Source organism: Trichococcus palustris, assembly GCF_900114465.1.
GTDB lineage: Bacteria > Bacillota > Bacilli > Lactobacillales > Aerococcaceae > Trichococcus > Trichococcus palustris.
Window position 1 is genome coordinate 151,660 of sequence record NZ_FOTD01000004.1, and the last position, 46,622, is coordinate 198,281.

Genomic DNA, 46,622 nt, shown 5'->3' on the forward strand with positions numbered 1-46,622 from the left:
AGCAGCAGGGACAGTCGGATCGACAACCGTAGCAGCAGGGACAGTCGGATCGACAACCGTAGTAGCAGGGACAGTCGGATCGGCAGTCGTATTAGTTGGAGTAATTGTATCGTTAGCCGTTGCAGTTGGAGCCGCCGGTTCGGTAGCTGATGTAGCTGGCGCCGTCACATCGGTAGTAGGTGGAGTTGTGTCTGTGGTTGCAGTTTCTAGGCTATTTGTTGAGGGTGCTGTTATTAAAGGAGTTGTACTGACTGGAGCAACAGTTTCAGCTGTTATGACCGCGGTTTCTTGATTGGGAGTAGTGTTGGTGTCGATTGGTTGAGAAGTATCCACAGACTCACCCGTTGCTGCCACAGTTTCCATTGGATTACTATATAAAGTAACCATCAAAAAGAGAGGGGCCAGCAACATTAACCTTTGTTTCATATCTAGCCCTCCTTTAGACGCTAAACCTGAATAAAGGAAAAAAATTTAACCCTGACCGGTAATAAACTGATGCGGTTTCCTACTCCGATGCGATGCTACATGATGTTCCTCCCCTTCCAGTTTGTTTGGCTGAAGTAACAACTATATCTGAACTAATTATAATTCAAATGAAAGCGTTTTACAAATAAGGTGACGCGATTGTGAAATGAATGGTTGAATCCTTTCAGTGATTTGGGAAATCCTTGTGAAAAAAGGAGAGGTCGCCGGAAAATGGCAAACACTCGTAAAGGAGAAAGAATAGCGGATGTCTGAGCTGTCCGCTTTGGATTTTTTTCAATAAATTAGCACGTTATTGAGCTTCACGAAGTTTTACTTTTTTGTTACGTTTTGCATTTAGTCTTTTTAATTTGCATATGTTGATTTATACTAGAACAATGATGAAAAAGTGCGGTTGGTATAGGGGTCGATTTGGTCCAGTTGCACAGAAAGAGGATAACACCATAATGAATGAAACCAGAAGCTCTACTAAAAAAAGTAAAAAAAGAAATTGGATCATTTTATTTTCGTTGTTAGGCATGCTTTTGATTGGAGCAGGATTTTTATGGAAGGCATACAGCGACGTAGGCAACACGCTTCAGACGGTCTATGATAGCGTTGAAACGCAGAATAAACGGGATAATAAAGTTTCCGTTTCCGCAACAGAGCCCATAACCATTGCCTTACTGGGAATCGACAGCTATGGAGATGATTTGGAGGAAATGGGCGGCAGGTCGGATACGATCATCGTCGTCACCATCAATCCCAAAACAAAGGAAACCACCTTGGTGAGCATTCCCCGCGACTCCTATGCCGAGATGGTAGGCTATCAAACAGACGTATACGGCGAATACAACGACAAGATCACACATGCCTTCGCTTATGGCGGAACCGAAATGTCGCTGAATTCCATTCAGGAGTTCCTGAACATTCCGATCGATTATTATGTCGATATAAATATGTATGGCTTGGCCGATTTGGTTGATGCCCTTGGCGGCATCGAAATCACGAGCCCATTGACTTTTGATTATAACGATGCCTACTTTACAAAAGGCAAGAAAGTTACCCTGCAAGGCTGGGATGCTCTCGCTTTTGCAAGGATGCGTTATGATGATCCCGAAGGTGACATTGGCCGTGAAAAAAGACAGCAGATGGTCATAAAGGCAATCGTGGATAAATTGCTTAGTCTTGACGGCATTTCAAACTATCAAGCTATCCTGAAATCCGTGGAATCAAATATGAAAACGAATCTTTCCTTGAATGACCTGATCGATATCCAAAAGGGCTACAGTGATTCCATCCAGAATTACACGCAAGTTTCCCTTGCCGGTGAAGATACGTACTTTGAGGAAATCTACTATTATTATGTGAACCCGGAAGAAAGATTGCGCGTTTCCAACTTGCTGCGCGACCAATTGGGCTTGGCGCATGTTACGGAAGCGGATATGAATTTATCGGATGCTGATGCTACGTATGGCTATGGCAGCGCGGATACTGGAACAACCGATTCTTCTAATGGCGGCAACGTTGTGACTGATAGTGCAGACAGCAATGCGTATTAAGACAATCAGGGAACAAAAGGAATTTTAGGGAAGACAAATTATAGTCATTCGGAAAGAGGGATTTTATGTCAGTTTTAGTTACAGGCGGAGCCGGCTATATCGGCAGCCATACAGTTGTGGAATTATTGAACGCAGATTATGAAGTGGTCATCGTGGACAACTACTCGAACAGCAAACCGGAAGTGTTGAACCGCATCCAAACGATCACGGGGAAAACACCGACTTTTTATGAAGTCGATGTATTGGATAAGGAAGCATTGGATGCCGTCTTCGCGAAGGAAGCCATCGATTCCGTCATCCATTTTGCAGGCTTCAAGGCGGTAGGCGAATCGGTTTCCAAACCGATCGAATATTACCATAACAACATCACCAGCTCGCTGGTCTTGTGCGACGTGATGCGCAACCATGGCGTCAAGAAAATCGTCTTCAGCTCGTCGGCGACCGTCTACGGTATGAACAACGTGTCGCCTTTGACGGAGGACCTGCCGACCAGCGCAACGAATCCTTACGGCTACACCAAAGTGATGATCGAACAGATCCTGCAGGACGTGGCTGTTTCCGACGCAGAGTGGAGTATTGCTTTGTTGCGTTACTTCAATCCGATCGGTGCGCATGCATCCGGCCTGATCGGCGAAGATCCGACCGGCATCCCAAACAATTTGATGCCGTACATCACGCAAGTCGCTGTCGGCAAACTGCCGCGCTTGAGCGTCTTCGGCAACGACTATGACACGCCGGACGGCACAGGCGTGCGCGACTACATCCACGTCGTTGACTTGGCATTGGGCCACATCAAGGCATTGGAGAAAGTCCAAGATACGAACGGCGTGGGCATCTACAATTTGGGTACCGGCACAGGCTACAGCGTATTGGATTTGGTGCACAACTTCGAAGAAGCAAACGGCGTGGAAATTCCTTACGTCATCGTCGACAGACGCCCCGGCGATGTGGCGACCTGTTATGCAGACGCAACCAAAGCACGCGAAGAATTGGGTTGGACGGCCAAAAAGACGTTGGCTGACATGTGCCGCGATTCCTGGAACTGGCAAAAAAACAATCCGAACGGATACGAAGAAGCATAAGTTGCTCTAAATATAAACCAAGGTGGGATGTAATCATTCAGCGTGATTATGTTCCACCTTCTTTGCATAGTGGCAGCCTAGCCCTTCTAAAGCGGGGACCAAAATACCTTTTGGAAGGCACTGGAGCCACTAGCGAAAACTGTGTTATTTCCGCTAGTGGCTCTTATGATCGGGACAAAACGACTTTTGTCTCAGCTTCGTTTTTTTTTATCGGTTTATTTGTTATAATGGAACGGACTATTATAGATGAAAGAGGTAGACAAATGAGCAAAGTACGCAAAGCTGTCATTCCGGCAGCAGGTTTAGGCACACGTTTTTTACCAGCAACAAAAGCTATGGCAAAAGAAATGATGCCGATTGTCGATACACCCAGTATTCAATATGTCGTGGAAGAAGCCATCGCTTCCGGCATTGAAGAGATCATCATCATTTCCGGGAAAGGGAAGAGCCCCATTGAAGATCACTTCGATGTGAACTTTGCCCTGGAAGAAAATTTAAAAGAAAAAGGCAAAGATAAGATGTTGGCGATGGTCCAAAAAACGAATTTGCCGCATATCCATTATGTCCGCCAAGCCTATCCTCGCGGTTTGGGTGATGCGATTCTGCAAGCGGAGACTTTCATCGGCAACGAGCCCTTTGTTGTCCTGTTGGGGGATGACATCATGCCGAATGAGGTTCCTTTGACAAAATCATTGATAGATACCTATAACCAAACGGATTGCGGCGTCGTGGCTACCATGCGTATCCAGAACGAAGCGACGAACCGATACGGCATCATCGACATCAAAGAGCAAGTATCGGAGCATACCTACAGTGTGAATCATTTCATCGAAAAACCGAGTCCGGAAACAGCACCGAGCAATCTGGCCATCATCGGCAGATACTTGCTGACGCCGGAAATTTTTGATATCCTGCGCAACCAGGAACCGGATGAGGGCAATGAAGTCCAATTGACCGATGCCATCGAATCGCTGAATAAAATCCATCCCTTGGTTGCCTATGAATATACCGGAAAACGTTACGATGTAGGGGATAAATACGGTTTATTGGTTGCGAACATCGAGTTCGGCCTGGAAAATAAAGATACCAAAGAACATATGCATGACTACATCATCGCATTGGGTAAAGAACTCAAGAGAGTGTGATGAATTGCGGTAGGGGGCGAGCACTAAGAGGACTAGCCGTAAATGGGCCGGTTTTGCCCATGCGGACTAGACCCCTTAGGCGGAACCCCCTGCAATTCAGAACACGTTTAAGAAAAGAGTGTGATGAAATGCGTTTAGCCCCCATACAATCGTGTTTGCGAAACGATAGTGGGCTGATTTTTGGAACGCATCTACGCCTCGCAAACGAAAACAAAAAAACGTGCTTTCAAGCCAAGGAAGGATAGAGAATGGAAACCAGACCTTTTTTCAGCATCGTTATACCTGCGTATAACTGTGCCACTACCATCGGCACGACGCTGATGAGCATCGTGGCGCAATCGTTTGCCGATTATGAAGTCATCATCGTGAATGATGGTTCGAAAGACAACACCACAGACGTGTTGCGGGGATTTGTGGAGAAAGAAAGCCGCTTTTCGTTTCTCACCATCCCGAACAACGGGCCGGGGAATGCGCGCAACCAAGGCATCCGCCTGGCAAAGGGGCAATACCTGTTCTTGATGGACGCGGATGATGCGATCGAGTCGCACACATTGGAGCAATACCAGCAGATCATCACGGAGCAGGATCCCGATCTGATCGTGTCCTCCTATAAATTGAAGGTTTTGGACAACCAGCAGACCGTTTCCGAAAAACAGGTCATCGCGGCTGACGCCGTTTATCCTACGAACGAAGCGTTCCTGGACAACCTCTACCCGTTGATGAACAAGCAATTGATGTACGTCATCTGGAATAAAATCTATCGGCTGGATATCATCCATGCCAATCAGGTCGCTTTCCCGCCGTACAGCAGCTGCGAGGACCGCCTGTTCAATCTGGCTTACTACCGCCATGCAAACAAGGTCGTCACTACCAGCAAAATCCTTTATCATTATTCCTTCGAGGGGAAGAGCAGCCTGACGAACAAGTATTTCGACAACAAGTTCGAGACCTTTTTGGAGTTCTACAATGTGCTGTTGGATCTAACGGATAAAGACCTGCAAGGCTTCAGCGCGCTGTTTTTGAAGGGAACGATGTCCTGCATCATCCCGTTGCACAGCGACAGCTGTCCGCTTGATTTCAAACAGAAACGCCAGTACATCAAGAATATCCTGGATCATCCGCGGGTGCAGTTTGCGGTGGCGAACAGCTTGACGGATACAAGCATCCGGAAAGTCATGAAGCTTTTGTTCCAGACGAAATCGATCAGCCTGAACTATGCCGCATCATACATGATGTACGTGATCAGCAACGCATCACCGAAGCTGATCGAAAAATTAAAAGGGAATTTTTAACCAGATGGGAGAGTTTAAGCGAATGAATCAGCCAAAAAGAGTCCTGCATTTCCAGGGCAGAATGGGAAGAGGCGGGGCTGAAACCTTCATGATGAACGCCTACCGCAATATCGACCGCACAAAATATCAATTCGATTTTGTGATCTACGAAGAATTTGCGGATGTGCGGCCTTACCATGATGAGATAGCGCAATTGGGCGGGAAAATTTTTGTTGTGCCGAACCCGAATAAACACCCGTTGAAATACATCAACCGCGTCAGCGAACTGCTCAAAGAAAACCAAGTGGATATCGTCCACAATGAAATCTTTTTCGGTGGCGGCCTGAACTTGTGGCTTGCGGCCAAAGCCGGCATCACGAAGCGGATTGCACACAGCCACGCCACCTCGGACGGGAAGGGCAACAAAATCCCGTACAGCATCGTCCGGCCGGTCTTCAACAACTTGATGATGAAATATGCGACGGATTTTCTGGCCTGCTCCAATGAAGCGGGCATCGGTCTTTTCGGGGATAAACAGGCTTTCCATATGATCCCGAACGGCATCGATCTGCAGCGCTACCGCAATGTCGCCGTCACCAAGGCAGAGATGCTGGAAACGTTCGGTTTGCCGCAGGATGCTTTTGTCATCGGCCACATCGGACGCTTCGAGGAACAAAAGAACCATAGACTGTTGCTGGAAATCATCGCCCACATCCTGCAGACGCACAAAAACGTATACTTGTTGTCCGTCGGGGCCGGCAGCCTGGAACAGGAAATCCATGAACGTGCCGAGCAGTTGGGCATTTCCGATCATGTCCTGTTCCTGGGCGAACGGAACGACATACCGGAGCTGCTGAAGACGATGGATGTTTTCTTGCTGCCTTCCTTATATGAAGGATTGCCGATCGTCGCTGTCGAAGCGCAGGCCGCCAATGTCAAAATGGTGCTTTCCACGGAAGTCTCGCACGATACGGTCCTTTCCGAAAACGTCATCTTCGTGGCCTTGGACGCACCTTTAGCGGAATGGGAAACAGCCATCATGGGCGGAACATCCGGCAATACGCCGAAGCCTGAACTGGAAGCATTCGACATGGTGAAGACGGCGCATGCGCTCGAAAAAATATATGATGACCAGGGGGAATCCGCGTGATAAATTTACCGACTGCAAAGCAGACGAAAGGCTTTTTAAAAGATAACAAAAAAACAATCCTGACGACCACGATTGCCATCATTATCCTGTATGTATTGGGGATTGCTTATACGCTGTTCAGCAATGGAAAGGTCGATGAAATCAAAAAAATCGATCCCGCTACCGGCTTGGAAGTGAAAACCATCACTTCAAAAGAATACACGCAATTATTGGACCAAGCTGTCCGCTTTGACTTTTATGTCGAGAACAGCGACGGCGGTGCTTTTGTAAATTCTAACCTATTGGAATCGGTGCTGCTGTCACCGGCAGTCTCTTCTGAAATAGATGCGCAAGAAAAGATTGTGCCAACAATCAAGGGGGATATCCCTTTGAAATACATGCTCGACGTCAGTGCCGATGGCAGTGATAATTCGATGCACATCACGGTCAGTACCGGGGATTACAAAAAGAACTTGGCCATCGCCAAAATCCTTTATGCGACAGTCAGCGAAAAGACTTTGCCGCTTTTGAACAACAAAAATATCTACATGCTTTCAGAACCGCATAAGGTTGAAATCGAGCACGGTCCAGAAGCGACGGAGGAAAAAACTGGTACGGGCGCACTGACCTATGCTGTATTGGGAATCGGCGTTTGCATCGGAGCCATCGTTGCGGGCATCCTGATCGCCTTCGCCAGATTGTTCTTCAAAAAAGAGATCACCGATGTGTTCAGCTACAGGAAATCGGATGATGATACCCTCATCGATCTGACGCATCTTGCAGCGGGAGACAACAAAGATGAACTGGCGCACAGCATCCAATATCCCGCCGTCGGCCGCAAATTGATCCTGTCCGAACAAGCCTTGCCTTCGGATCTGCAGGCCGTTCTGATTGCCGAAGACGCATCGGAGAACAAATATGTGTTCGCACAGGACATCACAGCGGTAGATCCGCAACTGAACTTTGATGAAATCATCATCGTTTCGCAAAAGAATATCACAGCAAAGAGCTGGTATAATACTCAACGGATTCAATTGGAAAATTATCCGACTCCAATCAAAATCATCTTACTATAGCATTGGAGGAGCAGAACGTATGACACTTTATGTTTTTATGTTCATTACATTATTATTGCTTTCCGTGGGGGAGGTCATCTACGGAAATAAAAAGGTAGTCCTGATTGGCGGGGGGCTGCTGTCCCTGTTGGCTGGCCTGCGTTATTATTCGGGATACGACTTTGCGCCTTATTATTCCTTCTTTCATGACCTGACCGGCATCCAGGATGTATTCAATGGGAAAATCGATGCAGAATCCGGCTATTTGCTGCTGAACTATCTGTTCCTGAAGCTGGGCTTGAACTTCTACGCCTTCATCCTGTTTTTCGCATTTTTGAGCATGGGATTGTTGATCAATTTCCTGTATCGCAATGCGCCGTATCCTTCCTTGATCCTTTTCTATTACTTCTCCAGGTTTTTCCTGGCCAGGGATATGGGGCAGATCAGGGGATCGATTGCCAGCATCATCCTGTTGTACTCCGTGAAGTATATGAAAGAAAAGCAGCTGTTCAAATTTTTGGTGGTTGTCTTCGTCGCCTCCCTTTTCCATATCACGGCGCTCATCTTCATAGTCGGCTATCTTTACGAGAACTACCTCTATGATGGCAGCTGGAAGCAGCTGACCTTTTTGTTCCTGCTTGCGCTCACAATCGGGCTCATCATTCAGAACCCGAGCCTGTACCTATGGGCCATTCCGCAAAGATACGCGCCGTATTTCACCAATCCCGCCTATACAAGCGGAAAATGGTTGATGAATCCGGTCTTATGGATGCAACTGCTCGTCTTTTTCGGGGCACTGCTTTTCACCGGCATAAAGAAGGACAGCACTTACCGGACCTACCACAATCTTTATTTCTTGGCGTCGCTTAGTTTGATCGCCTTTGGTAACCTTGCGACCGTCGGCGGGAGATTGAGCTCGCCCTTTGCAACCTACGAGATGTTCGTTGCGCCTTATCTCATCCTGAATTTCACCAAAAACAAATTGGTCAATTTGGTGCTCTATCTGGGTTTCACGGTCGTCATCTTCCTGCTGATCTTCGTCTTATCAGGGGATTACGTGCATTTCATCCCGTATGACACCCTTCTGAACTGAGCAGGGAAATAACTTAAATGGAAGCCTATACAGCGATGTGTAGGCTTTTTTCATTTGCACCCGACATGGCAAAGCCCGATCCGGCGTACAGGGTGCGAGGCCCGGGATCGACTTTTGCAATAAAGATATATTTTTTTTGTAGAGGAGGGCGAATGGTTGTTGTATACTTATTAAGTAACCATTAAGATTGGAGGGGAATAGATGGAGAAAAAGAAAAAACTGGCATTATTTTTGGCTTGTTCGGCATCAATCTTGCAATTGGTAAGTGCCATGCAACCCTTGGCTTCGGTGGCATATGCGGCTGAAACGGCGAGAAGCAGTACGCTGACGACGGGGACAGAACCGACTGCCGTGGACCAAACAGCAGCAGTGGCGTATATCGGACTGATTGCGGATGCTGCCCAGAAGGCCACGGAGAATAACCCGATAGATGCTTCCCTCTTGATAGGGTACTCGATCCTCTATACGGACTGGGGAACCACATTGGGCGGACAAACGGGCAATTATCTGCCGGCTGTTGGCCAGAGCGGTACACAGCAGACGCTGGCCGATGATTTCCGGATTTTTGCAGATACGTTCTACTCCGCATCCAAAGATTCGCTGAATGCAGCGCCAGACCGTGAAACCCAATCAGCCTTGCTGGAGAGTTATGTAAAAGTTCCGGGGATTGCCCAACAGCTAGCGGCACTTATTGCACAGTACAATCTTCAGACGTACGATCTAACAGCTGCAGCTACGGAAGCAGCGATTGCCGAAACGAAACCGGCCGCAGCGGTGCCGACGTCGGCTTTGAGCAGCACCGTGGTGGAACCCGCCTCCGTTCCTGTGAACTACACGGCTACAATCTATAAAGTGGGTTACAGTATCGACACCCTGCCATGGGGAGTGCCCGGCTATCAGTTGGTGGCAACATCGAGTGATTACATCGGCAGCGTGGTCCAAGTGACCAAAGAATCGCTTGACCATGCCTACGGTTACATCGTGAGCAATGGGACTGGCTTAGGCTGGGTCGATTTGAAGGCGCTTAAGACTGCAGAGCGAAAAGCGGTTGCTTATTCGGCCTACATCACGAGCGGCGGCTACGAAATCGACAGCCTGCCTTGGGGCGAACCGGGTTATGCCTTAATCGGCTATACATCCGCACATCTCGGCAAGCAAGTGGACATTACTTTTGAATCCGCGGACGGCAACTATAAATATGCCAGCTCAAACGGCAAAGCCATCGGCTGGGTCGACAAGCGCGCATTCGGCCTGACGGGAACGGAAAAGGTCAGCTTCCTGCAAGGGCCTTATTCGATCGACACCTTGCCGTGGGGCACGCCGGGTTATGCTTATGTCGGCGCAGCGGGCGATTATGCCGGCATCGAAGTGACGGTCAAAGGGACAACCCAAAACGGCCTCTATGCTTTGGTTTCCAAAGACGGAAAGGATCTGGGTTGGATCGATAACCGGGCCATCACGAATATGAAGGCGACGCCGGTCAACTATTCGGCCTACATCACGAGCGGCGGCTACGAAATCGACAGCCTGCCGTGGGGCACGCCGGACTTCACCTTGGTCGGTTACACATCCGGCCAGCTGGGCAAGCAAGTGGACGTCCTTTACGAATCACTCGACGGCAACTACAAGTACGTCAGCTCAGGCGGCAAATCCATCGGTTGGGTCGACAAGCGCGCATTCGGCTTGACGGGGACAGAGAAAACAAGCTTCCTGCAAGGAACTTATTCGATCGATACTTTGCCGTGGGGCACGCCGGGTTATGCTTATGTCGGTGCAGCGGGTGATTATGCCGGCATCGAAGTGACGGTCAAAGGGACGACCCAGAACGGCCTCTACGCTTTGATTTCCAAAGACGGAAAGGACTTGGGCTGGATCGATAACCGGGCCGTCAAAGACCTGAAAGTCAAGCAAGTCTCCTATTCGGACTACATAACAAGCGGCGGCTATGAAATCGACAGCTTGCCGTGGGGCGAACCGGGCTTCGCTTTGATCGGCTACACCTCCAGCCAGCTTGGCAAGAAAGTGGACATCCTCTATGAATCCCTGGACGGGAACTATAAGTATGTCAACGCCAACGGGAAAAACGTTGGCTGGATCGACAAGCGTGCGTTTGGGCTTAGCGGAACGGAATACAGCGCCACGATCCAATCGGGTTCCTACTCGATCGATACTTTGCCGTGGGGCACACCGGGCTTTGCCTATGTAGGCGCTTCGGGCGATTATATCGGGGCAGAGCTGACGGTCAAAGGCACAACCAAGAATGGCCTCTACGCCTTGCTCTTCAAAAACGGTCAGGAATTGGGCTGGGTCGACAATCGGGCCATCAAGCCCCTGAACGTCCAAGTGGTAGCCTATTCCGCCTATATTTCCGGCGGGCAATTCGAAATCGATACCCTGCCATGGGGCGAGTATGGGTTTAAGGCAATCGGCTCGACTGCGTCATTGGTCGGGGTGAAGGCCGATATCTCCAAGAAGACGGCTGACGGGAATTACCTCTATGCCTCCTTGAACGGTCAGGCATTGGGCTGGATCGACAAGCGCGCCTTCGGATTCGATGCGCCGGCCTATTCTTGGTATATAACGGACGGTTCCTACAGCATCACCAATTTGCCGACGGGAACGCAAGGCTCCGCCTATCTGGCTGCGGCCAGTGCCTATGCCGGCAAGGAATTGGAAGTGATCGGCCAGACGCAGGACGGCGCCCAACGATGGGTAGCAGTCAACGGCCAGCCAATCGGTTGGGTCGACGCGCGTGCCGGCAGGATACTCTACAGCACGACGACATCTTATACGGCGACGATCGGCTACGGCGGATACAGCATCGACTCGTTGCCTTGGGGAACCCAAGGATTCTACTCGGTCGCAAGCTCCAGCAATTACGTCGGCCAGACGGCAACCGTATCGAAAATTTCGGTGGACGGATCCTATGTCTTCATCACGATTGGCGGAAAAGCATTGGGCTGGATCGACAAACGTGCGTTTGAAGTCCACCATGTCGTGTATTTGGATCCAGGCCATGGCGGCACCGAGTCGGGTGCAACCTACAGCGGGGTACTGGAAAAGACCCTCAACCTGGAAGTTTCGAATGAAGTGAAAACCTATTTGGAAGCTTTGGGTTACACGGTCATCATGACCCGCACAACGGATCAAACCGTCAGTCTGTTGAGTCGGTCTATCGCGGCGAATGCTTCCGCGGCGGAGATATTCGTCAGCATCCACCACAATGCGATGCCAACGAATACAACGGTAACGGGTGTCGAAACCTATTATTATGAGTATGATCCGAATTATCCATCGTTGATCAATGCCGCGATGCACAATGATCCTACGCGGATTCTGGAAAGCGCGCAATTGGCCGCTGCCATCCATGAGTCAGTGGTCGGCAGCACCGGCGCTGTCGACCGCGGCATCAGAAGCGAAACCTTCTCGGTGCTGCGTGAAACGGATATACCGGCAGTGTTGCTGGAACTGGGCTACATGAGTTCACCGACTGAATTGCAGAAATTGACGAGTGACAGTTATCAAACCATTTTGGCGAAAGCCATCACGAGCGGCATCGTCAGCTACTTCAAATAATAGAAAGCAAAAAATATAGGAAAGACGGGGTCTGTAAATCCAAGGCTCCGTCTTTTTTTCATGCAATCATCTGCTGATTGTGTTTTCTTCCTATAATGGGATTGATTTTTTTTTGCCGTAATGGTAACGTTTACTGTATCAATGTAGCGCAATATTTATGGGATGGCGTAATCAGACCGGGATGCTGCGGCAATATGAAGTTGGTTTGAAATGAAAATAATCTGATCGATGATGGTGATGGAGGGATTTTATGATTGTGCAAAAAAAACATTTAAGGGCGTGCATCGCTTTATCAAGCATGGCTGCTTCCAGCCTGCTTTTTGGAAATAAATACGCATTTGCCGATGAAGTAAACACCAACACAGTGGAACCACAAAGTACGGCGACCGGAGCTGCAGCTGCAGCCGTAGCAACGGATACGCCCAGCGCGGCGGACGAACCCGTCGTCTCAGCAGAAATGCCGGTTGCCGGTGCCGTCACGGCAACGGAGAAAGATGGCGTCAAACAGACCGTTTTGGATCCGCTGTTGCCGGAAGCAACAGAAATCAGCGGCTCTACGTTACCGAATGGCTATCTCGTTTTTTATAAGGAGGATACCATCCTTGCGGAAACGGCCGTCGATGAGACCGGCCTGTTCAAACTGCCGGTGACAGGAATCGTTGCGGGCATGAAGATAAAGGCGGTCGTCTACGGCAATCAGGACAAGACAACTGTCCTGGAGGAGACCGAATGGACCGTCCCGGCAACGGACAAACCTGCAGCGGACGTCGCCATGCCGGATCCAATAACGGATCCAACACTTGCAGCACCGGAAGCGTCCGGTGCTGCAGAAACGGTAATTCTCGATCCTTTGGCGGATGAAACGCTCAATGCTAGTACAGAGCTGCCGGCAGGAAATATAGCGACGGAAACGCCCTCGATGAGCGTTTCCGCTGCGGCCGTGAGCGTAGAAACGGCTGCCGTCCAGGAGGCGAAAGGGTCTTGGTATTATTACGTCCAGTCCGGCGATAGCCTGCAATCCATCGCCACCCACTATGCGACTGATGTGGCCAGTTTAGTGAGATGGAACAGCCTTGTTGATGCCAATAAAATTGTTGTCGGACAGCTCTTGAGCGTGAACGGGACGAATGCCTATGCGGAAATCGACAAGGAAACGCGCACCTTTGCCGACAATGCCGCATTCGTCAATTATCTCGGGCAATATGCGACCGATATCGGGGTTGATTATAACCTATACGCATCCGTCATGGTTGCGCAGGCTTCTTTAGAATCGGCTTACGGGACCAGCAAACTGGGAACTGTCGGCAACAATCTTTTTGGAATAAAGGGTTCCTATGAAGGTAACTCCATCGTGATGAGGACATGGGAAGAGCAGAGCGACGGATCGATCATCTGGATCGATGCTTTCTTCCGACTCTATCCTTCCTACCAGGAATCGATGGTGGACTATGCTGAAAAATTGCGCACTGGCGTGAGCTGGGACCCGAATTACTACAAGGGAACCTGGATCGAGAACACGACCAGCTATAAGGATGCCACCCTCTATCTGACCGGCCGTTATGCGACCGATTCTTCCTATTACCTCAAGTTGAACAGCATCATCAGCGCCTACAGCTTGACGAAGTTCGATGGGCCGAAAACCGTGGCTGCTGACTACAGCGCCATCGTAGCCGGGAATGGTTATTCGATTGACAGCCTGCCGTGGGGGACGACCGGCTATGAATATGTGGCTTCTTCCTCAGCCTATTACGGGATGGAAGTCCATGTATCGCGGCAGACTGCGGATAGCCAGTATTCTTACATTTCCATCGACGGGAAGGATTTGGGCTGGATCGACAGCGCTGCCTTGAAAAGATTCGCTACGGTTTCCACGAACTACAGCCTGCCGATCATGAACGGAGGCTATTCAATCGACAGCCTGCCGTGGGGCGAACCCGGCTGCGTCAAGCTTGGGGACTCAGCCACCTACTACGGGAAAGTGGCGACCGTCGTCCGCGAAACGGCGAACGGAGCCTATGCCGAAATAGCCATCGATGGGGTGCTGAAAGGCTGGATCGATAAAAAGGCCTTCAATGCCGCTTTTGAGAGCTATACGGCAACCATCCAAAAAGGGAATTATTCGATCGACAGCCTACCATGGGGGACGAGCGGCTACCGCACCCTCGACTGGAGCAGTGCCTATGTGGGCAAAACCGTATCAGTCATCGGCAAATCAGCCGATGAAGCCTATCTTTGCATCGCGTACAACGGTGCTGCCTTGGGGTGGGTTGACTACAAAGCCTTCGAGAGCTTTGGATCCGTGAATGCCTATTATTATGCCATCGTTTCCGGAACCAACTATTCGATCGACAGCCAACCTTGGGGGGAAGTCGGCTATGCGTACCTTGATACGTCCGCAAATTACTATGGTAAAGAAGTACTTGTCACCAGGAAAACAGCAAATGGCCAATACGCCTATATTTCGATCAACGGCAAAGGGTTGGGCTGGATCGACAACAGAGGTCTGCAGACGTTTACGACCAAGGCAGTGAGCTATAGTCTGCCGATCATGGCCGGCAATTATTCGGTCGATAGCCTGCCATGGGGAGAACCGGGATTCGTCAAGGTTGCGGATGCCTCCGTTTATTTTGGTAAAATTGCGACCGTTCTGCGGGAAACGGCGAACGGAGCCTATGCGGAAATAACCATCGACGGGCAGCGGCTTGGCTGGGTCGACAAACGGGTATTCAACAATGTGAAGCAAGCAGACTATTACGCCGGCATCTCCAGACAGAGCTATTCGATCGACAGTCTGCCATGGGGAACGGCTGGTTTCCAAACGGTCGGCAGCAGCAATGAACAGCTCGGGAATTGCGTGAAAATCATCGCGGAGACGAGTGACGGGCTCTATAAGCTCGTGCAAAAAGACGGACAGACGTTGGGCTGGATCGACAATCGGGCCTTGACGGCGTTCGGCACCGTGGCAGCGAATTACGCGGCAACGATCCAGTCGAGCGGGTATTCGATCGATAGTTTGCCGTGGGGTACGACAGGGTTCACGCTGGTGTCATTGACCAGTTCTTACTTGAATAAGCCGGTTCAGGTGATCCGGGAGACCGCAAACGGTGCCTATGCGTTGATTGCGGTCGACGGCAAAACGATCGGCTGGGTTGATAAGCGGAGCTTCAACAAATAAAGTCAAAAAAACCAGGAAGAGCGCCGAAATGCGCTTCCTGGTTTTTATTCATTGTTCAGAGCAAATTATAGAGATTTTGCTAATTCGGTAACTTTAGCAAGACCTTCTTCGATGATAGTTGCAGCTTGATCTGGTGCAGCCGCGTGGCCTTCGATGATGACTTCGCCGATGATTTCCATTCCGAATACGCCAGCAAATACGTTGCGCATGTAGTTAACGCCCATATCCATTGCAGACATTTCAGGAGTCGAGTAGTATCCGCCGCGAGCGTTCAATAGGATGACTTTCTTTTCAGGCATCAAAGCAACCATTGTGCCGGTTTCGTCATATTTGAAAGCAAAGCCTGCTGCAAAGATGTAGTCGATAAATGTTTGCAATTTAGCAGGAATCGTCAAGTTCCATAATGGGAATGCGAACACGATGACATCAGCTGCAGTGACAGCGTCCATTGCTTTTTGTTTAGCAGCCAATAGACGGTTTTCGATGTCCGTCAATTCTTCGCCGGCAGCCATTTTTCCGTAAGCGCCGAATAAGTCTTGCCCTAAGTAAGGCATATCTTCTGAGAAGACGTTGTAAGTTGTTACGTTCACTGCTGTATTTTCTTTCGCAGCAGCAACGAATGTTTCAAACATTTTTGTTGAAATAGCTTCTTCTGCGGGTCTGTTGTTTCCTTTAACTACTAATACGTTCATTTGTCGTTCCTCCGATAAGTTCGATTTTATGCTGATGGGACAAGGTTTTGTCCCTCAGCTTACTTTATTATAGCACATTATCTTGAATCCGTACTAAAAAAAGCTCGTTTTAAGTAAAATATTTTGAATCCGAGTAATTTGAATTGACTGGAGTGGGTTTCCGGTTGAATAGAAGCCTTGTTCGTCCCCGAACGACAAGTTCCCCAAATAGGCTGAACAACGCTGGTCAAGTGTGTTAGGATAGATGTACAGTGATTTGAGAATAACGATATGTAGAGAGGTGGACGCATATGGCAAATGATCTCATTTCAATCATCATCCCTTGCTACAACGAAGAAGAAATGCTTCCGATTTTTTACAAGGAAATTTCAGCGATCAGCCAGCAGATGCCGTCTGTCGGATTTGAATGGCTTTTTGTGAACGATGGTTCGAAAGACGATACGTTAAAAATAGTGAAGGGATTGTCCGAACAGGATGAGCATGTGCGGTTTTTGTCCTTCTCCCGCAATTTCGGGAAAGAGGCGGCCTTATATGCGGGCTTGCAGCACGCAAAGGGAAACTATATCGCCGTGATGGATGCGGACTTGCAGGATCCACCGGCATTGCTTCCCGCAATGTATGGCCTGATTCGGACGGGGGAGTACGATTGCATCGGCACCAAACGGGTGGACCGCAATGGGGAACCGCCTATCCGCTCCTTTTTTGCAAAGCAGTTTTATAGGTTGATCAATCATATCTCGGATACGGAGATAGTGGATGGCGCCCGGGATTTCCGTTTGATGACCCGTCAAATGGTGGATGCGGTCCTCGAAATAACGGAATACAATCGCTTCTCGAAAGGCATTTTCAGTTGGGTGGGTTTCCATACGAAATATTTGGAATTCGAAAATAAGGAACGTATCGCCGGCAAAACAACCTGGTCCTTTTGGGGGCTGTTCAAATACTCGCTGGATGGCATCGTTGCTTTTTCCGATGCGCCGTTGGGGATTGCTTCCTTCATCGGGTTCGGCACCTTTCTTCTGGCGGTTCTGGCAGCGATTTTCTTCGCCATCCGGACGCTGGTATTCGGCAATGCGACTTCCGGCTGGACCTCTTTGATCGTCATCATTCTGGGGATGGGCGGTCTGCAGCTGCTGTGTCTGGGGATACTGGGCAAGTATCTGAGCAAGACGTTCATGGAAACGAAACGCAGGCCACTCTACATCCTGAAGGAAACGGATCGGGATACAAGAGCCGAGCTGCAATCCAAGGAATAGACGGTTTAAATGATAAAAGAAAAGGAAGGCGCGAATGATATGCTCGCGCCTTCCTTTTCTTTTATCCCGCTTTTTATCGTTTTCCTGCCATCACATAATGTCTAGCGGTCCAAGCCTGCCTCTCGGAATAAAGATGAAGGGTCCTCTTGGCTCTGCGAGCCAAGACATACGGTTCGACTAACCTGCTGACGCAGGAAGTCTCTCAGCAATTGCGCTCTACGATGCTCATTTGCATGGTAGTCTTAGGAATTCATTCCTTAGACTAACCAGTACAAGGCGACTGCAAGGAGCGTTGCTACCTGTCAGATTTCCTAAATTTCTTTCGAAGCAGGGCGGGCTTGTCCCGCTTTTCTTATTTTAATAACTCGTCCAGCCGCCGTCGACGGTGAGGATGGCTCCATTCACATAGCTGGCATCATCGGATGCCAGGAAGAGGGCGGCGCCCGCAATTTGTTTGGAGGAACCGTAGCTCGGAATGAGGGGCATGCCGACGCCGGTTGTTTCTTGGCCAAATTTATCCAACTCTGTCATCGATTGGCCGATGTTGGTTGCGATGGCTCCCGGTGCAATGGCATTGCAGCGGATGCCTTTTTTCGCATACATGAAGGCTGTATTTTTCGTCAAACCGATGATGGCATGTTTGGATGCCGTATAGGCTACGCCGGCACGACCGCCGTTCAAGCCACCGATGGAAGCGATATTGATGATGTTGCCGAAGCCTTGTTCCAAGAAAATGGCAACGGCTTTACGGGAAGCGTACATGGGTCCGTTGACGTTCACGGCAAAGACGTGTTCCCAGCGGGCGTTCTTGATGTCGCCTACCGGTTCGAAGCCATCCATGATACCCGCATTGTTCACGAGGATATCCAAATGCCCGAACATATCGACAGCCGTATCGATCATCGCATTGTTGTCTGCTTCAACGGAAACGTCAGCTTTCAGGAAGATCGCCGCATTCGGGAATAGTACATTGATGTCATTGGCGACTTTTTCCGCGCCATCAAGATTGTAATCGGCGACGACCACTTTAGCGCCTTCCTTGGCAAACAGGTGACAAATTGCTTCACCCATGCCGGATGCGCCACCGGTTACAACAGCAACTTTATTTTCTAGTCTCATGATAATTCCTCCATCTATAGTAGAATTGATAGATACAGTATAGCATGTATGCGTTTGCAAAGGCAATGTATGGAAGATTATTTGCTGTATAATAAGCTTGCACCGTTCGTGAAAAATGATGGAATCCCGTTTATCGTGTAGAATAGAAGGAACATAATACCCAAAGTGACGTGTGAGGGGGAACTACCGTGGCAAAGTTTACATTCGACAAGGAAATCAGCTATTTCAAAACGGACGCTTCGACCAGGAGTACGATGAAACTGCTGAATAGTATCTTGGTGGCGATGTTGTTGTTTTTGGCTGTCATCTTTTATATCCTGTTGCACCTGGATGTCAACCAGTCCCCGGCCGTTTCCGACATCATCATTTTGCCGGAAGGCGGCATAGAGCGGCCGTTGAAGGCAGCGGAACTGTTGGACGAAGGCTATTCTTTATCCGGGAAAGTCCTGATCACGCCATATGATCCCGAAGAGATGCAACTCTCCGGTGAGCCGATCTTTCAGGATGAGGACATCCTGCCGGAATACAGGGCAACCAGCACCTGGACAAATGCCGTCAATTCGGTGGCCATGATGGAGGAATACGGATATAAAACCGCCATCGTCGTCTCCAGCGATTACCATATGAACCGGGTGAAATTCAGCTATGATAAGGCGGCCGCCGGGAAGGGCATCACCTTCACCTACGTTTCCGCCGGCGGTCCTGAGGGGAAACCCTGGATAGAAACCGAAACAGGACGCTATTTGGCAGTCCGTGAAATATTCAAAACATTGGGCTATTGGTTCGGCCTGTATCACTTCATCGATCTATAGGATGGCGCCCTTTCGCAGGGCGTCTTTTTTGCGCAAATCTGACTATTTTGAAGACAAATATGCTCCCTGAGTAACATTTGGATAAACTTTTGGAATCTTTGTTTGCTTGACGCCTATTTTTAGAAGAAAGGCCGCGATGGTGCTATAATTCCGGTATAGGAGGCGTTTAAAATGCTCGTAGAAATTGTTGTGGAAAATTTTTTTTCCTTCCTGGATGAAGCCACTTTTTCGATGGTGGCCAGCCCGATTGCGGAACATCCGGAATCGGTTTTCGGGAAGGACAATCTTGCGGTCACTAAATTGGCGACGATCTACGGAGCGAACGCCAGCGGGAAAAGTAATTTATTGAAAGCCATGAAGCTGGTCCAGGAAGGCATCCTACTTCAGAACGGTACGGCAAAGGAGTGGATCGGCAAAATCGAACCCTTCCATCTGGATGCCCGCAAGGAAAAGGAAGACACCCTGTTGGAGGTGAGCTTTCTGTTGTCCGGGAAAATCTACCGCTACGGCTTTTTTGTCAATCGGGAGCGGGTTACGGAAGAGTTCCTGTATGGGGAAGGGGAGGAAGAAAAGGATTTTTTCATCCGCAATCAAGACGGCGAAATCATCGGTGGGGAATGGACAGCTCTCTTCAAGGACATCCCTTTGGAAGCCAACCGTTTGGCCTTGTCCTCGCTCCTGCACAGCCCGTTGACGGCTGTGCACCCGGTATTGCAATCGTTTTTGAAGTGGTTCACGGATATGCGCATCATTTTGGATACTTCCAAAATCGGTCTGTCGCCTTCGATAGCGAGGATGCATCTGGAGAAATACAGGCACAATCTGTTGACGTTGGTGCAGGTGGCAGATCCTTCGATACAGGATATCGTCGTGCATGAAATCAACCATCCGAGTACCGGAAAAATCGAAGTGGCTTTCTTTGTGGTGAAAATGAGGCGGAATGAAGAAGGCGAAGCGGAAGCGTACTGCGAAAGGTTCCGCTTCCAGGACACGGAATCCGCCGGGACGGTAAAATTGTTGTCCCTGGCCGGACCCATCATCGAGGCGCTGGAAAAAGGCGGGCTGTTGATGGTGGACGAGATGGATACGCAATTCCATACACTGATGACAAGATATGTCCTGGAGCTTTTTTCTGGCCATTACAATGATAAAGGGGCACAGCTGGTCTATTCGACGCATGACATCACCAACCTGTCCAGCAGTCTGTTCCGGCGCGATCAGGTCTGGTTCGTGGAAAAGGATTCCTACAGCGCGAGTCATTTGACTTCGTTGGTCGAATATCGTTTCGATGATGAAGAACGGAAGAACAGTTTTGAATTTTTCCGCAATTATTTGAACGGAAAATACGGGGCCATCCCCTTTGTCCGTCCGGTAGATTGGTGGGTCGACGATGAACAATAGGCGAAGAGAACATAAGCGCAAAATGGATTTCCGGCGGCCAATCGGAACGAGGCGGCCGGAGAAGACATTCCTCATTCTGTGCGAAGGGACGAAGACGGAACCGAATTATTTCCGCAGTTTCCATGTCATTTCCGCTCAGGTAGAAATAGTGGGGACGGGCATGAACACAATGTCCCTGATCAACTATGCGCGGGATATCGTGGAGGACCGCCCGGATGAATACGACGAAATTTGGCTGGTGTTCGACAAGGATTCCTTTTCCCGGGACAGCTTCAATGAAGCGGTCTATTTCTGCGAAACGCATCATCGCGAAGGCTACCGTGCCGCCTACAGCAACGAGTCGTTCGAACTTTGGTATTTGCTGCATTTCGAGTTGGTCCGGAAAGCTGTTTCCCGTTTCCATTACCCGGATATGCTGTCGCGGCGGCTGGGATTCTTCTACAAGAAGAATAATCCGCATATGTACGAAATCTTGAAATCCCGTCAGCCGAATGCAATCGCAAATGCTAAGCAACTATACAAGGGACGTTCCCCTTCGCCGGCCCGGGACAACCCTTCGACGACCGTTTTTATGCTGGTGGAGGAACTGAATAAACATTTGCGAAAATAATTTGAAAATAAAAAAAGTTTCTAAAATGGTGTGCGTATATTACCCATGTAAGTACTATTCAAGCAGGGCAGACTTATAGAAAAGACATCATTGGATGGAAAAGAGGAATATCATGTTTACGACATCATTTTTGGGTATGGACTTCATGGAAGACGGAAAAGGCGTTGTCCTTCATTTTGTTGAAGGAGAGGGGATTGCAGAGGATTATTTTTTCCGGACTGAGGAAGAGGCAACTGCGTTCTATACAGCTTGCCAAAGGCTTTGCGAAGAACTGAAAGAGGAACCGGTCGAAACGCAGACAGCCATTTTTCAAGAATTCCTGGACCTGAATATCGGGGAATTCCATTATAACCGCAGATTCTATTGATCCGCGAGAGCTATGAATAACCGGTCAACACAACGCTGCTGAAAAAACCCGTCATGCATTTGGCTGCATAACGGGCTTTTCGAAATGTTTCACGCATTAAAAAAGTTGGCTAGCTTCACGGGTTAGCCCTTCGGAAAAGGGATGAAGGAACCTCTTGTCATCTTTGATGACTTAGAAACATGATACAACTGACCGGTACGGTCACGTTGATTCCTTTATTTTTGGAAGTCTCTCAGCAATTGCGCTCTACGATGCTCATTTGAATGGTAGTCTTAGGAATTCATTCCTTAGACTACCAGTACAAGGCGACTGCAAGGAGCGTTGCTACCGGCCAGATTTCCTAAATTGTCATGGCTCTTGCGATTTCAATCGCTTAATCCTGTTATCAGACTATCCAAAATGCCTCGCAGTGAGGCCCTCTGATGTCGCATTGTGACGAATGAAGGAACCTCTTGAATCTTACGATTCAAGACATACAGTTCGACTAAGCGATTGAAATCGCTAGTCTCTCAGCAACTTGACCGTTCAGGTCACAGTGTTTCCTCACTCAGGGCTGAACGAACCCGTTCAGCTTTTCTTGCGGAACGTTTTATGGAAATAGGTGCCGGAAGTGGCGGCAAAAACGCTGCAGATCAGATAGAAGAGTGCATACATGAAGGGCGACAGGGTAATCATTCCGCCCGTGGCATCGTCCATGCGCGTCGGCAATGGGTAGACCAGGCTACTCAACAGGAATAGGGCGGGCTGGAGCAACAGATAGTAGCCGGAAAAACCGTTGCGGTAGGTGTAGAACGCTGTCACCACGATGGCTGCCAACGGGAAGATCATCGTCCATAATGTTAAGGTTGCGGTTGCACCGTCCTCCATCAAAAAAGGAATAGCCGGCACAACCAGGTGCAGGACCGCAAAGAAAAGCAGATAGTATGTCAGTGGTTTTATTTTTTGCATGGGAATTTCCTTTCGCATTTGGAATCATTCTTATTATACCAGAATAATTTCGGCAAGAAACAGCGAAACGGACAGGGAGCGCAACATCAGCTGCGCTCCCTGTCCGTTTTCTCATTTGCTAGGAATTATAAAATTTTTTAATATAAAGAGCGCATCACTGAAGGTTTTTTAAAGGTTCCCAATCTGTTTCGCGCCATCACATGATGTCTAGCGGTCCAAGACTGCCTCTCGGAAGGAAGATGTAGGGTCCTCTTGGCTCTAACGAGCCAAGACATACTGTTCGACTAACCTGCTGACGCAGGAAGTCTCTCAGCAATTGCGCGGTATGCTCATTCAGGGCCAGATTTCCTAAATTGTCATGACTCTTGCGATTTCAATCGCTTAGTCCTGTCATCAGACTATCAAAAATACCTCGCAGTGAGGCCCTCTGATGTCGTACTGTGACATCAGAGTACTTGACCGTCAAGGTCACAGTGTTTCCTTATTCGAGGCAGAGCGGGCTTGGACCGCTTTTCCCATTTTATAATTTCTTCACTTTCAGCAGCTGTCCGATAACGATGACATCCGACTGAGTCTGGTTCCATTGCTTCAGGGCGTTGATCGTTGTGCCATGCTTGCGGGCCAACGACCAGAGGGTGTCGCCTTTGACGACACGGTGCAGGAGATAGGTTCCGGTCTGCCGAGAGGCGGTAGCAGGGAGAGCTGAAAAGCCAGATTCCACATCTTTCTTGAATTGGGCAAGCGAGATGCCCCAGCCGGCAAGGTAGCCATCCGGATCGGTGTGGGTGGTGCCGCCGATGTTTTTGGACACCCACGAATGGGTCTTGATGCCCAAGTCATGTACGGAAGCGCCGGTATTCAATGTGCAAGGGATGTCTGCCTCACTGGCCAATTGCTGCAGCAGCCAGACATAGGCCAGGTAATCCTTCGCGAAGGTCTCTTTCTTGTTTGTGCGGGCCAGCTCCACTTGGGCGTAGGCATAGCCGTTCGCCTTCGGTCCGACTCCCCATTGAACTTTCCCGGTCTGGGCGATTTGGACGATCCGGCCGCCGCCACCGACCCAATGGGAGACGAAGGCATTTTGCCAGTTCCTTTGCATGTAGCTGATTTCATTTTCCAGGCTGTTCTCCCCGACGTTGTTCGGGTTTCCGGATTCATGGGCGATGATCAGATTGCCGGCGCTCAGCTGATTTTGGTGGATGGCAAAGATTCTTTGTTCGATAGTGTAGGCCATATTTTTCCTCCTATGTGTAAAAAAATACCGCCCGGGATCACGCCCGAGCGGCTGCTTTTCGTTGATGAAATCTTAATCGTTAGGGTCTTTTATTTGGCGTCCGTGATGACGTCTGTGATCGTACGTTCTACATAGCGTGCGCTGTTCACTGCCGCATAAGGATTCACGCCTTTCACTTCAAAAACGTTCAAGCCGATGATGGATGCCATTGCGGGCTGCAGTTCAGCGGCCGTCAAACCGCTCTTTGGATTTTTAACGGATAGGCTGCGTGTCTTCCCGTCGGCTGTACCGAATTTCAATTCTAATGTCACTGTCGTATTCATTGTTTTTCCTCCTATGATTCATCTGTTTTGGGATATAAAGGGACTGGGTTACGGTTCGTTTGACTATTGCGATTAGGCGATGCTGTAGCGGTTCTTTTCGACCACGACGGCGTAGGCTGCAGGCATGTCGACCAAACCGGCCACCGCTGTCTGGAATGTTTGCACTTGCTCAGGGGTGATGTCCGCTTTCAGGTTCGAGAACGACTGTTTGACTTCCTTTTCGTTCTCAAAATCATTGAAATATAACTCGATGTTTCCTTCTTCGTATTGCTTAACCATTTGGCATTCCTCCGTTTTCTTGTTTTGTAAGTGTCATGACTGCTTACACCTATAACGACGGACAGAATCGAAAAAGTGTAACCTTATTTTTTGCTTAACTCCAAAAATTCGTTGGCCTTTGCTTGGATCTGGCTGCGCCATTTGGATACGGTTTTTCTGGAGAATCCGTGTTTTTTTGCGATTTCCGTGACGTTCAGGCCGTAAATATAGGAGTCGTGCAGATAGATGTTTTCTTGTGGGCTCAGGCGTTTTGACAGTTTCCGGTATAGATCTTCCGTTTCCAGAATAGCCTCGAAGGTTTCCGCTCCCGGCAGGTTCATGATCAGTTCGTCGGTAACAATCGCTTCGTTTTCCCCTTTTTTGCTGGATTTTCTGATTTCGTCCAGATACACCCATAGTATTTTCCGGCCGGCATAACTGACATAGCTATACCGATTATCCTCCAGAAGCGGATCGCCTTCGCAGGTTTCGTAGGTATCGATCAAAGTCATCAGCCCCAACTGGAAAAAATCATCATAGTCGCTGCGGGCAGGGTAAAGGTTTATTTTGTTCAGGCAATGCTTGACGACGCCGGCATATTGTCCGATAAGCAGTTCTGCAATTTCATCCGTACATGTTCTCTTTTTCATTTTGGTTTGCCTCCGCTAGGTTAGTGGGTAGCCGGATGCAAGGTCGGGTGACCCTGTGCATGCTCATCACGGCTTGGCAAGCTTGCTGAATGCTATGTTAGATGAAATGCAGGAAAATCGTCAAAATGACAAATATGATTAAAAATAAGACAAATAATGATAAAGTTAGTATTCTGTTAGTAATTAAATAAATATTGCTTAATTATTGGCTGTTTTAGATGAAATTATTTGTTAAATGGTGTATATTTTTTTTGGAAAATAAAAAATGGAGGTAGAGGTATTTTATGGGGGGAAACAGAAAGGCAGAAGAATGGCCGCAAAATGATAGAATTGGACAGAGTGTTTTTTTGGATTTGCTGGCCAGTGAGGATGAAGTGCACGGCTTCCCTGCAAACGGGCAAGCTGATTGCGCAACCATAGAAATTTTTCTTGAAACGCTGCGTCAGACGTTGAAGGAGGTAAGACGAGAAAGGCCGCAAGGCCATAAAAAAGCTGCGATATTTCAGATAGAACACCAGCGGGACCGTCTGCAGCTGTATCTGGATGATGCGCTGGAGATAGACAACTTTATCGTGGACGAGACTATTTTGTATGTCCTTTGTCTGGAAAAAGAAACGGTACGGACGCACTTCCGCACGCTAGTCTTTTTTACGGATGGCCGGATCATCAAAACACGTGAAAGCAGCAATAAAGTGATGCATGCCTTGTTTAAGGTGGTTGGCTTCAGCTATGATTTCGTCCGGAATGCATCGATCTTGGTCAGCGGTAAGGAAACGCATTGTATGCCTTACATATTAGGGAAACATTGTTATTTGCCGTTAAGTGGTCCGACGCGCAAGAATGTTTCCTGGATAAATTTGTCGGCCATCGTGAGTTATCAGCCGTTGAAAGGCGAAAAGGGTGTGGAGGTGCATTGCTGCAAGCAACATACAATCAAGATTCCGGTACGCTATTCCTACTTCAACGAAAAAATTACGCAGTCCTGCCAAATCTATTACCGGCAGGACTATCTCATCCGGCATTTTATGCGGCAATTCAATTACGTTGGCGCGACAAAGAAATCGAATAATGAAAGAGGGGTGCTGGAAAATGGCTTCCATTTGCAGTTGGGGCATCATCAAAAGCTGTCGTTGCAGGATCATCTCCGTATTTTTCAGGTGTCCTTCGCGGAATCGGCTTTACGGCATCCCGCCCTTAAGGATAATCCGGTGGCGGATGAAGCCGTGCAGCTGTTGAAAGAAAATTTGTATAAAGAGCTGCCGTATCTGACCTTTCAAGCATGAATCCGTAAGAATCAGCCAGCTGGAATTTAGTCTTTCAAATAACACTAAAGAAAACTATCTGAAAAGGAATGGCTTTTGTTTGTCATTTGTTGGCAACTGCATTAAAATGAAAACGAATACAGTTAGGCGGTTTTGATTAGGAGGGGATTTATCGTGGATAAAAGAATCGATGGAACATTTGTTAATCAGGAATTGGTCATTGAGGAAATCAATCACCTGATAAAGGAAGAAGGCTACGCACCGGAGCAACTGTTGGTCCTCACCCGGAAAGCCAAGAACGATTTCATCACAACGGAAACGGGTGTGCAGGTGGTCTTGACTGGGGAAGACCATGACGATGATTCGCTCTGGGACAAAATAGTAAATTTCTTTACAGTCGATATGGACGAAGAAGAGGAAGAGAAAATTTTTGAAAGTTACGGGATCGACGAAGATACGTATGAACGCTTCGAAGACGCAATGGAAAACGGGGAACTGCTGCTATTGATCGACGACGCAGCGCCGGTGAACGAGGAACATGCCGACTTTTTGGTGCGGGATGGCATCCTTCCTGATGAACATGCCGAAGAAAAGAAAGCTATGGCAACCCAACCGGATTGGGCCGCCGACGATACGGCCAAAGGCGATATGCCGACGCATGCCATCGAGGCAGAAAAAGAATCCCAAGCTGTTGCTGCAGGCATGACGGAAAGCCAGGCTGATATGAAAGAAGCTGAGCCAGTTGCTCATGAGGAAATGAATGAAATGGTTGTGCGTGAAGAGTACGAAGTTGCCGAAATACCAAAAGAAAAAACGGCAACCGTTTCCGGAGAAAGTGAAAAACAACCCGATCTGAAAGATATCGTCACGGATCAGCCGATAAAAACGGCAGCTGTTGCAGGCGACCCGACGATGGCCGAGGATAACCATGAGATGGCTGATATGCAATTTGATAAAGAAGAATCACTTCCGGAACTGGATGAAACGGATGGACAGTACTCCAAAGATCCGTTCGGCGGCGAAACCGTTGCGGCGGAAGAAGGCGAAGATGCCGATGATATCCCACCGGTCTATGAAAATCCGGACAAAAAAAGACCGGCGCTATAGAAAAGTTTTTAATTGAATAGGTGTCAGAGCAGCGGAACGACAATCCGCTGCTCTTTTTTGGTTAAGTTAAATAAGGTTGGGAGCGAGTAGCAGCTTAAAAGCATATTACCGGCGAGCGAGGCTTCGCCGGGGATTCCGGAATCTTTTGGTTGGTGTCTCCCGGCGATGATAACCTCATCGCGAATCTCACTGTTTCTAAAAGGCATATTACCGGCGAGCAAGGCTTCACCGGGGATTCCGGTATCATTTGTTTGGAGAATCCCGATGGAACGAACCTTTTCCGTTTCCTAACAATTAATCGTAAACGTGTTCTGAATCCCAAGTAAAAATTGCATCAATTGTCTTGGTATAAAAATTGCGAAAGACCTCAAACGCCGCACTCTCTTATTTTCGAACGTATGTTTTGTTTCTTTGCCGGATTATTGTATAATGGGGAGGCAGAATATTGCTGGAGGTGGAACGGATGAGTGAAATGGAACAGGATACAGAAAAAATTCCGGTTGTGACGAAGATAGTCGTTCAGAAGAAACGGAAAGACCGTTTTAATATATATGTGGATGGGGAATATTCGTTTCCCATCTCAGAGGCTGTTCTGATTAAAGTCGGATTGTACAAAGGGATGCAGCTTACGAAAGAACGCAGCCTTGAAATCGAAAGAGAAAACTATGATTATATGGCTTATACAACGGCCGTCAACTATTTATCCTACAGTCTGCGCAGCGAGGCGGAGGTGCGCAAAAAGCTGATTGACGAAGAAATTTCCGAGGATGCCATCGAACGCGCCCTCACGCGGCTGAAGGAACAGAATTACGTCAACGACCGGATCTATGGCGAAAGCTATACCCGCACAGCAGCGAATCTGAACCGAAAAGGGCCGCAGCTCATCGCCAATGAACTGAAGACAAAAGGGCTGTCGCCCGAGACGATAAGCCTTGTGTTGAAGGAGTACCCGTTGGAGCAGCAAATCGAAAACGGCATAGCGATTGCGGAAAAGATGATGCGCAAACAGAGCCGGGTCTCTTCCCGCGAAGCGAGCAACAAACTGCGTGCCCACCTGCAGCAGAAAGGCTATCTTGCCGATACGATCCCCGCCATCCTAGAGGAGATCGAAACGGTGAAGGAAGAGGATGACGAAATGTCCGCTTTGCGTCTGCAAGGGGATAAATTGTGGCATAAACAAGAAAGAAAACACAAAGGCAAAGATTTGATCCAGAAGGTGAAAGCCGGATTGTTCCAAAAAGGCTATTCCGGGGATATGATCTCCGCCTATATACAAGAAAAAGAACAGGAAATGGAATAACAATGACAAAGAACACAAACGATACAAAAACGATATACGCCATCGAGATGTGGCCGATAGAAAAGATCAAGGCTTTCCGGAAAGCGCTCCTGGATTGGTACGACAAAGAAAAACGCGATTTGCCGTGGCGCCGGACGAATGATCCCTACTGCATCTGGGTCTCTGAAATTATGCTGCAGCAAACGCGGGTAGATACGGTCATCCCGTATTACTATAACTTCCTGAACAAATTCCCGGACATCGCCAGCCTGGCAACTGCCCATGAGGATGTGCTCCTGAAAGCCTGGGAAGGGCTCGGCTACTATTCCCGCGTCAAAAACATGCAGAAGGCAGCCCAACAAATAGTGGCGGACTACAACGGCGTCTTCCCGGAGGATCCGAAAGAGATCGCGAAATTGAAGGGCATCGGGCCGTACACTGCGGGGGCGGTTTCCAGCATCGCCTTCCAGCTGCCGGAACCGGCCGTCGACGGAAACGTCATGCGGGTCATGAGCCGGCTGTTCGAAATCGATGCGGACATCGCGAAACCGGCCAGCCGAAAAATATTTGAAGAAATCGTGCGCGAGCTGATCGATCCGGACCGCCCGGGCGATTTCAATCAGGCTTTGATGGATTTGGGCTCCAGCATCTGCACACCGCTTAACCCAAGGCCGGAAATAAGCCCGATCAAAGCATTCAATGCCGCTTATCAGCATGGCACGATGCACCTGTATCCGGTCAAAAGCAAGGCCAAGAAACCCGTGCCGATGAACCTGCAGGGAATCATCCTGCAGAACAAAGACAAGGAATTCCTTCTGGAAAAGCGGCCCAAGACCGGTCTGCTGGCGGATTTTTGGACCTTTCCGCTGCTTCAGGTGGAGCCGGTCGTGACGGACAGAGAAAACAAGATAGTCGTTCAAACGGAATTGCTTGTGGCGGAAGCTTACCCGACAGAGGAAGTCCACGATAAGAATCCGGAAATCGCCTTTTCCCAAATCGAGGAAGCCTTGACGGCGGCCGTTGCAGCGAAGTATCAGCTGCATCCGATTTGGCTGAAGGCTGAGACCGGTTCGGTCAATCATGTCTTCAGCCACATCAAGTGGCATATAACCGGCTACTACGGCAGGGTTTTGGATGCAGGAAACGGCACTTTGCCGGAGAACTGCAAATGGGTAAGCGAACATGATTTTCCAGCTTACGCCTTTCCGGTCCCACAGCAAAAAATGTGGCAACAATTCCAGCAGAATACCCGAAAAGAATTTAACCTGTAGCAGTCTAAAGTATCGCTTTCTTTTTCCATTCTATGCTATACTATTCAGTGAACTGAAAGTTGAGAGTCGTTGCAAGGAATGGTCCTGAAAAACGACTCAAATAGATGTAGAAAGTTGGGCACCGTGATGCATAATCCTCGTGAGGGAGAATTCATCACCATAAAGAGTTATAAGCATGACGGCAGCCTGCATCGAACCTGGCGTGACACCATGGTATTAAAAACAAGTGACCAATCTATAATCGGTTGTAATGATCACACCTTAGTAACGGAAGCTGACGGACGTCGCTGGGTTACCAGGGAACCGGCGTTGTTATACTATCATAAGCATTATTGGTTTAACATTGTCACGATGATCCGCCAAAAAGGTGTATCTTATTATTGCAATTTGGCCTCGCCTTATGCGATTGACCAAGAGGCTTTGAAATACATCGATTATGACTTGGACATAAAAGTTTTTCCGGATGGTGAAAAACGTTTGCTAGATGTAGATGAGTATGAATTGCATCGCAATCGCATGAATTACCCAAAAGATATCGACCATATTTTGAAAGAAAACGTTAAGATTCTGGTAAGCTGGATCAACGAAGAAAAAGGTCCCTTCTCCAAGGAGTACGTTGACTTATGGTATGAAAGATACTGTCAGCTGTCGCACAATCAGCAAAACTCGTGATGAATTTTACAAAAATAAAATCAGTTAACTTTAAAAGTGACTGATTTTTTTTGTTGGGAAATGTGGACAATTCCTTAATTTTCTAAAAAAATCGTGCAATCGGACAACAGTTATATTAAGATAAATATAGTTAAATTATTGAAAAGTAAATATATCAAACATTTTTAGACGATGGAGGAGATTCTTTGAAAAAAAAGGAAGTTTTGATTGTTACCCTAATGGGGATCGTGACGATTGCCATCATCCTTTTTGGGTATAAATATTCTGCCGATAGAAAAGAGCAACTACTGCTTGAGGGCGCACAAAAGAACGAACAACCGGCAGTACAAAGCTCCGCTGAGATGGACACATCCGAAGCGGAGAAAGCCGCAGCGCTGGAAAAAACATTGCAGACCTTTGCCGAGAACAGGGGCGCCGCTTCTGTAGTCGATTATCTGCAGTATATCCAATACCACAATAAACAAATCAATGTTGCCTTTTTTGGGGATATAGCCGAAGAAGCTTCATGGGCCAAAACGGCAATGACGGATATCCAATCGGCGTACGCACTTACCATGAATCTCTCTTATTTCAGTCATTCTGGAGAAAGTAGCGCAGTTTATCTGAACGGCGGCTATTCGCAACCAGTAGCGGCAAGCAATGCGGATGTCATTTTTTATGTTTTGCCGACAAAGGCCGATCAGACAGCCGATATCGCTCGGGCGCAATCCACCGAAAATATTTTCAAAGTGTATGATGAAATCAAAGCGGCATCGCCGAATGCGTTGATTGTGTTGGTGACGCCACCTCCGGCGGAAGCAAAAATGAATGTTTTGAATTCCAGATCACTGGATTACCGGGATTATGCCACCAGCTTGGCCGAAGCAAATCAGACGTACAATGTGCCGTTTTATGATCTGCATGCGGACACATTGCAGGAATTGGAAAATACAGGAGCGGCAGTATCGACCATTATGGATGAAGCCAAACTTGGTTTGAATGAATCGGGGGCCACCTTATTCGGAACGGTCTTTGAAAAGAACTTGAAGACAAAAACGGTGAATACGACGTCAGGCCTGTATGTGGAAGGCGAAAAACCGGCAATGGAATCCATCATTAAAGAAACGGTTGAAGAAAACACGGTTACGCAAGAGCCAGTATACGTGGAGCCGGTTTATGAAGCGCCTGCATCTTCCTCTGAATCAGTCTATGAGGCGCCGACAATAACTGCTCCAGCTCAGGATACGACAACATACGATACAACCGCAACGGATTCAACAACAGGAACATCAGGGACAACAACAGGGACAACAACAGGAACAACAACGCAAGCAACCACCGTTGTGGAATAAGCTGATGCCTTTTTGGCAGGGAAAGCAGCAATCCTCATCTGGAAATCGAATAGTCTAAAAAAGGACGGGGCTGGGACAAAAGTCCTAGCCTCGTTCGCATTTCCTAACAATTAATCGTAAACGTGTTCTGAATTGCAGACACCACTCCCGTTTCGAAACGGGCTTTCGTCCACAAAAGAGGTGAACGAAAAGCCAGTTTCTCCAACGTCCGGGTGTCTAAACACAATTCATCACACTCTGTTTAAACGTGTTCCAAAAAGCAGACCTGAAGTCACTTCACGAATAATGCTCAGACGGTCTGCGACCATCCTCCGCTTATTCGCTCCAGTTATTCGGGTCTATACGCTTTTTATCTCACTCTCGTTTTTTCTCAATTATGAGGAGAAATTATTATTCGAAAGTACAACACTAAATCGCCTGTTTCACAAACTTTAGTTTGTTTAACATCGCAACTATTAACTCTGCATTTCGGGGAAGGCATTTTCTTAAATACTGGCTAATCCCAGTGAAATAAAGTATAATAAGACTATAGAAATCTGTTGTAAGCGTTTTTCGTCAAGTGTGGTACTTGCTGTTTAAAAGGAGTGTTTTCACAAGTGGGTAGGCAACTTTGAAATTCAGAGTTCAATGATCGTTATGGAGACGCGTTTCAATGCAAAGAGAGATTTCTTGGAGGTAGTGTCATGTACATACAAGTTGATGAACGGAAACGGACTGACGTTCTATCGACTAAATATTATCAATATAACATAGATAATTTAGAGGATAGACCAGAACAGATTGTTGCGTCATCCGTTTTTGATAAGAAGTATTCTTTTGATGGAACATTAGGGGCAAACTATTCACCAACACGGACCATACTGCGGGTATGGGCTCCTACAGCAGAAAGTGTTGATGTGATATTGTATGATGGCCTTTACGATGATAGAAATGAAAGATACGCCATGGAAAAAGGCGAAAGAGGGACTCACGAACTTCTTTTAATGGGAGATTATGCGGGCAAAGCCTATAAATACGCCATTACCTTCCCGAATGGGGATGCCGTTGAGACTGTGGATCCCTACAGTTATGCGACGACTGTCAATGGTGAACGCTCCGTAATTTTGGATTATGCCAATACCAATCCGGAAAATTGGGGCAAACGATTAGATCCGATTACTTCTCCTGTCGATGCTATTATTTATGAATTACATATTCGTGACTTCACGATTTCTCCAGACAGTGGCACCAAAAACAAAGGCAAATTCCTCGGCGTGATTGAAGCAGGCACAGCCTCTCCGGATGGAAGGACGACCGGCTTGGATTATCTGAAGGAATTGGGTGTTACACATGTTCAGATTTTGCCGATGGCAGATTTTTTCACAGTAGATGAAAAGAATCCTTCAAAGACATATAATTGGGGCTATGATCCACAAAACTTCAACGTGCCTGAGGGATCATACGCGACGGATCCCTATCAACCGGAAGTTCGCATACTGGAAATGAAAGAGATGATTCAGGGACTTCACGACGCAGGAATCCGTGTCATCATGGATGTCGTTTACAACCATGTCTATTTGCCGAAAGTGCACCCGTTGGAAAAAACGGTCCCTGGCTATTACTTCCGCCGTTATGCAGACGGTACGCTGTCGAATGGGACCGGTGTCGGGAACGATACGGCATCGGAACGCTACATGATGCGCAAATATATCGTCGACAGTATTACCTATTGGGCCAAGAACTTCAACTTGGATGGTTTCCGTTTTGATTTGATGGGAATCCATGATGTGGATACGATGAACGTCATTCGTGCGGCTTTGGATGAAATCGATCCATCCATAATCATGTTGGGAGAGGGCTGGAACCTCAACACGAATTTGGCTCCGTCTGAAAAAGCTATCCAACAGAATGCGGATCGCATGCAGGGCATCGCACAATTCAATGATGCTTTGCGGGAAGCTGTAAAGGGATCGGATTTCGACTTTGGCAACGACACGGGGTTCATTACAGGGAAACCGTTTATGGAAGGATGGGTTGCGACGAATTTGCAGGGTGGAGCCTATTATCCCGCAAATCGCGCCAGCTATACCGATCCTGCTCAGATGGTGCAATATGTGGAAGCGCATGACAACCTAACCTTATATGACAAATTGCTCAACTCCATGCCCTGGGATGATGAAGAAACCCGCGAAAGACGCCACCTGTTGGCAAGCAGCCTGGTGCTGTTGAGTCAAGGCGTACCTTTTATCCATGCCGGCCAAGAATATATGCGGACGAAACATGGGGTGGAAAACAGCTACAACGCTCCGGATGAAATCAACCGGATGGACTGGAAACGACGCGATGAAAATGGAGCTGCGGTGGACTACCTAAAAGGGCTGATCCAGTTAAGAAAATCAGAACCGTTGTTCCGTTTGAAATCGATAGCAGAAATCAAACAGCACATGAATATTTTGAAGGCCGAATATCAGATTGTCGTATACCAACTGGAAGATGAATCTGCCCTCTACTATGTCGTATTCAACGGCCAAGGAAACGCCATCGATTTCGATGTGGAGTCCGGCGACTATTTCGAGCTCATCCACGATTGCAAGAACTATATGGATGCCCCCCAAACTCTGGAGAAATTATCTAAGGTGCATGTCGAAAGACTTTCCACAACCGTAATCGTAAAACTGAAATGAAAACTGTAAAGCAGCTGTCGCTACAAAGGCCCAGCTGTTTTTTTTGCTGGAAGGGACAATCCGATGATTCTTGCGGTCGCATATCTTTCCGTAATTTAGTACAATAGAAGAGATACAGGAAAACGGAAAATGATGGGATGGGTGGTTTTCGGATGATCAAAATGATAGCAATCGATATTGACGGCACACTGGTGAACGGCGAAAAAGTGATGACGGAACGGGTGAAAGGCACAATCAAAGAAGCGATGCGACGTGGCATCAAAATCGTTCTCTGCACCGGCCGTCCGCCTGCGGGCATCAAGCCTTACGCGGATGAATTGGGATTTGAAACAGGGGAAGATTACATCATTGCACAAAATGGAGCCTATATTATCCGGACAGACACAAAAGAAGTGGTCTATAAAAAAACACTGAGCTTGCCTGAAGTGCAGGAATTATATGAATTTGGGAAAGGCTTTGCGGCTGGGACGCTGTTGGTGACGGAATTCCATTACTACAGCTTGGAAGATGAAATCACGGAGCCCATGTGGGAGGATGCCAAACTCGTCAACATGGAAATCACTATTTTGGACCCTAAAGAGATGACCGAAGAGATGAATTTTATGAAAATCCTTTATATCGGTGAGGAAAGTGATGTCGATGTCATCGAGTCGGCAGTGCCGGACCGCATCCGTGATAACTATTACGTTGTGCGCAGCCAAAAATATTTGGTGGAAGTCATGGCCAAGGATACAAATAAGGGAATCGCATTGACGAAGTTGGCTGAACGATTGGGTATTCCGATCGAAGAAGTCATGGCTTTGGGTGACGGCGAAAATGATTATGAAATGATCCAAGCGGCCGGATTGGGTGTCGTGATGTCGAATGGGACCGACAACTTGAAAAGCATCGCGAACGAAATCACCTTATCCAATGAAGAGGACGGGGTAGCCCATGCCATCGAAAAATGGGCGTTCACAGAATAACGCGAAAATTAAAACAGGGTTACAGAAATCGACTTGATTTCTGTAACCCTGTTTTGTGCCTAGCTAGGAAGTAATAAATTTTTTTGATATAAAAAAGCATCATTACAAGTTTTTCACAGATTGCTAATTTGTTTCATGCATTTAAAATTTGTCCAGCTTCACGGGTTAGCCTTTCGGAAAAGGGATGAAGGAACCTCTTGTCTCTGCGAGCCAAGACATACTGTTCCACTAAGCAATTGAAATTGCTAGTCTCTCAGCAACTTGACCGCTTTTTGGTCACAGTGTTTCCTTAATCAGGGCTGAATGAACCTGTTCAGCTTTTCTTATTAATGGATGATGTCGTCGATGTTCGAAATGTTTTTCGTTTTGCTCCCGCCGTGCGCTTTGTAGCTGCGCACCAATTGGTTGAAATGAACCAAATCATCTTCGTAGGCAAGGATGGCGCTCATCAGATGGATGATGCCGTAGCTTTCCGAACTGCTGTATTTTCCGTGGTCACTCTCTTCCTGAGCCCTCTGGAAGAAGGTGTCCATCAGCTTGTGGCGTTCCGCTTTACCCGCCTCGAAGAAGTTCACTTGGCCAGGCGGGACACGACCGCTGAACTTCAGCATAATCTGTTCGTGGCCGCTCATCAACGTTTCCAGCCGCTCACGGATCATGATGCGCATCTCTTGAGGAAAATGGTAAAAGACATTTTCATAATCGTGCAGGACTTCCAGGACATGATAGGCTGATCTTGTGGTCTGGATCATTTTGCGGTAGACGACCAACGTCCTATTGTTCTCATATTTTTTCTTTTTGGAGAACAAGCCGCTCTCCGTCAAATATTGATAGAGGCTATCGATTTTTTTCAACTGCATGCGCGCCCATTTCAGATCATTGTTCATGACGGAATATTCCGTATTCTTCCTTAAACCAGCGCGGATCCAGACCAGAAACTCGGTTGTTGCATAGTCGATGGTATGGTAAAGCTTCACGTCATAGCGGGGTGGCGCAATGAAGGTGTTCACCAGAAAGGCTACGATGACGCCGACAAAGGTTTCCGCTACACGCAAGGATGCGCTCAATAGCAGGTTTGCGTCCGTGGTCATCATGATGACGATCAAGGTCACAATCGATAGACCGATCACGTCTTCCAATTTCAAAAAGTTCAGGATGGCGATCAAGAACATTGTGGCAATCCCGACAAGATAGAGGTTGCTGCCGACCGTCAAGACGACAAGGACGGCGACGAGACCGCCGATGGTATTGGCCATCAAGCGGCTTTTCAGGTTATCGAAAGACCTCCCCAATGAAGGTTGGGTCGAATAGATGGCTGAAATGCCGGCTATTACGCCTCCGCCTCCAAGTCCCAATAATTGCGAAACAAGCATCGACAAGGCAACAGCGAGACCCGTTTTAAAGGTGCGGGCACCTAATTTCATATCATTCACTCCATGTCTTTTCTATTTAAATATTAAGTGCAGATTGCATCCATCCATTGAATATATACTAATCCATCGGCGGTGTAAAGGCAAAAATATCCCGTTTCAGTCAGCAGCTCGGGGGTCGGGAGCTGATAAGCTATCATTGAGCGAATAAGTCAGCAATTTGGCCCAATAAACAAGAGTTTACGATTGCTATTTTCGTGTAATCGATATATGATGAACGTAACAAAATGTAAATTATAATGACTATCATATACAAGTATGAACAAAGAGAGGGGGAAACCCGATGAACCATTCAGTAGTGGAAGACTCTATTGAAAAAATGAAGAATGCGAACATCCGCATTACACCGCAACGGTATGCGATACTTGAATATTTGGTCGACTCAAAAATCCATCCGACTGCCGATGATATCTATAAAGCTTTGGCTGATCGTTTCCCGAATATGAGTGCGGCAACCGTCTATAATAACTTGCGGTTATTCGTCAAAATCGGATTTGTGAAGGAACTGGCGCTCGGAGATGCTTCAAGCCGTTTTGACTTCAGCAGCACCCAGCACTATCATGCCATCTGCGAGAGCTGCGGAAAGATTGTGGATTTGTACTATCCCGTTCTCGATGATGTGGAAATGGTTGCCGAAAATCTGACCGGTTTCCAAGTGACGCATCACCGCATGGAAGTCTATGGCATCTGCCCCGACTGCCAAGCGAAAGGAATCCATAAGGACAATGCACCTAGCGCAGCCGAAACGGCGGGACACCATTCCCACCATTGATCAGCTTGCCCTGCCGAGGCTGTCGGCCGTCAAACAAGCGGTCAAGGAGAGAGCCGAAAAAAGAAAGAAATAATTGAACAGCAAAACGCGCTCCCAGGAAGAAAAACTCTTCTTTCCGGGAGCGCGTTTGTTTTTGCACTTTTCTCAGTGTTCTGCGGGTTTGCTCATGGCGATGGACTTGTCGATTGTCGTTTGCACGGCTGAGATGACTGCGTTGCGAAAGCCGTGTTTTTCCAATTCTGCGACTGCTTCGATGGTCGTTCCGCCAGGCGAGCAGACCATGTCCTTCAATTCGCCGGGATGCTTGCCGGTTTCCAATACCATTTTTGCTGAACCGAGTACGGCTTGGGCAGCGAATTTGTAGGCTTGCTGACGCGGCATGCCGCCACGGACGGCACCATCCGCAAGCGATTCGATGAACATGAAGACGAGCGCAGGAGAAGAACCGCTGACGCCGGTCACGGCATCCATCAAGTATTCCGATATTAATTCGGTGCGGCCGAAGCTGTCGAAGATTGTTTTCACGTCCGTCAACTCGGCAACGCTGACCATTTCGTTTGCGCAGATGCCGGTCATGCCTTCGCCGACCAATGCCGGTGTATTCGGCATGGCGCGGACAATCTTAATTTCGCGTCCGAAGCGTTCTTGGATTTCCTCCAAGCTTTTTCCAGCTGCAATCGTCACGATGACGACATTTTCTTTAACCGCGCCTTTGATTTCTTCAATGACCGGAGCATAGATGTTGGGTTTTACCGCAAGGAAGAGGATATCTGCTTCCGCAGCAACCGCTTTGTTATCCAAAGTGGTGCGGATGGCGTATTTGTCTTTTAAGGACTGCAGGCTTTCTTCCTGAACGCTTGATGCGATGATTTGGTTAGAGGATACGAGGGCTGAACCCACTAAACCGGCGATGATGGCGCCGCCCATATTGCCGCTGCCGATAAATCCGATTGTTTTTTTCATGAATGAACACTCCTTTTGTCGTTTCGAATGAGGTTGCCTGTGTGCAACCCTATTGTTTTATATTATAGCAAGGAAATGGGAAAAGGGTGAAAAAAAAGATAGATACCTTTCATTTCACGACTCACCTAAAAATGATAAGCAGGATAGTTACAAAAAAGACTTGCACAATAAGGAATGTTTCGATAAGATGTAAAGCGTAATTATTACGATTTGCGAAAAAAGAATCATCTTGGGGTTTAAACAATCATTTTGGAGGAGAAAACATGAAAAAACAAAACTATTTCTTACGTATGGCAGCTTTGATGGGAGGAGCGGCTATGCTGTTGGGCGCATGCGGCACCAACGGCGGGGCAAGCGACGCGAGCAGTGAAGCAGTTGCCGATCAGGAAGGCGATAAACTGCAGGTCGTGACGACTTTTTATCCGATGTATGATTTCACAAAAAATGTTGCCCAAGACAAGGCGGATGTCAGTCTGCTGATTCCGGCGGGTACAGAGATTCATTCGTATGAACCGTCAACGAAGATGATCGCCGAAATTCAGGATGCAGATGTTTTCATATACAACAGCGATGAGATGGAAACCTGGGTTCCGGCTGTCTTGGATGCAATCGATACATCGGACATGGTCGTGATCAACGCGAGCGAAGGCATCGAATTGTTGGATTTCGCTGCAGAAGAGCATCCCGAAGGCGAAACGGAAGAAGAACAGGAGGGGCATGAACATGCCTTTGATCCCCATGTCTGGTTGGATCCGGTACTGGCGCAAACGGAAGTGGACAACATTCAGGCTGGTTTAGCGGAAGCGGATGCTGAAAATGCCGCATTCTATGAAGGGAACGCGGAAGCCTATAAAACTAAATTGGCTGCATTGGACCAAGCGTTTCAAGCTGCCTTCGAAGGGGCGACTAACCGCACATTCGTGACGCAACATGCCGCTTTCGCGTACTTGGCAAACCGTTATGATCTGGAACAGGTTTCCGTCTCCGGATTGACGCCGAATGCCGAGCCGAGTGCAGCTATTTTGGCCAAATTATCCGACTACGTGAAGGAACACGGAACAGAGTACATCTATTTCGAAGACAACGCGTCATCGACAACGGCTGAAACCCTGGCGAACGAAGCGGGACTGCAGTTGGCAGTCTTAAGCCCTTTGGAAGGCATAACGCAGGAAGACCAGGATGCCGGCGTCGATTACATCCAAGTGATGCACAACAATCTGGAAGCATTGAAGAAAGCGATCAAGTAGGACGCGCAAACGCAGTAATGCATTTTATCAGTAGATATAAGAGCAGCTTCCGTTGGAATAGTGACGGATGCTGTTCTTTTTTGTTGAACGCTGCATTGCAGGAGTTTCGCCTAAGCTGACTCCCGTAATTCGCCTTATCCTAGTAGGCGAGTGCCGAATCATGTTGCCGTTATCCTGGTTGTTATGGTTGTGTTTGGGGCCTGAATTGTATAAGCTAAGGGTATAAATTATTTTTTTGGAATCGAGGTCTTATTTATGGGCAATGTGCGTAAGTGGTGGCATGATTTGATCGTTTACCAGGTTTATCCGATGAGCTTCCAGGATTCGAACGGGGATGGCGTAGGGGATGTCCGGGGCGTCATCAAACGGTTGGATTATATCCAACTTCTGGGCGTCAACATGATTTGGCTGAATCCGATTTTTACGTCGCCGAAAATTGATAACGGTTACGACATCTCCGATTTTATGGCAATCGATCCGCTGTTCGGGACGATGGAAGAGGTGGAGGAATTGATTCAGGAGGCGCACAAGCGCGGCATCAAAGTCATCTTTGACTTCGTCATGAACCATACTTCCAATCAGCATCCTTGGTTCAAGGAAGCATTGAAAGGGAAGGACAATCCCTACCGGGACTATTATTTGTGGGCGGATGGCAAAAACGGCGGCAAGGATCTGCCGAATAATTGGGAATCGTTCTTCACGGGGACGGTCTGGGAAAAGGAACCGATCGGCGACCAGTACTATTTCCATCTGTTCGCGAAGGAAATGCCCGATCTGAATTGGGAGAATCCTGAGGTGCGCAAGGCGATGATCGAGATAGCCTTTTTCTGGTTGGACAAAGGGATCGACGGGTTCCGTCTGGATGCCTTCATCCATCTGCAGAAAGAGGCGGGATTCCCGGATCTGCCGGGGTTGAAGGAAGGCGAAATCGCCTTGGCCGAGAACTACTATGCCAATTTGCCGAAAATAAACGAATACATGAAATTCTTTACGACGACTTTGCGGGAACGTTATCCGGATACCTTCATTGTAGGGGAAGCGGCGTCCGCGACGGTCGATTTGGCGCATGCCTACACCGACCCTATATTGGGGGGCTGTGATACGGTCATCACTTTCCGTTATTTCACAATGGATGAATCGGCGAAAGATCCGCGTCTATCCTCAAACATGCAGAAGACGAGTCTTTTATTTGGGGAATTCAAGAAAAACATGCATGAATGGCAAAGAGCCATGGCTGATGTCGGCGGACCGACCTTGTATTGGAACAATCATGATATGGCACGGGTCGTTTCGCGCATCGGGGATGATGTCCATTACCGCGATGACAGCGCCAAAATGTTGGCGGTCTTGATGTACCTGCAAAAAGGGATTCCGTTCATCCTGAACGGCGAGGAGCTGGGCATGAAGAACCTGTACATCGACGATATCAGGGATTTCAATTCACCGGAGGCACAAACTTTCTATGAAGAGGCATTGGCGTTGGGTTATACGGAAGAATCGATTCTGCACAACTTACGCGAAAGTTCCAAAGATGCCAGCCGCGGCGCGATGCAATGGGACGATTCCGCCTATGCAGGCTTTTCCGAGGTGAAACCTTGGAGTGGTGTCAACATCGAGCCGGCCTACAATGTGGAGGCGGAGGAAGATAATCCGGAAAGCGTTCTGCATTTTTACCGCAGGATGCTTCAGCTGAAGAAAACCGATCTGTTTGTTGATGGCTCTTATTTCCCTTGGGATACCGATGACGATTTTTACGTCTATGAGCGGGTACTGAACAAAAAAGGCGGATTGGTCATCTGCAATGTGACCGATCAGCCGCAAGAATTTGTGCTGCCGCCGCTGGAACAACAAGGCTATCGGCACATTTTATTGCAAAACAGCGGCGTATGGATGGAAGGCGACAACGTGCATTTGGGTCCTTACGGAGCGGTTGTTTTCCAGACGGACTACACCCAATAGGAAAACAACCGGGAAAGGCACCTGCAAGGGACAGAAAAAATCACTTGAATTTTATTAGGGGGCATTCTATATGAAGAGACTTTTCGATATCGATACTTGGAAAATAACGACGAATGAATTGGACAAGGCAAACAAGCGGCTGCAGGAAAGTTTGACTGCAATCGGCAACGGCTATATGGGGATGCGCGGAAACTTTGAGGAAGGCTACTCCGGGGACACGCATGAGGGAACCTATTTGGCGGGGGTTTGGTATCCGGATAAAACGCGCGTAGGTTGGTGGAAGAACGGGTATCCGGAATATTTCGGCAAAGTGATCAATGCACTGAATTTCATCGCGGTAGGGATCGAAGTGAATGGGGAGACGGTGGACTTGGCGAAAAACGACATTTCCGATTTCCGCCTGGAGTTGGATATGCGACAAGGCCTGCTGAACCGCGGTTTCGTTTGGAAAAGCGAGAACGGGGAGACGGTTGTGCGTTTCACATTCCAGCGGGCTGTCAGCATCGCGAAGAAGGAACTGGCCCTGATCCGCATTGAAGCGGAGGTGTTGGACGGAACCGCTGACGTTACCTTCCATCCTCGTCTGGACAGCAACGTTACCAACGAAGACGCCAACTACGAGGAAATGTTCTGGACGGAAGTGGCCCGTTCAATCGATACACCGGTCAGATTGACCGCCAAAACCATCCCGAATCCGTTCGGTATTGAACAATTCACCGTCACGGCGGCCATGATGAACGTTGCGGATGGCTTGGAAAAGACAAGCAGCAACGAGAGCCCGCTATTAGTAGAAGAAACCTTCAATGGGACGATTGCCTCCGGAGGGAAGCTGACTTTGACAAAATACGTGGCGATCGTAACGAGCCGGGACGTTCCCGAAGAGGGACAGGCAGCTGTGGCGAAAACGCTGTTGGCAGAAGCTGCTTCAAAGGGCTATGATTCCCTGATCGCGGAGCATGTTGCGGCATGGGCGGAACGCTGGAATAGGGCCGACGTAAAAATCGCGGGCGATGAGGAAGCGCAGCAAGGCATCCGCTTCAATATCTTCGGGCTGTTCTCGACCTACTATGGGGAAGATGAACGCCTGAACATCGGGCCGAAAGGATTCACCGGCGAGAAATACGGCGGCGCCACCTATTGGGATACGGAAGCGTACATGGTGCCGATGTATCTGTCCGTTGCGGAACCGCGCGTGACGGAACAATTGCTGCGTTACCGGCATAGCCAATTGCCGGGAGCTTTCCACAATGCGAAACAGCAAGGGCTGAAGGGTGCCCTATATCCGATGGTCACGTTTACGGGGGTCGAGTGCCACAATGAATGGGAAATAACATTCGAGGAAATCCACCGCAACGGAGCGGTTGCGCATGCCATCTATAACTACACGAACTATACGGGCGACGAAGCCTATCTGTTGACGAAAGGGATCGATGTTTTGACGGGGATTTCCCGTTTCTGGGCCGACCGTGTCCATTTTTCAAAACGGAAACAAAAATATATGATCCATGGCGTCACCGGTCCGAACGAGTATGAAAACAACGTGAACAACAATTACCACACCAATAATATGGCTGCCTGGACTCTGGAATATACGTTGGAGAGCTTGGCGAAAGTGTCGGATGACAAATTGGCCGAGCTGGCTGTTTCGGAAGAAGAAATGGCGCAATGGCAAGACATCGTCGATCATATGTATTATCCGCACGATGCGACATTGGGGGTGTTTGTCCAACAAGACACCTTCTTGGACAAAGACATCCGCACCGTCGATACGTTGGACCCCGCCGAGAGGCCGTTGAACCAACACTGGTCATGGGACAAGATTTTACGGTCCCCATTCATCAAACAGGCGGATGTGCTGCAGAGCATTTATTTCTTGAACGACCGCTATACGTGGGAAGAAAAAGAACGGAACTTCGACTTCTACGAACCGATGACCGTTCATGAATCATCTCTTTCCGCCAGTGTGCATGCCATTTTGGCGGCCGAATTAGGTAAAGAGGACAAAGCGGTGGAACTTTATGCGCGCACGGCCCGTTTGGATTTGGACAACTACAATAACGATACCCAAGATGGTTTGCATATTACTTCCATGAGCGGAGCCTGGTTGGCGATCGTTCAAGGCTTTGCTGGGATGCGCGTCAGCGACAACCAACTCCAGTTCAAACCGTTCCTGCCGAAAAACTGGCAAGGCTATGATTTCAAGATCAATTTCCGCGGAAGCCTGTTGGATGTGGCCATCACGGGAGGCGAGGTTACCCTTAAGGTGGTTGAAGGTCCGGCTTTGAATGTGAAGATTTTTGAAGAAGTCATCGCAGTGAATGGTACCGTGGTGAAGAGTTTAATTGAAGTGGAGTAAAGACGAGCGAAACAGTGTTCTTAAAGCGAGGCAGAAAGTTGGTGCAGGGATGAGAGGGATCGTATTCGACTTGGATGGCGTTCTGACGGATACCGCCGAATACCACTATCAGGCATGGAAAGCATTGGGAGAAAAAATAGGCATTCCGTTTGATCGGGCCTTCAACGAAAATCTGAAAGGGATCAGCCGCATGGATTCTTTGGAAAGAATCCTGGAATTGGGCCATAAGGAGAACGACTATACCCAAGCAGAGAAGGAAATCTTGGCGTCAGATAAGAATGAGCATTACAAGGAACTCATTCTGGAAATTACGCCGAAGGATCTCTTGCCGGGAATCAAAGCGTTCATTGAAGCGGCTAAAGCCAGAGGGTTGCGTTTGGCATTGGCCTCGGCCAGCAAAAATGGCCCTGTCATTTTGGAACGACTGGGCATGACGGATTATTTTGAAGCGGTAGTGGATCCGTCAACGTTGGAGCACGGAAAACCCGACCCGGAAATATTTACCAAGGGAGCGGAGCTGCTCGGATTGCCGGCCGAGGAATGCGTCGGGATCGAGGACGCGCAAGCCGGCATTGCAGCCATCAACGCAGCCGGTATGTTCTCGGTGGGGGTAGGATCCGCCGAATCGATGAAAGAAGCGGATCTGTTTGTGGAGAGCACGGCGGATCTTGATTTGGATGAGATTATGCGCGCGGCAGCGGCGAAATAAGGAAGAATAAAACATAAAAAAATTCAAAAAAAGTTTCAAAAAAAGAGAGTTAACACTTGAAAAGTTAGCGCTTACATGTTATTATTACAGTGTAAAGAAGGACAGGAAATATAAATCGAAAGAGATATATGGAATGATTTCTTTACGCAGAACCAATTGAAGTTCTAGCAGTTTATGATTTTAATTTCATTCATGATCGAGTAGAGACTTTCAGTATAGACCCGAAAATCTAGAACAGAATCAAAATGACAGATTGAATGAAAAAATTAAACGTAACAGTAGAAAAGATTTAGAATAGCTTCAAAAACTAAACCAAATTGATTTAACCTGTGAAGTTAGAATCATAATAGAATGGATAAAGGTTCAAAATGAGAAACATTTTAGGCGAGTAAACTTAAGATGTTATCTCGAAGAAGATTCTTGTTTAGATGTGAGTGGCGAGATGCCCCGTTTGAACAGTCAAAAGGATCTTCAGTTATACAACTTCATATTGTGGCCATGTTCCTCATTCAGTGGAAGTAAAAGTCCGAGAAGTTTGTAAGACTCACATGAGCGAAGATCATGTAAACTAACAATTAACTTAAGTATCGACGATGTTATGTTGGTACATAAATTACAGGAACTAGTGCTACAAGCATGAAGCGGGGCTACCTCATCTTTGAGGTAGCCTCTTATTTTTTGTCGGAAGACTACCGCTTCAAGGGATGGTGACAAGAGAATTGCTTTTCAGGAAATTTTGAACGGAAATGTTGATGGTGAAGTATTGACAGGGCTTACATTTTTGTGGTAATCTTTAGTTCCTCGGGTTGCTTGATTCATTTTTATGCCGGTTGGATATTTCAAAACATGGATAAGTTGAAATGTGTTTGACACGGAAGTGAAATGATGATAATATTATCAAGTTATCTTTTACAAGGCACCTACAGGATATGAAATGTTGTTGACATGCTATCGAAACGATGTTATTATATGAAAGTTGCCGCTTCAAATTTGAAAAAACGCTTTTGGAATTTATTTTTTTCAAAGTTGTTGACAAGATATTGAAGCCGTGATAATATGAATAAGCTATCACGTAATAAGTGATAGGCGAGATTGCCCTTTGAAAACTGAACAAAGAATGAACGAACCAAATGTGCAGGGAGCTTTGATTCTATCAAAGCAAACGAAGGCGATACACAGTATCGCAAACATAAAGTCAGTAACGTAACAAATGAGCTTTTAAATTTTACATGTAGGATTTCTGTACAAGAGTCCACATTTACATGAGAGTTTGATCCTGGCTCAGGACGAACGCTGGCGGCGTGCCTAATACATGCAAGTCGAACGGTTCTTTCTTTTGGAAGCTTGCTTCCGATCGAGAGAATAGTGGCGAACGGGTGAGTAACACGTGGGTAACCTGCCCATAAGAGGGGGATA

The 46,622-nt window shown here is 47.9% G+C and carries 37 protein-coding genes and 1 rRNA gene; 29 read left to right on the forward strand and 9 right to left on the reverse strand.

Features of this window, described 5'->3' with window-relative positions:
- From BM101_RS14235 to BM101_RS04385, 10 genes are all read left to right on the forward strand, one after another.
- Nucleotides 1–292, forward strand: a 292-nt coding sequence (locus tag BM101_RS14235; protein WP_218149878.1) for a hypothetical protein, incomplete at its 5' end; no start/stop codon positions are given.
- 637 nt (nt 293–929) lie between these two features.
- Nucleotides 930–2,024 (forward strand): LCP family glycopolymer transferase, encoded by a 1,095-nt coding sequence (locus tag BM101_RS04345; protein ID WP_177194375.1) that lies wholly within the window; start codon nt 930–932, stop codon nt 2,022–2,024.
- Nucleotides 2,025–2,089: 65 nt separating this feature from the next.
- A complete protein-coding gene (galE, locus tag BM101_RS04350; protein WP_087033648.1) occupies nt 2,090–3,106 on the forward strand; it encodes a UDP-glucose 4-epimerase GalE in 1,017 nt (338 codons plus the stop codon).
- Between the two features lie 263 nt (nt 3,107–3,369).
- Complete coding sequence (gene galU / locus BM101_RS04355) at nt 3,370–4,251, forward strand: UTP--glucose-1-phosphate uridylyltransferase GalU (protein ID WP_087033649.1); 882 nt, start codon at nt 3,370–3,372, stop codon at nt 4,249–4,251.
- Nucleotides 4,252–4,499: 248 nt separating this feature from the next.
- Nucleotides 4,500–5,543, forward strand: coding sequence for a glycosyltransferase family 2 protein (locus BM101_RS04360; protein ID WP_087033650.1), 1,044 nt, complete (start codon nt 4,500–4,502; stop codon nt 5,541–5,543).
- A gap of 22 nt (nt 5,544–5,565) precedes the next feature.
- The gene (locus BM101_RS04365; RefSeq protein WP_245825796.1) at nt 5,566–6,672 is read left to right on the forward strand and encodes a glycosyltransferase family 1 protein; all 1,107 of its coding nucleotides are present in this window, start codon (nt 5,566–5,568) and stop codon (nt 6,670–6,672) included.
- Nucleotides 6,669–7,727, forward strand: a complete 1,059-nt coding sequence (locus BM101_RS04370) for a hypothetical protein (RefSeq protein WP_087033651.1) — start codon at nt 6,669–6,671, stop codon at nt 7,725–7,727. The genes BM101_RS04365 and BM101_RS04370 overlap by 4 nt, the downstream gene beginning before the upstream one ends.
- Before the next feature lie 19 nt (nt 7,728–7,746).
- A complete protein-coding gene (locus BM101_RS04375; RefSeq protein WP_087033652.1) occupies nt 7,747–8,799 on the forward strand; it encodes an EpsG family protein in 1,053 nt (350 codons plus the stop codon).
- A 201-nt stretch (nt 8,800–9,000) separates the two neighbouring features.
- Nucleotides 9,001–12,375, forward strand: a complete 3,375-nt coding sequence (locus BM101_RS04380; RefSeq protein ID WP_087033653.1) for a GW dipeptide domain-containing protein — start codon at nt 9,001–9,003, stop codon at nt 12,373–12,375.
- 250 nt (nt 12,376–12,625) lie between these two features.
- Nucleotides 12,626–15,550, forward strand: coding sequence for a GW dipeptide domain-containing protein (locus BM101_RS04385; protein WP_087033654.1), 2,925 nt, complete (start codon nt 12,626–12,628; stop codon nt 15,548–15,550).
- Between the two features lie 65 nt (nt 15,551–15,615).
- Here BM101_RS04385 and BM101_RS04390 read toward each other — a convergent pair whose 3' ends face one another.
- Nucleotides 15,616–16,242, reverse strand: a complete 627-nt coding sequence (locus tag BM101_RS04390; protein ID WP_087033655.1) for an FMN-dependent NADH-azoreductase — start codon at nt 16,240–16,242, stop codon at nt 15,616–15,618.
- A 290-nt stretch (nt 16,243–16,532) separates the two neighbouring features.
- Here BM101_RS04390 and BM101_RS04395 point away from each other — a divergent pair, with 290 nt between their 5' ends.
- On the forward strand, nt 16,533–17,498 hold the full coding sequence (locus tag BM101_RS04395; protein ID WP_087033656.1) for a glycosyltransferase family 2 protein: 966 nt from the start codon (nt 16,533–16,535) through the stop codon (nt 17,496–17,498).
- Between the two features lie 357 nt (nt 17,499–17,855).
- Here BM101_RS04395 and BM101_RS04400 read toward each other — a convergent pair whose 3' ends face one another.
- On the reverse strand, nt 17,856–18,617 hold the full coding sequence (locus BM101_RS04400) for a glucose 1-dehydrogenase (protein ID WP_087033657.1): 762 nt from the start codon (nt 18,615–18,617) through the stop codon (nt 17,856–17,858).
- A gap of 188 nt (nt 18,618–18,805) precedes the next feature.
- Between BM101_RS04400 and BM101_RS04405 the strand changes: the two genes are divergently transcribed.
- The 4 genes from BM101_RS04405 to BM101_RS04420 all read left to right on the forward strand — a co-directional run bounded on the left by BM101_RS04405 (nt 18,806) and on the right by BM101_RS04420 (nt 21,807).
- Nucleotides 18,806–19,429 carry a YdcF family protein gene (locus BM101_RS04405; protein WP_087033658.1) on the forward strand — a complete coding sequence of 208 codons (624 nt, stop codon included), beginning with the start codon at nt 18,806–18,808 and terminating at the stop codon, nt 19,427–19,429.
- Nucleotides 19,430–19,600: 171 nt separating this feature from the next.
- On the forward strand, nt 19,601–20,830 hold the full coding sequence (locus tag BM101_RS04410; RefSeq protein ID WP_087033659.1) for an AAA family ATPase: 1,230 nt from the start codon (nt 19,601–19,603) through the stop codon (nt 20,828–20,830).
- The gene (locus tag BM101_RS04415) at nt 20,820–21,440 is read left to right on the forward strand and encodes an RloB family protein (RefSeq protein WP_087033660.1); all 621 of its coding nucleotides are present in this window, start codon (nt 20,820–20,822) and stop codon (nt 21,438–21,440) included. Before BM101_RS04410 ends, BM101_RS04415 begins: the two co-directional genes overlap by 11 nt.
- 112 nt (nt 21,441–21,552) lie before the next feature.
- Nucleotides 21,553–21,807, forward strand: coding sequence for a hypothetical protein (locus BM101_RS04420; protein ID WP_087033661.1), 255 nt, complete (start codon nt 21,553–21,555; stop codon nt 21,805–21,807).
- Between the two features lie 567 nt (nt 21,808–22,374).
- Here the strand turns inward: BM101_RS04420 and BM101_RS04425 are convergent.
- From BM101_RS04425 to BM101_RS04445, 5 genes are all read right to left on the reverse strand, one after another.
- Nucleotides 22,375–22,755: a hypothetical protein gene (locus BM101_RS04425; RefSeq protein WP_087033662.1), complete on the reverse strand. Its 381-nt coding sequence runs from the start codon at nt 22,753–22,755 to the stop codon at nt 22,375–22,377.
- 520 nt (nt 22,756–23,275) lie between these two features.
- Nucleotides 23,276–23,989: a LysM peptidoglycan-binding domain-containing protein gene (locus BM101_RS04430; protein WP_087033663.1), complete on the reverse strand. Its 714-nt coding sequence runs from the start codon at nt 23,987–23,989 to the stop codon at nt 23,276–23,278.
- Nucleotides 23,990–24,078: 89 nt separating this feature from the next.
- Nucleotides 24,079–24,312 (reverse strand): DUF2922 domain-containing protein, encoded by a 234-nt coding sequence (locus BM101_RS04435; RefSeq protein ID WP_087033664.1) that lies wholly within the window; start codon nt 24,310–24,312, stop codon nt 24,079–24,081.
- 72 nt (nt 24,313–24,384) lie between these two features.
- Entirely contained in the window at nt 24,385–24,591 is a 207-nt protein-coding gene (locus BM101_RS04440) for a DUF1659 domain-containing protein (protein ID WP_087033665.1), read from the reverse strand.
- Between the two features lie 83 nt (nt 24,592–24,674).
- Nucleotides 24,675–25,220, reverse strand: coding sequence for a sigma-70 family RNA polymerase sigma factor (locus BM101_RS04445; protein WP_087033666.1), 546 nt, complete (start codon nt 25,218–25,220; stop codon nt 24,675–24,677).
- 284 nt (nt 25,221–25,504) lie between these two features.
- On the opposite strand from BM101_RS04445, the gene BM101_RS04450 reads away from it, so the two are divergent.
- The 8 genes from BM101_RS04450 to BM101_RS04485 all read left to right on the forward strand — a co-directional run bounded on the left by BM101_RS04450 (nt 25,505) and on the right by BM101_RS04485 (nt 35,770).
- The gene (locus tag BM101_RS04450) at nt 25,505–26,503 is read left to right on the forward strand and encodes a competence protein ComK (protein WP_087033667.1); all 999 of its coding nucleotides are present in this window, start codon (nt 25,505–25,507) and stop codon (nt 26,501–26,503) included.
- Nucleotides 26,504–26,656: 153 nt separating this feature from the next.
- The gene (locus BM101_RS04455; protein ID WP_177194376.1) at nt 26,657–27,589 is read left to right on the forward strand and encodes a general stress protein; all 933 of its coding nucleotides are present in this window, start codon (nt 26,657–26,659) and stop codon (nt 27,587–27,589) included.
- Nucleotides 27,590–28,052: 463 nt separating this feature from the next.
- Nucleotides 28,053–28,889: a recombination regulator RecX gene (gene recX / locus BM101_RS04460; protein ID WP_087033669.1), complete on the forward strand. Its 837-nt coding sequence runs from the start codon at nt 28,053–28,055 to the stop codon at nt 28,887–28,889.
- A gap of 2 nt (nt 28,890–28,891) precedes the next feature.
- Nucleotides 28,892–30,139: an A/G-specific adenine glycosylase gene (gene mutY / locus BM101_RS04465; protein ID WP_087033670.1), complete on the forward strand. Its 1,248-nt coding sequence runs from the start codon at nt 28,892–28,894 to the stop codon at nt 30,137–30,139.
- Nucleotides 30,140–30,265: 126 nt separating this feature from the next.
- Nucleotides 30,266–30,811, forward strand: coding sequence for a nucleoside tri-diphosphate phosphatase (gene ntdP, locus BM101_RS04470; RefSeq protein ID WP_087033671.1), 546 nt, complete (start codon nt 30,266–30,268; stop codon nt 30,809–30,811).
- A 185-nt stretch (nt 30,812–30,996) separates the two neighbouring features.
- The gene (locus tag BM101_RS04475; protein WP_087033672.1) at nt 30,997–32,142 is read left to right on the forward strand and encodes an SGNH/GDSL hydrolase family protein; all 1,146 of its coding nucleotides are present in this window, start codon (nt 30,997–30,999) and stop codon (nt 32,140–32,142) included.
- 683 nt (nt 32,143–32,825) lie between these two features.
- Nucleotides 32,826–34,805 (forward strand): type I pullulanase, encoded by a 1,980-nt coding sequence (gene pulA / locus BM101_RS04480; RefSeq protein ID WP_087033673.1) that lies wholly within the window; start codon nt 32,826–32,828, stop codon nt 34,803–34,805.
- Nucleotides 34,806–34,957: 152 nt separating this feature from the next.
- Entirely contained in the window at nt 34,958–35,770 is an 813-nt protein-coding gene (locus BM101_RS04485) for a Cof-type HAD-IIB family hydrolase (RefSeq protein ID WP_177194377.1), read from the forward strand.
- 326 nt (nt 35,771–36,096) lie between these two features.
- Here the strand turns inward: BM101_RS04485 and BM101_RS04490 are convergent, their stop codons facing one another.
- Nucleotides 36,097–37,194: an FUSC family protein gene (locus tag BM101_RS04490; RefSeq protein WP_087033675.1), complete on the reverse strand. Its 1,098-nt coding sequence runs from the start codon at nt 37,192–37,194 to the stop codon at nt 36,097–36,099.
- Nucleotides 37,195–37,483: 289 nt separating this feature from the next.
- On the opposite strand from BM101_RS04490, the gene BM101_RS04495 reads away from it, so the two are divergent.
- A complete protein-coding gene (locus BM101_RS04495; protein ID WP_087033676.1) occupies nt 37,484–37,972 on the forward strand; it encodes a Fur family transcriptional regulator in 489 nt (162 codons plus the stop codon).
- Nucleotides 37,973–38,116: 144 nt separating this feature from the next.
- On the opposite strand, the gene proC is transcribed toward BM101_RS04495, so the two are convergent.
- Entirely contained in the window at nt 38,117–38,935 is an 819-nt protein-coding gene (gene proC, locus BM101_RS04500; protein ID WP_087033677.1) for a pyrroline-5-carboxylate reductase, read from the reverse strand.
- 263 nt (nt 38,936–39,198) lie between these two features.
- On the opposite strand from proC, the gene BM101_RS04505 reads away from it, so the two are divergent.
- The 5 genes from BM101_RS04505 to BM101_RS04525 all read left to right on the forward strand — a co-directional run.
- Nucleotides 39,199–40,182 carry a metal ABC transporter substrate-binding protein gene (locus BM101_RS04505; protein ID WP_087033678.1) on the forward strand — a complete coding sequence of 328 codons (984 nt, stop codon included), beginning with the start codon at nt 39,199–39,201 and terminating at the stop codon, nt 40,180–40,182.
- A gap of 255 nt (nt 40,183–40,437) precedes the next feature.
- On the forward strand, nt 40,438–42,141 hold the full coding sequence (locus BM101_RS04510; protein WP_087033679.1) for an alpha-glucosidase: 1,704 nt from the start codon (nt 40,438–40,440) through the stop codon (nt 42,139–42,141).
- Between the two features lie 70 nt (nt 42,142–42,211).
- A complete protein-coding gene (locus BM101_RS04515) occupies nt 42,212–44,497 on the forward strand; it encodes a glycoside hydrolase family 65 protein (protein WP_087033680.1) in 2,286 nt (761 codons plus the stop codon).
- A gap of 49 nt (nt 44,498–44,546) precedes the next feature.
- The gene (gene pgmB, locus BM101_RS04520; RefSeq protein ID WP_087033681.1) at nt 44,547–45,206 is read left to right on the forward strand and encodes a beta-phosphoglucomutase; all 660 of its coding nucleotides are present in this window, start codon (nt 44,547–44,549) and stop codon (nt 45,204–45,206) included.
- 1,258 nt (nt 45,207–46,464) lie between these two features.
- A 16S ribosomal RNA gene (locus tag BM101_RS04525) occupies nt 46,465–46,622 on the forward strand; the annotation flags it as partial.

Coding starts and splice junctions, on each gene's coding strand:
- BM101_RS04345 (WP_177194375.1), top strand. CDS start 930: ATGAATGAAACCAGAAGCTCTACTAAAAAAAGTAAAAAAAGAAATTGG.
- galE (WP_087033648.1), top strand. CDS start 2,090: ATGTCAGTTTTAGTTACAGGCGGAGCCGGCTATATCGGCAGCCATACA.
- galU (WP_087033649.1), top strand. CDS start 3,370: ATGAGCAAAGTACGCAAAGCTGTCATTCCGGCAGCAGGTTTAGGCACA.
- BM101_RS04360 (WP_087033650.1), top strand. CDS start 4,500: ATGGAAACCAGACCTTTTTTCAGCATCGTTATACCTGCGTATAACTGT.
- BM101_RS04365 (WP_245825796.1), top strand. CDS start 5,566: ATGAATCAGCCAAAAAGAGTCCTGCATTTCCAGGGCAGAATGGGAAGA.
- BM101_RS04375 (WP_087033652.1), top strand. CDS start 7,747: ATGACACTTTATGTTTTTATGTTCATTACATTATTATTGCTTTCCGTG.
- BM101_RS04380 (WP_087033653.1), top strand. CDS start 9,001: ATGGAGAAAAAGAAAAAACTGGCATTATTTTTGGCTTGTTCGGCATCA.
- BM101_RS04385 (WP_087033654.1), top strand. CDS start 12,626: ATGATTGTGCAAAAAAAACATTTAAGGGCGTGCATCGCTTTATCAAGC.
- BM101_RS04390 (WP_087033655.1), bottom strand. CDS start 16,242: ATGAACGTATTAGTAGTTAAAGGAAACAACAGACCCGCAGAAGAAGCT.
- BM101_RS04395 (WP_087033656.1), top strand. CDS start 16,533: ATGGCAAATGATCTCATTTCAATCATCATCCCTTGCTACAACGAAGAA.
- BM101_RS04400 (WP_087033657.1), bottom strand. CDS start 18,617: ATGAGACTAGAAAATAAAGTTGCTGTTGTAACCGGTGGCGCATCCGGC.
- BM101_RS04410 (WP_087033659.1), top strand. CDS start 19,601: ATGCTCGTAGAAATTGTTGTGGAAAATTTTTTTTCCTTCCTGGATGAA.
- BM101_RS04415 (WP_087033660.1), top strand. CDS start 20,820: ATGAACAATAGGCGAAGAGAACATAAGCGCAAAATGGATTTCCGGCGG.
- BM101_RS04420 (WP_087033661.1), top strand. CDS start 21,553: ATGTTTACGACATCATTTTTGGGTATGGACTTCATGGAAGACGGAAAA.
- BM101_RS04425 (WP_087033662.1), bottom strand. CDS start 22,755: ATGCAAAAAATAAAACCACTGACATACTATCTGCTTTTCTTTGCGGTC.
- BM101_RS04430 (WP_087033663.1), bottom strand. CDS start 23,989: ATGGCCTACACTATCGAACAAAGAATCTTTGCCATCCACCAAAATCAG.
- BM101_RS04435 (WP_087033664.1), bottom strand. CDS start 24,312: ATGAATACGACAGTGACATTAGAATTGAAATTCGGTACAGCCGACGGG.
- BM101_RS04440 (WP_087033665.1), bottom strand. CDS start 24,591: ATGGTTAAGCAATACGAAGAAGGAAACATCGAGTTATATTTCAATGAT.
- BM101_RS04445 (WP_087033666.1), bottom strand. CDS start 25,220: ATGAAAAAGAGAACATGTACGGATGAAATTGCAGAACTGCTTATCGGA.
- BM101_RS04450 (WP_087033667.1), top strand. CDS start 25,505: ATGGGGGGAAACAGAAAGGCAGAAGAATGGCCGCAAAATGATAGAATT.
- recX (WP_087033669.1), top strand. CDS start 28,053: ATGAGTGAAATGGAACAGGATACAGAAAAAATTCCGGTTGTGACGAAG.
- mutY (WP_087033670.1), top strand. CDS start 28,892: ATGACAAAGAACACAAACGATACAAAAACGATATACGCCATCGAGATG.
- ntdP (WP_087033671.1), top strand. CDS start 30,266: ATGCATAATCCTCGTGAGGGAGAATTCATCACCATAAAGAGTTATAAG.
- pulA (WP_087033673.1), top strand. CDS start 32,826: ATGTACATACAAGTTGATGAACGGAAACGGACTGACGTTCTATCGACT.
- BM101_RS04485 (WP_177194377.1), top strand. CDS start 34,958: ATGATCAAAATGATAGCAATCGATATTGACGGCACACTGGTGAACGGC.
- BM101_RS04490 (WP_087033675.1), bottom strand. CDS start 37,194: ATGAAATTAGGTGCCCGCACCTTTAAAACGGGTCTCGCTGTTGCCTTG.
- BM101_RS04495 (WP_087033676.1), top strand. CDS start 37,484: ATGAACCATTCAGTAGTGGAAGACTCTATTGAAAAAATGAAGAATGCG.
- proC (WP_087033677.1), bottom strand. CDS start 38,935: ATGAAAAAAACAATCGGATTTATCGGCAGCGGCAATATGGGCGGCGCC.
- BM101_RS04505 (WP_087033678.1), top strand. CDS start 39,199: ATGAAAAAACAAAACTATTTCTTACGTATGGCAGCTTTGATGGGAGGA.
- BM101_RS04510 (WP_087033679.1), top strand. CDS start 40,438: ATGGGCAATGTGCGTAAGTGGTGGCATGATTTGATCGTTTACCAGGTT.
- BM101_RS04515 (WP_087033680.1), top strand. CDS start 42,212: ATGAAGAGACTTTTCGATATCGATACTTGGAAAATAACGACGAATGAA.
- pgmB (WP_087033681.1), top strand. CDS start 44,547: ATGAGAGGGATCGTATTCGACTTGGATGGCGTTCTGACGGATACCGCC.